The sequence below is a fragment of the Actinophytocola xinjiangensis genome, assembly GCF_001921215.1.
GTDB lineage: Bacteria > Actinomycetota > Actinomycetes > Mycobacteriales > Pseudonocardiaceae > Actinophytocola > Actinophytocola xinjiangensis.
The window spans coordinates 1-57671 of the sequence record NZ_MSIF01000022.1 but is presented as its reverse complement, the minus strand read 5'-3'; the positions used below and the strand labels follow the sequence as shown (position 1 = coordinate 57671).

At 70.9% G+C, this 57671-nt stretch carries 52 protein-coding genes, 2 tRNA genes and 1 pseudogene (1 of these 55 running past the window's edge); 18 read left to right on the top strand and 37 right to left on the bottom strand.

The window, feature by feature from the left end; all coding sequences use genetic code 11:
• Together BLA60_RS32200 and pknB are read left to right on the top strand one after the other, a co-directional pair.
• Nucleotides 1-1053 carry the 3' portion of a serine/threonine-protein kinase gene (locus BLA60_RS32200; protein ID WP_075136807.1) on the top strand. 414 nt of this gene lie to the left of the window's left edge, so 1053 of the gene's 1467 nt are visible here — the last part of the coding sequence; the start codon falls outside the window, past its left edge; the stop codon is at nt 1051-1053.
• A gap of 82 nt (nt 1054-1135) precedes the next feature.
• Nucleotides 1136-3136, top strand: coding sequence for a Stk1 family PASTA domain-containing Ser/Thr kinase (gene pknB / locus BLA60_RS32195; protein ID WP_075136806.1), 2001 nt, complete (start codon nt 1136-1138; stop codon nt 3134-3136).
• Nucleotides 3137-3161: 25 nt separating this feature from the next.
• Here the strand turns inward: pknB and BLA60_RS32190 are convergent, their stop codons facing one another.
• From BLA60_RS32190 to BLA60_RS32185, 3 genes are read right to left on the bottom strand one after another with little or no spacing between them, the layout of a single operon-like run.
• On the bottom strand, nt 3162-3815 hold the full coding sequence (locus BLA60_RS32190; RefSeq protein ID WP_075136805.1) for an aminodeoxychorismate/anthranilate synthase component II: 654 nt from the start codon (nt 3813-3815) through the stop codon (nt 3162-3164).
• Between the two features lie 58 nt (nt 3816-3873).
• Nucleotides 3874-4029, bottom strand: coding sequence for a hypothetical protein (locus BLA60_RS44655; RefSeq protein WP_170108427.1), 156 nt, complete (start codon nt 4027-4029; stop codon nt 3874-3876).
• Entirely contained in the window at nt 4029-4964 is a 936-nt protein-coding gene (locus BLA60_RS32185; RefSeq protein ID WP_245812282.1) for a class E sortase, read from the bottom strand. Before BLA60_RS32185 ends, BLA60_RS44655 begins: the two co-directional genes overlap by 1 nt.
• 126 nt (nt 4965-5090) lie before the next feature.
• Between BLA60_RS32185 and crgA the strand changes: the two genes are divergently transcribed.
• Both crgA and BLA60_RS32175 read left to right on the top strand, forming a co-directional pair.
• On the top strand, nt 5091-5357 hold the full coding sequence (gene crgA, locus BLA60_RS32180; RefSeq protein ID WP_075136804.1) for a cell division protein CrgA: 267 nt from the start codon (nt 5091-5093) through the stop codon (nt 5355-5357).
• Between the two features lie 133 nt (nt 5358-5490).
• Entirely contained in the window at nt 5491-5910 is a 420-nt protein-coding gene (locus tag BLA60_RS32175) for a PH domain-containing protein (protein WP_211288917.1), read from the top strand.
• A 27-nt stretch (nt 5911-5937) separates the two neighbouring features.
• Here the strand turns inward: BLA60_RS32175 and BLA60_RS32170 are convergent, their stop codons facing one another.
• Together BLA60_RS32170 and BLA60_RS32165 are read right to left on the bottom strand one after the other, a co-directional pair.
• Nucleotides 5938-6867 carry a rhomboid family intramembrane serine protease gene (locus BLA60_RS32170; protein WP_075136803.1) on the bottom strand — a complete coding sequence of 310 codons (930 nt, stop codon included), beginning with the start codon at nt 6865-6867 and terminating at the stop codon, nt 5938-5940.
• The gene (locus BLA60_RS32165) at nt 6868-7428 is read right to left on the bottom strand and encodes a peptidylprolyl isomerase (protein WP_084735545.1); all 561 of its coding nucleotides are present in this window, start codon (nt 7426-7428) and stop codon (nt 6868-6870) included. It lies immediately after the preceding gene.
• Nucleotides 7429-7511: 83 nt separating this feature from the next.
• On the opposite strand from BLA60_RS32165, the gene BLA60_RS32160 reads away from it, so the two are divergent.
• Nucleotides 7512-8165, top strand: a complete 654-nt coding sequence (locus tag BLA60_RS32160; protein ID WP_154814762.1) for a hypothetical protein — start codon at nt 7512-7514, stop codon at nt 8163-8165.
• Nucleotides 8166-8219: 54 nt separating this feature from the next.
• Here the strand turns inward: BLA60_RS32160 and BLA60_RS32155 are convergent, their stop codons facing one another.
• The 13 genes from BLA60_RS32155 to dnaA all read right to left on the bottom strand — a co-directional run bounded on the left by BLA60_RS32155 (nt 8220) and on the right by dnaA (nt 23392).
• Entirely contained in the window at nt 8220-8771 is a 552-nt protein-coding gene (locus tag BLA60_RS32155) for a DUF2020 domain-containing protein (RefSeq protein WP_075136800.1), read from the bottom strand.
• Nucleotides 8772-8956: 185 nt separating this feature from the next.
• On the bottom strand, nt 8957-9547 hold the full coding sequence (locus BLA60_RS32150; RefSeq protein ID WP_084735542.1) for a lipoprotein LpqH: 591 nt from the start codon (nt 9545-9547) through the stop codon (nt 8957-8959).
• A 125-nt stretch (nt 9548-9672) separates the two neighbouring features.
• Nucleotides 9673-9745 (bottom strand) — tRNA-Ala (locus BLA60_RS32145).
• A 100-nt stretch (nt 9746-9845) separates the two neighbouring features.
• A complete protein-coding gene (locus BLA60_RS43815; protein WP_154814775.1) occupies nt 9846-9986 on the bottom strand; it encodes a DLW-39 family protein in 141 nt (46 codons plus the stop codon).
• A gap of 456 nt (nt 9987-10442) precedes the next feature.
• Nucleotides 10443-10516: transfer RNA gene (locus BLA60_RS32140), tRNA-Ile, on the bottom strand.
• A gap of 92 nt (nt 10517-10608) precedes the next feature.
• Nucleotides 10609-11193 carry a DUF3566 domain-containing protein gene (locus tag BLA60_RS32135; RefSeq protein WP_084735569.1) on the bottom strand — a complete coding sequence of 195 codons (585 nt, stop codon included), beginning with the start codon at nt 11191-11193 and terminating at the stop codon, nt 10609-10611.
• A gap of 998 nt (nt 11194-12191) precedes the next feature.
• On the bottom strand, nt 12192-14777 hold the full coding sequence (gene gyrA / locus BLA60_RS32130) for a DNA gyrase subunit A (RefSeq protein ID WP_075136798.1): 2586 nt from the start codon (nt 14775-14777) through the stop codon (nt 12192-12194).
• 56 nt (nt 14778-14833) lie between these two features.
• A complete protein-coding gene (gene gyrB / locus BLA60_RS32125) occupies nt 14834-16804 on the bottom strand; it encodes a DNA topoisomerase (ATP-hydrolyzing) subunit B (protein WP_075136797.1) in 1971 nt (656 codons plus the stop codon).
• Between the two features lie 185 nt (nt 16805-16989).
• Nucleotides 16990-17574, bottom strand: coding sequence for a DciA family protein (locus BLA60_RS32120; protein ID WP_425427109.1), 585 nt, complete (start codon nt 17572-17574; stop codon nt 16990-16992).
• 58 nt (nt 17575-17632) lie between these two features.
• The gene (gene recF, locus BLA60_RS32115; protein ID WP_075136796.1) at nt 17633-18793 is read right to left on the bottom strand and encodes a DNA replication/repair protein RecF; all 1161 of its coding nucleotides are present in this window, start codon (nt 18791-18793) and stop codon (nt 17633-17635) included.
• Nucleotides 18794-18797: 4 nt separating this feature from the next.
• Nucleotides 18798-19724, bottom strand: coding sequence for a phosphogluconate dehydrogenase (NAD(+)-dependent, decarboxylating) (gene gnd / locus BLA60_RS32110; RefSeq protein WP_281257494.1), 927 nt, complete (start codon nt 19722-19724; stop codon nt 18798-18800).
• Nucleotides 19725-19761: 37 nt separating this feature from the next.
• Nucleotides 19762-20895 (bottom strand): DNA polymerase III subunit beta, encoded by a 1134-nt coding sequence (dnaN, locus tag BLA60_RS32105; protein WP_075136795.1) that lies wholly within the window; start codon nt 20893-20895, stop codon nt 19762-19764.
• Between the two features lie 637 nt (nt 20896-21532).
• Complete coding sequence (gene dnaA, locus BLA60_RS32100) at nt 21533-23392, bottom strand: chromosomal replication initiator protein DnaA (RefSeq protein WP_075136794.1); 1860 nt, start codon at nt 23390-23392, stop codon at nt 21533-21535.
• Between the two features lie 499 nt (nt 23393-23891).
• Here dnaA and rpmH point away from each other — a divergent pair, with 499 nt between their 5' ends.
• The 8 genes from rpmH (at nt 23892) to BLA60_RS32060 (ending at nt 29674) form a co-directional block, all read left to right on the top strand.
• Nucleotides 23892-24029 (top strand): 50S ribosomal protein L34, encoded by a 138-nt coding sequence (rpmH, locus tag BLA60_RS32095; protein ID WP_075124738.1) that lies wholly within the window; start codon nt 23892-23894, stop codon nt 24027-24029.
• A 5-nt stretch (nt 24030-24034) separates the two neighbouring features.
• On the top strand, nt 24035-24496 hold the full coding sequence (gene rnpA, locus BLA60_RS32090) for a ribonuclease P protein component (RefSeq protein WP_075136793.1): 462 nt from the start codon (nt 24035-24037) through the stop codon (nt 24494-24496).
• 163 nt (nt 24497-24659) lie between these two features.
• Nucleotides 24660-24956, top strand: coding sequence for a membrane protein insertion efficiency factor YidD (gene yidD, locus BLA60_RS32085; RefSeq protein WP_075136891.1), 297 nt, complete (start codon nt 24660-24662; stop codon nt 24954-24956).
• A gap of 4 nt (nt 24957-24960) precedes the next feature.
• Nucleotides 24961-26154 (top strand): membrane protein insertase YidC, encoded by a 1194-nt coding sequence (gene yidC / locus BLA60_RS32080; protein WP_075136792.1) that lies wholly within the window; start codon nt 24961-24963, stop codon nt 26152-26154.
• 29 nt (nt 26155-26183) lie between these two features.
• Nucleotides 26184-26831, top strand: coding sequence for a Jag family protein (locus BLA60_RS32075; protein WP_245812278.1), 648 nt, complete (start codon nt 26184-26186; stop codon nt 26829-26831).
• Between the two features lie 47 nt (nt 26832-26878).
• Nucleotides 26879-27601, top strand: coding sequence for a 16S rRNA (guanine(527)-N(7))-methyltransferase RsmG (gene rsmG, locus BLA60_RS32070; protein ID WP_075136791.1), 723 nt, complete (start codon nt 26879-26881; stop codon nt 27599-27601).
• 172 nt (nt 27602-27773) lie between these two features.
• Nucleotides 27774-28673, top strand: coding sequence for a ParA family protein (locus BLA60_RS32065; protein WP_075136790.1), 900 nt, complete (start codon nt 27774-27776; stop codon nt 28671-28673).
• Between the two features lie 11 nt (nt 28674-28684).
• A complete protein-coding gene (locus tag BLA60_RS32060) occupies nt 28685-29674 on the top strand; it encodes a ParB/RepB/Spo0J family partition protein (protein WP_075136789.1) in 990 nt (329 codons plus the stop codon).
• A 54-nt stretch (nt 29675-29728) separates the two neighbouring features.
• On the opposite strand, the gene BLA60_RS32055 is transcribed toward BLA60_RS32060, so the two are convergent.
• On the bottom strand, nt 29729-30703 hold the full coding sequence (locus BLA60_RS32055) for a D-alanine--D-alanine ligase family protein (protein ID WP_075136788.1): 975 nt from the start codon (nt 30701-30703) through the stop codon (nt 29729-29731).
• Nucleotides 30704-30750: 47 nt separating this feature from the next.
• On the bottom strand, nt 30751-32064 hold the full coding sequence (locus tag BLA60_RS32050; RefSeq protein WP_075136787.1) for an aminotransferase-like domain-containing protein: 1314 nt from the start codon (nt 32062-32064) through the stop codon (nt 30751-30753).
• 137 nt (nt 32065-32201) lie between these two features.
• Here BLA60_RS32050 and BLA60_RS32045 point away from each other — a divergent pair, with 137 nt between their 5' ends.
• Nucleotides 32202-32837, top strand: a complete 636-nt coding sequence (locus tag BLA60_RS32045) for a GNAT family N-acetyltransferase (RefSeq protein ID WP_075136786.1) — start codon at nt 32202-32204, stop codon at nt 32835-32837.
• Nucleotides 32838-32903: 66 nt separating this feature from the next.
• Here BLA60_RS32045 and BLA60_RS32040 read toward each other — a convergent pair whose 3' ends face one another.
• The 9 genes from BLA60_RS32040 to BLA60_RS32000 all read right to left on the bottom strand — a co-directional run bounded on the left by BLA60_RS32040 (nt 32904) and on the right by BLA60_RS32000 (nt 43284).
• Nucleotides 32904-34052, bottom strand: coding sequence for an N-acetylmuramoyl-L-alanine amidase (locus BLA60_RS32040; RefSeq protein ID WP_075136785.1), 1149 nt, complete (start codon nt 34050-34052; stop codon nt 32904-32906).
• Between the two features lie 194 nt (nt 34053-34246).
• Nucleotides 34247-34573, bottom strand: a complete 327-nt coding sequence (gene trxA, locus BLA60_RS32035; protein ID WP_075136784.1) for a thioredoxin — start codon at nt 34571-34573, stop codon at nt 34247-34249.
• A gap of 10 nt (nt 34574-34583) precedes the next feature.
• Nucleotides 34584-35585 (bottom strand): thioredoxin-disulfide reductase, encoded by a 1002-nt coding sequence (gene trxB, locus BLA60_RS32030; protein ID WP_075136783.1) that lies wholly within the window; start codon nt 35583-35585, stop codon nt 34584-34586.
• A 151-nt stretch (nt 35586-35736) separates the two neighbouring features.
• Complete coding sequence (locus tag BLA60_RS43810) at nt 35737-36543, bottom strand: hypothetical protein (protein WP_075136782.1); 807 nt, start codon at nt 36541-36543, stop codon at nt 35737-35739.
• Nucleotides 36540-37166, bottom strand: a complete 627-nt coding sequence (gene sigM / locus BLA60_RS32020; protein ID WP_075136781.1) for an RNA polymerase sigma factor SigM — start codon at nt 37164-37166, stop codon at nt 36540-36542. Before sigM ends, BLA60_RS43810 begins: the two co-directional genes overlap by 4 nt.
• A gap of 66 nt (nt 37167-37232) precedes the next feature.
• Nucleotides 37233-38792: a protein kinase family protein gene (locus tag BLA60_RS32015; protein WP_075136780.1), complete on the bottom strand. Its 1560-nt coding sequence runs from the start codon at nt 38790-38792 to the stop codon at nt 37233-37235.
• Between the two features lie 108 nt (nt 38793-38900).
• Complete coding sequence (murJ, locus tag BLA60_RS32010; RefSeq protein ID WP_245812276.1) at nt 38901-40535, bottom strand: murein biosynthesis integral membrane protein MurJ; 1635 nt, start codon at nt 40533-40535, stop codon at nt 38901-38903.
• Complete coding sequence (locus BLA60_RS32005) at nt 40516-42729, bottom strand: DUF6049 family protein (RefSeq protein WP_084735532.1); 2214 nt, start codon at nt 42727-42729, stop codon at nt 40516-40518. The genes murJ and BLA60_RS32005 overlap by 20 nt, the downstream gene beginning before the upstream one ends.
• A gap of 6 nt (nt 42730-42735) precedes the next feature.
• Nucleotides 42736-43284, bottom strand: a complete 549-nt coding sequence (locus BLA60_RS32000) for an NUDIX hydrolase (protein WP_075136779.1) — start codon at nt 43282-43284, stop codon at nt 42736-42738.
• Between the two features lie 46 nt (nt 43285-43330).
• On the opposite strand from BLA60_RS32000, the gene BLA60_RS31995 reads away from it, so the two are divergent.
• Nucleotides 43331-44788 carry a CCA tRNA nucleotidyltransferase gene (locus BLA60_RS31995; protein WP_075136886.1) on the top strand — a complete coding sequence of 486 codons (1458 nt, stop codon included), beginning with the start codon at nt 43331-43333 and terminating at the stop codon, nt 44786-44788.
• Here the strand turns inward: BLA60_RS31995 and BLA60_RS31990 are convergent.
• A complete protein-coding gene (locus tag BLA60_RS31990) occupies nt 44745-46085 on the bottom strand; it encodes an MFS transporter (protein ID WP_245812274.1) in 1341 nt (446 codons plus the stop codon). The genes BLA60_RS31995 and BLA60_RS31990 overlap by 44 nt on opposite strands.
• A 271-nt stretch (nt 46086-46356) precedes the next feature.
• Between BLA60_RS31990 and BLA60_RS31985 the strand changes: the two genes are divergently transcribed.
• Nucleotides 46357-46959 carry a YqgE/AlgH family protein gene (locus BLA60_RS31985; RefSeq protein WP_075136778.1) on the top strand — a complete coding sequence of 201 codons (603 nt, stop codon included), beginning with the start codon at nt 46357-46359 and terminating at the stop codon, nt 46957-46959.
• On the opposite strand, the gene BLA60_RS31980 is transcribed toward BLA60_RS31985, so the two are convergent.
• Nucleotides 46921-47370, bottom strand: coding sequence for an SdpI family protein (locus tag BLA60_RS31980; protein WP_075136777.1), 450 nt, complete (start codon nt 47368-47370; stop codon nt 46921-46923). The two genes, BLA60_RS31985 and BLA60_RS31980, sit on opposite strands and share 39 nt — an antisense overlap.
• Before the next feature lie 177 nt (nt 47371-47547).
• Here BLA60_RS31980 and leuS point away from each other — a divergent pair, with 177 nt between their 5' ends.
• Nucleotides 47548-50364, top strand: a complete 2817-nt coding sequence (leuS, locus tag BLA60_RS31975; protein ID WP_075136776.1) for a leucine--tRNA ligase — start codon at nt 47548-47550, stop codon at nt 50362-50364.
• A gap of 291 nt (nt 50365-50655) precedes the next feature.
• On the opposite strand, the gene BLA60_RS31970 is transcribed toward leuS, so the two are convergent.
• From BLA60_RS31970 to BLA60_RS31945, 6 genes are read right to left on the bottom strand one after another with little or no spacing between them, the layout of a single operon-like run.
• Nucleotides 50656-51846 (bottom strand): glycine C-acetyltransferase, encoded by a 1191-nt coding sequence (locus BLA60_RS31970; RefSeq protein WP_075136775.1) that lies wholly within the window; start codon nt 51844-51846, stop codon nt 50656-50658.
• Complete coding sequence (gene tdh, locus BLA60_RS31965) at nt 51846-52877, bottom strand: L-threonine 3-dehydrogenase (RefSeq protein ID WP_075136774.1); 1032 nt, start codon at nt 52875-52877, stop codon at nt 51846-51848. Before tdh ends, BLA60_RS31970 begins: the two co-directional genes overlap by 1 nt.
• 28 nt (nt 52878-52905) lie before the next feature.
• Nucleotides 52906-53532, bottom strand: coding sequence for a DUF1707 SHOCT-like domain-containing protein (locus BLA60_RS31960; RefSeq protein WP_245812272.1), 627 nt, complete (start codon nt 53530-53532; stop codon nt 52906-52908).
• A 9-nt stretch (nt 53533-53541) separates the two neighbouring features.
• A complete protein-coding gene (locus tag BLA60_RS31955) occupies nt 53542-54240 on the bottom strand; it encodes a response regulator (protein WP_075136772.1) in 699 nt (232 codons plus the stop codon).
• On the bottom strand, nt 54237-55412 hold the full coding sequence (gene macS, locus BLA60_RS31950; RefSeq protein ID WP_075136771.1) for a MacS family sensor histidine kinase: 1176 nt from the start codon (nt 55410-55412) through the stop codon (nt 54237-54239). Before macS ends, BLA60_RS31955 begins: the two co-directional genes overlap by 4 nt.
• Complete coding sequence (locus tag BLA60_RS31945; protein ID WP_075136770.1) at nt 55409-56674, bottom strand: AI-2E family transporter; 1266 nt, start codon at nt 56672-56674, stop codon at nt 55409-55411. Before BLA60_RS31945 ends, macS begins: the two co-directional genes overlap by 4 nt.
• A 239-nt stretch (nt 56675-56913) precedes the next feature.
• Between BLA60_RS31945 and BLA60_RS31940 the strand changes: the two are divergent.
• Nucleotides 56914-57671, top strand: a pseudogene (locus BLA60_RS31940) (hypothetical protein); the annotation flags it as partial.

Sequence of the window (57671 nt, the reverse complement as noted above, 5' to 3'; positions counted from 1 at the left end):
GTGCACCGCGACGTCAAGCCGGGCAACATCATGGTCACCCCGCAGCCCGACGGCCGGGTGGTGGTGAAGCTCACCGACTTCGGGATCGCCAAGGCCGCCGACGCCGCCCCGGTCACCCGCAACGGGATGGTGATGGGCACCGCCCACTACATCGCCCCCGAGCAGGCCCTCGGGCACGAGGCCGAGCCGGCCAGCGACGTGTACTCGCTGGCGGTCGTCGGCTACGAGTGCCTGGCCGGGCACCGCCCGTTCCTGTCGGAGAACGCGGTGACCGTGGCGATGATGCACATCCGCGACCTGGCGCCCCCGCTGCCGCCGGACGTGCCGCCGCACGCGCGCGCGGTGGTCGAGGCGACGCTGGTGAAGGACCCGGCGCAGCGCTACGGCAGCGGCGGGGAGTTCGCGGCCGCGGTGGCGACGGTGCGGGCCGGGCTGCCGCTGCCGGCGCCGTCCGGGCACGCGCTGGCCCACCACGGGCAGGCCAGCGCCAGCAACCCGCAGATGCTGGCGGTCGGGCCGCCGAGCGCGACGCACCCGACGCAGGGCACCGGGTCGTTCCCCAACGGACTGTTTCCCCCACCACGCCGGAGCCGGACCGGTTTGTGGGTGCTGGTTATCGTGCTCGTGGTGGTGCTGCTGGCCCTGGCCGGGCTGGGGCTGGCGGCGCTGCTGGACGGCGACCGGGACACCGGTGGCCAGTCGCGTCCGCAGACGTCGGCCCCGGCCGAGGGCAACAGCGACAACAGCGATTCCGGTACCGGCGACGAGGCCGGTGCCCCAGACAAACCGATACCGACCCGCGGCTCCGAGAGCGATTCCGAGAAACCGAACGAGTTCGTCGTCGTTGACAGCAATGACTACGTCGGTTTGTCAGCGGCCGCGGTGTCCGACCGGCTACAGCGGCTCGATCTCGAGCCGGTGGTGGAGGCCGAGGATGGCCGGCCTCCGGAGGACCCCGAGCGGTGCATGGTCGTCAACGTCGACGAGGACGGACCGGTACCGACGGGCTCGACGGTGCTCGTCCGCTGTGCAGAGGAAGAGGGATCACCGTGAGTCCGCACACGTGGGAACCTCCGGCCGACACGATCAGTCCGAGCGCCGCACACCCGCTGACGAGGATCGAGACGACAGACCGATGACCAGTCCTAGACTGCTCTCCAACCGGTACGAGCTGGGCGAGGTGCTCGGCTACGGCGGCATGTCCGAGGTGCACAAGGGCCGGGACGTCCGCCTCGGCAGGGACGTCGCGGTGAAGGTCCTGCGCGCCGACCTGGCCCGCGACCCCCAGTTCCAGGAACGTTTCCGCCGCGAGGCCCAGAACGCCGCCGCCCTCAACCACCCGGCCATCGTCGCGGTGTACGACACCGGCGAGACCCGCACCGAGCACGGCCCGCTGCCCTACATCGTCATGGAGTACGTCGACGGGCGGACGCTGCGCGACATCGTGAAGACCGAGGGCCCGCTGCCCGGTCAGCGCGCGATGGAGATCATGGCCGACGTCAGCGCGGCGCTGGACTTCTCCCACCGGCACGGGATCGTGCACCGAGACGTCAAGCCGGCGAACGCGATGATCACCAAGACCGGTGCGGTCAAGGTGATGGACTTCGGTATCGCGCGCGCGGTGGCCGACGGCCAGGCGGCGGTCACCCAGACCGCGGCGGTGATCGGCACCGCGCAGTACCTCTCGCCGGAGCAGGCGCGCGGTGAGGCCGTCGACGCCCGCAGTGACGTCTACGCCGCCGGCTGTGTGCTGTTCGAACTGCTCACCGGGGAGCCGCCGTTCACCGGTGACTCGCCGGTGGCGGTGGCCTACCAGCACGTCCGGGAGGACCCGAAGCCGCCGTCGGCGCTGAACCCGAGGGTGTCGCCGGCGCTGGACGCGATCGTGCTGAAGGCGATGTCCAAGGGCGCGCCCAACCGCTACCAGTCGGCCGCCGAGATGCGCACCGACCTGGTCCGCGTGCTGTCCAACCAGCGGCCGCTGGCGCCGATGGTGATGACCGACGAGGACCGCACGACGATCATGTCCCAGGGCCGGGGCGGGGGCCCCGACCAGACCAGGGGGCGGCACCGCCCGCAGACCCTGGCCAAGCAGTACGACGACTACGACCCGTACGACGACGACGAGGAGGAGCGGCGCCGCCGGCGGAAGAAGGGCTGGCTGATCGCGCTGTTCGCGGTCCTCGGGATCGCCATCATCGGCCTGATCATCTGGCTGGTGAGCAGCGCGTTCAACACCGAGGCGCCCTCCGACGAGTACACCGTGCCGAACCTGATCAAGCAGAACGCCAACGACGCCCAGCGCACGCTGGCCGACGAGGGCATCCAGGTCGTGCAGTCGCAGAAGCCGTGCCAGCCCGAGCCGGACGGCTCACCGGGCCCGTGCACCACCGAGGACATCGGCAAGGTCATCGAGACCACGCCGGGGCCGGGCGAGAAGATGAAGCGCACCGACCGGATCACGCTGTTCGTCGGCGCGCCGGCGGAGAAGGTCAAGGTGCCGGACGTGACCGGCCAGACCCCCGAGGCGGCGACCAAGCTGCTCACCGAGGCCGGGCTGACGGTCTCGCCCGAGGTGAAGACCGGCGTGACCGACGACGAGGACAAGGTCGGCAAGGTCATCGACCAGAGCCCGGCCGCCGAACAGCCGGTCGACCGGGGCAGCCAGATCACGCTGACCATCGGCGAGGAGCCGGAGACGGTCGACGTGCTGGACATGACCGGGCAGAACGTGGAGACCGCGCGGGCGAACCTGACCAACCTCGGGTTCGAGGTGGTGGTCGAGGAGGTCGACTCCGAACAGGACGCCGGCACGGTCATCGACCAGAACCCGCGCAGCGGTGAGCTCGAGCCCGGCTCGACGGTGACGCTGAAGGTGTCCAACGGCGAGAACAAGGACAAGCTGACCATGCCGAGCCTGGACGGGTTGACCCCGCAGGAGGCGCAGGAAACCCTGCGCCAGCTCGGCTGGGAGGGCGACCTGGACGTCCAGTCCGGCGGCGAGACCAACGACCCGAGCCAGATGGGCCGGATCGTCGACCAGCAGGTCGGCCAGGGTCAGGAGTTCAAGAAGGACCAGACCATCGGCGTCACGATCGCCACCCAGCTCGGGAACGGCAACCGGGGCGGCGGCTGACCCGAACCCCCTGGCCGGGTCCCGGTCAGGGGGTGTTGGCCGCGTCGGTGAGCGAGCGCATCTGGCGGGTCAGCTGGTCGATGCGGTGCTCGGGCACGGGGTGGCCACAGCTGGCCAGCCAGTTCGCCAGCATCCGGTGGCCGCCTTCGGTGAGCACCGACTCGGGGTGGAACTGGACGCCGTCGACCGGCAGTTCGCGGTGGCGCATCGCCATCACCACGCCGCCCTCGGTGCGGGCGGTGACCTCGAACTCGTCGGGGATGGTCTCCGGCAGCACGGTCAGCGAGTGGTAGCGGGTGGCGGTGAACGGGTCGGGCAGGCCGGCGAGCACGCTCGCGCCGTGGTGGTGCACCACGCTCGTCTTGCCGTGCAACAGTTCCGGGGCGCGGTCGACGGTCGCCCCCCAGGCGACGCCGATGGCCTGGTGGCCCAGGCACACGCCGAGCACCGGCACCGACTCGGCGGCGCAGCGGCGGACGATCTCGATGCTGTGCCCGGCCCGTTCCGGGGTGCTCGGGCCGGGGCTGACCAGGACGCCGTCGAACCCGGTGAGGGCGTCCGGCGTGGTCAGGGCCGGGTCGTCGTTGCGCAGGACCACGCACTCGGCGCCGAGCTGGGCGAGGTACTGGACGAGGTTGTAGACGAAACTGTCGTAGTTGTCGACCACCAGAACCCGCATAACACCCTACTTTCCCGCAGTAGCTCCACAAGGGACGTCCGAAGTGGACTGTCGATTCTCAGTCGGTCGTGACGTTGTTGAACGGCAGCAGCGGCTCCAGCCAGGGGAACACCACGAACAGCAACAGGGCGGCCACCCCGAGCCCCAGGACCACGGCGAGGGCCACCCGCACGGCTGTCGGGCCCGGCAGGTTACGCCAGATCCAGCCGTACATCAGCCGGTCTCCCGCAACGCCGCCGGCCGCTCGTCGGGCTTGGCCGGATCCTTGTGCAGCTGCTCGGTGAGCACCGCGTGCACGATCAACCGCTCCTTGTCGGAGAAGCGCGGATGGCAGGTGGTCAGCGTCATCAGCGACGCCATCTCACCACTGCTGGCCGTCACCCCTGGCTGGTGCGGGACCGGCGCGATCACGCCACCGTTGGTCGGCAGCACGATCTCCTGGCCGACCAGCTCCGCGTACGGTCCGCCCAGCGGGCCGACCCCCTCGCAGCGCGGGTCCTTGCCCTTGGTCTCGGCCCAGCCGGCCTTCTCCTCGGCCAGCGGCACCATCCGGTAGGTGAACCAGCTGTACTGGGTCTCCACCACGATCGCGTCGCACGACTGGATCAGGTTGATGTCGTTGAACGGCGCACCCTTGCCGACCCGGTGCCCGGCGACCGAGAAGTTGCCCGGCTGGCCGGGGTAGGCGGTGTCGGGGTAGTGCCCCGGCCCGACCTCCAGGCTCGCGGCCGTCGTCCCCTCGACGATGGTGAACTCGAAGTCGGCGCCGAACGCCGGGATGTACATCTTGGCGAAGCCGTCACCCTCGCCAAGACCCTCGAAGTGGTCGGTGCGCTCCGGGCCGGCCGCCGGCTCGTCGTGCCAGCGGTCGTCGAGCTGCGCGGTCGCCTCCCGCTGCTTGCCGGCCGAGAGCAGGTCGGTGATGTAGACCTCGTAGACCACGAACAGCAACACGACCATGCCGAGGGTGATCAGCACCTCGCCGACGGTCCGCACGATCGTGCGGGTACGGTCGGGACCAGGTTCGAACGCCGGCCTGGACCGCGGACCCGGGCTGGGCACCGGGCGGAACCGGGTCGTCGGCATGAGGTCGTTGAGATCCCCCGAGATCCGGCCCGCGCCGCGAGCGTGATGATCGGCGGTGCCCACAACGCGCTCCTTTCGATCCCCGACCTGTTGGTTCGCCGGTGCACTCGGCTACGTTAACGTGTTGCACAGTGGCGGTGTTCGACGTGAACACGGTTGCGACCAAGCTACACGTCAGGTGAGGACGACATGCCTAAGTCCAAGGTCCGCAAGAAGGCGGTATACACGGCCCCCGCCGACCGCCGTACCCCGGTCAAGGTGAAGGCCGCCGGCCCGTCACATCCTATCTACGTCGGCGTCATGCTCGGCGTGATGTTGCTGGGTCTGGCCTGGCTGGTGGTCAACTACATCGCCGGCGAGAGCATCCCGTTCATGGCGGATCTGCAGAACTGGAACTTCGCCATCGGGTTCGCGCTGATGATCGGCGGCCTGCTGATGACGATGCGCTGGCGTTGACCCCAGACCCGTCGATACACCCGTTCAGCGCAGTGTGATTGAACCACACGGGTGTAAGTCATCCCCAGTGTGGATAACCGCTGTGGATAACTCTCGAGGAGCGACGTTCACGGATCCGGAGCGTGACGCACCAGTGCCACCGCCGATCACCCGAACCTGGGCTCCCCAGGCCGAGCTGGTGGCTCTGGCCTGGGCACTTGCCGTCGCGGCCGGCGTGTGGGCGGCGTTGTCCACCGATCCACCCGGACGGGTCCTGCTCGCTGCGGTGGCGTTGTTCCTGGTCGCCGCCGGCCTGTACGGCACGCTCGTCCGCCCCCGGCTGGCCGCCGACCAGCACGGTCTCACCGTGCGTGGCGTCGGCGGCACCCGGGCGTGGCCGTGGGCCGAGGTGAACGTGCGGCTGGTGCGCACCCGCCGCCTCGGCCGGGAAACCACCGCCATCGAGATCGACGCCGACAACGCCGAGGTCCCCGACCTGGTCGTCCTCGGCTGGCTCGACCTCGGCGCCGACCCGCGCGACGTCGTGGACAGCCTCCTGGAACTGCGTACCTGACCGGGCGCGTACCAGCTCAGTACTGGCTCAGTACTGGCTCCGTACGCACCACAGGTTGCCGCCGGCGTCCATCGAGCAGCCGCCGTCGAGCGTCGCGACCGCCACGCCGATCGCCACCGCCATCACCACCACCAGCGCCACGCACGCGCCGACCTGGAACTGTCGCCGCCGCGCCGCCGGCGCGTAGACCAGCGCGGCCGTCGCCAGCGCACCGACCACCATCCCGCCAAGGTGGCCGAGCAGCGAGATCCCCGGCAGCGTGACGCTCAGCAGGATGTTGACCCCGATCAGCACCAGGACCGGCGTCGGGTTCAGCTTGCGCTTGAACACGATCACCGCGATCCCGCCGAACAGGCCGTACACCGCGCCGGACGCGCCGGCCACCCCGCCGATCGGGTTGCCGAACAGCATCACCGCCGTCGACCCACCCACCAGCGAGAGCAGGTAGACGGTCAGGAACCACGCCCGACCCAGCGCCACCTCCATGTCCCGCCCGAGCACCCACAGCGCGAACATGTTGAACAGCAGGTGCACCGGCCCGAAGCCGCCGTAGCCGCCGAAGTGCAGGAACCCCGAGGTGAACAGCCGCCACCAGTCACCGGAGGCGATCAGGTCAGGGATGAGCATGCCGTGCAGGAACAGCGCACCCTCGTTCTCGGTGATGCTGCGCGCCTGGACCGCCGTCGCGATGAACGCGGCCACGTTGACCGCGATCAGCGACGGCACCACGACCAGCGACCGGGCCCCCGGGGGCCGCGCCCGCGCACCGCTGACGGTGCGCGGGGCGCGGACGGACTTCGCCCCCTCGGAGACGCAGTCGACGCACTGGTAGCCGACCGACGCCTCCCGCAGGCAGTCCGGGCAGGCCGGGCGTTCGCAGCGGACACACCGCAGCCCCGTCGGCCGGTCCGGGTGCCGGGCGCAGGGCGGCAGGTCGTGCTGCCGGTTGGCCGACACTCAGCCCTCGGCGCGCTCGACCGTGACCCGGTCCACGACGATGTCCTCGACCGGCTTGTCGTGCGGCGGCGCGGTCGGCGTGTGCGCGATCGCGTCCACGACGTTGCGCGACTCCTGGTCGGCCACCTCGCCGAAGATGGTGTGCTTGAAGTTCAGCCAGGTCGTCGGGGCGACCGTGATGAAGAACTGGGACCCGTTGGAGTCGGCGACGCCCGGGTTGGCCATACCGAGCAGGTAGGGCCGGTTGAACTGGAGTTCCGGATGGAACTCGTCGGCGAAGGTGTAGCCGGGGCCACCGCGCCCGGTACCGGTCGGGTCACCGGTCTGGATCATGAAACCGTCGATCACCCGATGGAAGATCATGCCGTCGTAGTAGGGGCCGCTCACCTCGCCCTTGGCGTTGCGGTCGGTGTACTGCTTGGTGCCCTCGGCGAGACCGACGAAGTTCGCCACGGTCTTGGGCGCTTGATCAGGGAAAAGGTTGATCCGGATAGGCCCCTTCGAGGTGTGCAGGGTTGCCGTCACCTTCACTCCTACGAGAGATCCGTTGCTGTCTGCCACCCGGTCATCGTGCCATCCGCAGCAGGATCGCTCGGGAAGGGGCAGGATGGTAAGGGTCCGACAAAGCCACCTTGGAGCAGAAGATGGACGATGTTAAGGCCATGTCCCGGGCCGGCGACACAGTCGGCAAGGCGGTTGGCTCCGGCTGGCTCGCGGTACGGCGCGGAGCACGGCGCGCCGGCCAGGCGAGTGCGGAGGCGACCATCCGGGCGGCACAGGCGGCCGACCAGAAGCTGACGGAGCGCGGCGTCGCCCCCCAGCAACTGGGGGCCGCGTTGGCCGAGAGCGCCGGTCTCGCCCGCCAGGAGGTAGCGAGGACGACCCGCCGCACCCGCAAGCGGCTGGCCCGAACCGCCAAGCACACCCGCAAGGAACTGGCGAAGGCCGCCGAGCAGGCCCGCAGGGACGCGAAACGGAGCAAGCCCGTGACGAAGGCCACGAAGACCGCCAAGCGAACCCGGGCCGAGGCGGCCAAGCTCGCCGCCCGGACCAAGCGGGAGGCCAAGGCCATGAAGGCGGAGCAGGTGCGGGACAAGCGCCGCCGCTGGCCGAAGGTGTTCCTGTTGATCGTGGTGGCCAGTGGGGTCGCCTATGTGGTGCGCGGCCGGACGCGGTCCCAGGAACCGGCACCGGTTCCGCCGCCCCGCAACCGCGCCGAGACCAACGGCCAGGAATCCTCGGAATCCACCAACGTCACCCATAACGGGCGTCCGACCCAGGAATCGCACACCCAGTAACTCCAGACACGCGTCAGGGCCCCGTCGGTGTGACGGGGCCCTGATTCTTTCGGGTCACAGCCCGAGGGCCGTGATCGCCTCCTGGGCGACCAGCTTGGCCTTGAGCGTCTGCTCCTGGTTGGTGGCCACGACGACCGCCGTGCCCTCCTTGGCGACGGCGTAGACCGCACCGGTGTCGGTGGGTTGCGCGCCGCCGGCCCAGCCCCCGGCCAGCTCGGCCGGGTTGGCGGAGTCGACCGGCGCCGCCTGGTCGACGAACGCCTTGGCCACGTCCGGCTCGCCCCGGTAGATCTGGATGGCGAGTTGCACGTCGCCGTCGGCGCGGTAGAAGTAGCAGGCCGGCGGGTCGTCGGTGGAGGTCTTCGTCTCGGCGACCCGCTGCCCGTTGGTCTCCTCGACGAACGCGGCGTCGAGGTACGGGCACGGTCCGCCCTCGGTCGGCTCGACCACCGTGGGCGGCGCGGCGGTGGGCGCCGCCTCGCCGGTGGTCTCGCTGGTCCCGGTGTCCGGCGCCCCGATCACCTGCGGCTGTCCGGCGATGTTCTCCGCGCCGCACGCGGCGAGCACGACCACCAGGGGAGCGACCAGAAACGAAACGCGTCTCATGGCCCGGGAGTATCACAGAGGGTGTCACGGCGCTCGCAGACGGCCGTTAGCATCCCCGAGAACTCTCCACAAGCCCCCTGGGGACAGTCACCCCCAGCTGTGGACAACCACCCGCCGAACCACCCGCGACCTGCGAAAACCACGAGAATCACGCTGTGCACAACCTGTGGACGGCGGTGGACAACTCAGCCACCCGGGATGCACACGACCTCTCCCGGCGGGCAGGACGAGGGGATGCTGGGCGCGCCGCCCGAGCCGTCGACCTTGCTGCTGTCCGGCGGGGTTTCGAAGAACTCCGAGCAGCTGGCCTCGATGGAGAACTCGACGGGTTCGTCGCCGTCGATGGTCCCGGTGACGCTCACGGAGTTGTCGGTCCGGGTGACCTCGGCGCTCACCCCGCCCTCATCCTGCGAGTAGACGCCGGACTGGCCGCCCTCGACGGTGAGGCTCAGCGACACCGAGTCGTTGTAGTTGTCCATGAGGAAGTGGGAGGCGTCCGGGTCGTCGGTGTTCGCCTCGACCATGAGGTGGTCCTCGAAGTCGTAGCACTTGAGCGTCGCCCCGGACAGGTCGACGTCCTGGCCGCCGACGGTGAGGTCGACGGTGGTCTCCTCCGGTGCGGCCTGCTCCTCGGTGGTCTCGCCACCGCCGAGGGGGTCGCCCAGGCTGCCGCCGGAGTCGCCGCCTCCGTCGTCGGAGCAGCCACTCAGTAACAGGGCGAGCGCCACGACCGCGCCCGCACCAACGAACCCCGAACCACCACGCCGAATGACCATCAGTATGTAGCCCTCACGATCGCGCCACGTCAGTACGCGGTCACGCTACCCCGGGCCTGCGGCGCACCGGGGCGGAGTGTGCGAGATTCGTGCCTTTCCCGCCGTGCGGCGGGCAGCACGTCAGGTGGAGACGAGGGGAATCGAACCCCTAACCCCTGCCTTGCAAAGGCAGTGCTCTGCCAATTGAGCTACGTCCCCAACCCGGCGGAGCGCGTACGACAGCAGCTCGCGCCGGTACAACCGCCGAGGTGGCCCGCTGGGGCGACCCCGCCGTGCCCGTGGTCCCGGAACGGCTTGCTCAGGCCTTCTTGGCGTTGTTCGCGCCAGCCGGAGCGGTAGCCTCGCGCCACAGGTCAGCCTGCGCCTTGGCCGACTTGTTGCGACGCACCACGAACAGCACGCCACCAGCCACAGCCACCAGAGCGAGAAGCTTCTTCACGTCCATTGCCTCCTTCGGCAAACACCAACGATCCAACCGCCGCGACCCCTGCAAGCCCCGCAGCGAGAACACAAGTCTGCCACAACCCAACTCCCCAAGCCCCCAACCCCCAACACCCACCAAAGCCACACCACCAGAACACCCAAGACCCACGAAGCCACAAGAGACCACAAGCGAGGAAGAAGAAGGCGACGGGAAGAAGGAGAAGGAGGTGACAGGGAGACAAAGGGTGGAAGAGAGAACAAGAGGTGGAAGAGGTGGACCGGTTGACCACCAGTCACCAGGCCAACCGACCAGCCGACCAGCCGACCAGCTGGTCAGCTGGTCAATCCCAAAAGGAACCACGCCGGATCAGCAGAAGCCCGCACCGTCGGGGGTTTGGGGGGCTCGGCCCCCCAACATGATGACCGACGCCCCGGCCTGCGCTCTCCGCAGGCACACGTCACCCAAAGTCGGTGGGCCTAGGAGGACTTGAACCTCCGACCCCTTCGTTATCAGCGAAGTGCTCTAACCGCCTGAGCTATAGGCCCCAACGGAACGAAGACTATCGCACTGCTGCTGGCTGGTGCGCACCAGTACCCCCTGGTGCGTTCCAAGGGGCACTGGTGCGCACCAGCACCCCTCATTCGCGTTCGGCGAGGGTCACCTCGAGTCCGCCGGCGAGGTCGGCGGAGACGTTGTAGATGAAGGCGCCGACGGTGGCCAACGCGCTGAACAGCACGATGTTCACGGCGCCGATGATCGCGGCGACGCCGAAGACGCGGCCGGCGCTGATCAGGGGTTCGCCGCCGCCGTCGGCGGGCTGGAGGATTTCGCTGGAGATGCCGTTGAGCTTGTCCCAGACGCCCATGCCGTCGAGGACGGCGTAGAGGACACCGACGGCGACGAGCCAGACGAAGAACAGCGCGACGGACAGCACGAGCGACAGTTTGAGGACCGACCAGGGGTCGAACCGCTTGATCTGGAGGTTGGCCCGGCGGGGTCCCCGGCCGGGCCGGCGCAGGGCGCTGGGTGCGGCGGCGGCGCCCATGCGCAGCGGGCCGGCGCTGGGGTTGCTGCCGTCGAGGTGGACGGTGGTGCGGTTCTGGCCGCCGACGGTGCTGGCGGTCGGCATGCCCTCGGCGAACAGCCGTGCGGCGGCCGCGCCGGTGACGACCGGGCGTTCGACGGACACGGTGGCCTCGCCGGCGCCGGGCATGACCGGCATGGTGCGCTGACCGGGCTGTTGGGCTGACGGGAACGCGGCGGTCGGCGGTGTGGACTGGCCGGGTGCCGGTTCGTTGGCGACGCGCTGCCAGGGCGGCGGCGTGCCGAGGCCTGGCTCCGACGAGGCCGCGACGGCCTCGGCGGCGGTTTCGCCGGCGATACGACTGGTGGGCGAGTCGGCAGTGGCTCTCTCGGGTTCGCCGGCGAATCCGTTGGAGCCTGCCGCGCCGACCGACCTGCCGTGTCCCGCCGGCCCGTTCGATCCCGGCGGTCCACCGGCACCCGCCGGACCGCTGGAACCCGTGAGCCCGGCAGAACTGCTGGAGCCGGTCACCCCGCTGGCACCGGCCGAACCACTCGACCCCGCCTGGCCCACCGGACCGCTCGAACTCGACTGGCCGGCCGCACCGCTCGATCCCGCCGGACCAGGTGAACCGGTGGAACCGCTCGACGCCGGCCCGCCACTGGAGCTGGCCGCACCGGCCGCACCGGCCGCGCCGCTCGACGCCGGCCGGCCGGCGGAACCCGCCGGGCCACCCGAGCCGGCGGCACCAGCGGAACCACTCGCGGCTACCGGTCCGTTCGACCCCGCCGCGCCACCGGAATCACCGGTCCCCGCCGGGCCGTCCGACCCGGCCGCGGGACCGCTCGACCCCGCCGGGCCGCTCGCGGCGGCCCGGTCGGCACCGGCCGGACCACCTGGACTCGGCTGGCCCGCCGAGCCACCGGCCCCTGCCGAACCGGTCGAGCTGGTCGACCCCGCCTGGCTCGTCGGCCCCGTGGACCCGGCGCCGGGCGTGGCCGGCGTTGAGCCGGCGGGGGTGGTGGAGCCGTTGGCGTCGGGGGTCTTCTTGGCCGCCTCCTTGGCCGGTTGCTCCTGGCTCTCGGTGGCGACGCCGGACGTTCGTTCCGACTCGCCTTCCGGGGTGTGGCCAGTGCTTCCGGACTTGTCAGCTGGTGTCACGAGGATCCCCTACGTGTCTTCCGTGTCGTCGCGAGCTACTGCGGTGGTTCCTGGCCGTTGTCGGTCGGGTCGGCCGGACTCGTGTCCGTTGACGCCGGGCCGGTCGGTTCGGTTGCCTCCGCAGAGTCTGCCGGTTGTTCGGTCACGCCGCCGTTCTCGACGGGCTCGTCCGCGCTGCGGGCGATGGCTACCAGGGTGGTGCCCCCGCCCAGGTTCATCAACCTGACACCCTTGGTCTGCCGGCCCGCCTTGCGCACTTCCCTGGCGTTGGTCCTGATGACCCCACCCGAGGAGGTGATCGCGTACACCTCGTCGTCGTAGTCGACGATGAGTGCGCCTACCAGCCTCCCACGCTTGGTGTCGTGCTGGATCGTGAGCACGCCCTTGCCGCCGCGGCCCTGGACCGGGTAGTCCTCGATGGCGGTTCGCTTGGCGTACCCGCCGTCGGTCGCGACCAGCAGGAACGTGCCGTCGCGGACGACGCCGAGGGTCAGCAGCTCGTCGCCCTCGTTGAAGCGCATGCCGAGCACGCCCGAGGTGGCGCGGCCCATCGGGCGCAGTGCCTCGTCGGAGGCCTGGAAGCGGATCGACTGGCCGCCGGCCGAGACCAGCAGCAACCCGTCGTCTGGGCCGCAGAGGACCGCGCCGACCAGCTCGTCGTCCTCGCGCAGGTTGATGCCGATGAGGCCGCCGGCGCGGTTGCTGTCGAAGTCGGACAGCCGGCTCTTCTTCACCAGGCCGCTGCGGGTCGCCAGCACCAGGTACGGGGCGACCTCGTAGTCCTTGATCTGGATGACCTGGGCGATGGTCTCGTCCGGTTGGAAGGCGAGCAGGTTGGCCACGTGCTGGCCGCGCGCGTTGCGGTTGGCCTCGGGCAGCTCGTAGGCCTTGGCCCGGTAGACCCGGCCCTTGTTGGTGAAGAACAGGATCCAGTCGTGGGTCGAACACACGAAGAAGTGCGCGACGATGTCGTCCTGTTTGAGCCCCGCCCCCTGCACGCCCTTGCCGCCACGCTTCTGCGCGCGGTACAGGTCGGTCTTGGTGCGCTTGGCATAACCCGTTCGGGTGATCGTGACGACCACGTCCTCGACGGCGATCAGGTCCTCGATGGACACGTCACCGTCATACGGGATGATCTTGGTGCGCCGGTCGTCGCCGTGCTTGTCGACGATCTCGGTCAGCTCGTCGCGCACGATCGTGCGCTGGCGCTCGGGGTTGGCCAGGATGTCCTGCAGGTCGGCGATGTAGGTCTCGATCTCGGCCAGCTCGTCGACGATCTTCTGGCGTTCCAGGGCGGCGAGCTTGCGCAGCTGCATCTCGAGGATGGCGTTGGCCTGCATCTCGTCGACCTCGAGCAGGTCCATCAGGCCGGTGCGGGCGATGTCGGCCGTCGACGAGGCGCGGATCAGCGCGATCACCTCGTCCAGCGCGTCCAGCGCCTTGACCAGGCCGCGCAGGATGTGGGCACGCTCCTCGGCCTTGCGCAGCCGGTAGCGGGTGCGCCGGACGATGACCTCGACCTGGTGCTTGACGTAGTGCCGGATCATCTGGTCCAGGCGCAGCGTCCTGGGCACGCCGTCGACCAGGGCCAGCATGTTCACGCCGAAGTTGTGCTGGAGCTGGGTGTGCTTGTACAGGTTGTTCAGCACGACCTTGGCGACCGCGTCCCGGCGCAGGGTGATCACGATCCGCATACCGAGCCGCTTGTTCGACTCGTCGGCCACCTCGGAGATGCCGGTGACCTTGCCGTCACGCACCAGCTGGGCGATGTTCTCGATCAGGTTGTCCGGGTTCACCTGGTAGGGCAGTTCGGTGACCACCAGGATCGTGCGGCCCTTGGCGTCCTCGTCGACCTCGACGACCGCCCGCATCCTGATCGAACCGCGGCCGGTGCGGTAGCAGTCCTCGATGCCCTGGGTGCCCAGGATCTGGGCGTGGGTCGGGAAGTCCGGGCCCTTGATCCGCAGCATCATCGCGGCCAGGGTCTCGTCGTCGTCGGCGTCCCAGTTCTCCAGCGCCCAGATCACGCCGGCGGCGACCTCCCGCAGGTTGTGCGGCGGGATGTTGGTCGCCATGCCCACCGCGATCCCGCCGCTGCCGTTGACCAGCAGGTTCGGGATCCGAGACGGCAGGACCTTCGGTTCGAGGGTCTTGCCGTCGTAGTTCGGCGTGAAGTCGACGGTCTCCTCGGTGATGTCCTGGAGCATCGCCATCGCCAGGGGCGTCATGCGCGCCTCGGTGTAGCGCATGGCGGCCTGCGGGTCGTTGCCCGGTGAGCCGAAGTTGCCCTGGCCGTCGATCAGCGGGTACCGCAGCGACCACGGCTGGGCCAGCCGCACGAGCGCGTCGTAGATGGCCGAGTCGCCGTGCGGGTGGTAGTTGCCCATGACATCGCCGACGATGCGCGAGCACTTGACGTGGCTGCGCTCGGGCCGCAGGCCGGTGTCGTACATCGAGTACAGCACCCGGCGGTGCACCGGCTTGAGCCCGTCGCGGACATCCGGCAGCGCCCGGCTGACGATCACGCTCATCGCGTAGTCGATGTAGGAGCGCTGCATCTCGTGCTGGATGTCGACCGGCTCGGTGCGGTCTCCCTCTGGCGGCACGGTTGTTTCCGTCACGACGTGAAGATTCCTTCTGTGCTGGTCAGAACGGGTGGGAGGCGAACGAGCGACCCTCAGACGTCGAGGAAGCGCACGTCCTTGGCGTTGCGGGTGATGAACGAGCGGCGGGCCTCGACGTCCTCACCCATCAGGACGCTGAACAGCTCGTCGGCGGTGGCGGCGTCGTCCAGGGTCACCTGGAGCAGCAGCCGGTGCGCCGGGTCCATCGTGGTCTCCCACAGCTCGTCGGCGTTCATCTCGCCGAGACCCTTGTAGCGCTGGATCCCGTCATCCTTGTTGATCTTCTTACCGGATTCGAGACCGGCCTGGAGCAGGCCGTCGCGCTCGCGGTCGGAGTAGGCGAACTCCGGCTCGACCCGCTGCCACTTGATCTTGTACAGCGGCGGCTGGGCGAGGTACACGTGCCCGGCCTCGACCAGCGGGCGCATGAAACGGAACAGCAGCGTGAGCAGCAGCGTGCGGATGTGCTGGCCGTCGACGTCGGCGTCGGCCATCAGCACGATCTTGTGGTAGCGCAGCTTGGAGAGGTCGAAGTCCTCCTGGATGCCGGTGCCCAGCGCGGTGATCAGGCTCTGCACCTCGGTGTTCTTCAGCACCCGGTCGATCCGGGCCTTCTCCACGTTGATGATCTTGCCTCGGATCGGCAGGATCGCCTGGTACATCGACTCCCGGCCCTCCTTGGCCGAGCCGCCGGCGGAGTCACCCTCGACGATGTAGAGCTCGCACTCCTCCGGGTTGGTCGAGCGGCAGTCCTTCAGCTTGCCCGGCAGGCCGCCGATGTCCAGCGCGCCCTTGCGGCGGACCAGCTCCTTGGCCTTGCGGGCGGCGATGCGCGCCTGCGCCGAGGAGACCGACTTCGTCACGATCGTCCGCGCGTCCGACGGGTTGCGCTCGAACCAGTCGGCCAGCCACTCGTTGCAGGTGGTCTGGACGAACGTCTTCGCCTCGGTGTTGCCCAGCTTCTGCTTGGTCTGGCCCTCGAACTGCGGCTCGGCCAGCTTGATCGAGATGATCGCGGCCAGGCCCTCGCGGATGTCGTCGCCGGTGAGGTTGGCGTCCTTCTCCTTGAGCAGCTTCTTGTCCCTGGCGTACACGTTCACCACGCGGGTGAGCGCCGCCCGGAAGCCCTCCTCGTGGGTGCCGCCCTCCGCCGTGTTGATCGTGTTGGCGAAGGTGTACACCGACTCGCTGTAGCCGGTGTTCCACTGCATCGCGACCTCGACCTCGACGCCGTCGCCCTTGCCCTCGAAGGAGATCACGCTCTTGTGGATCGCCTCGCGGGTGTGGTTGATGTGCCGGACGAAGTCCTCCAGACCACCCGGGTAGTGGTAGGTGCGCTCCTTCATCCGCGCCGACTTGCCGTCGGCGTCGGCCTCGGTCTCCTCCTCGGCGACCCGGTCGTCGCGCAGCACGATCGTCAGGCCCTTGTTGAGGAAGGCCATCTCCTGCAGGCGCCGGGCGACGGTCTCGGCGTTGTAGGTGGTGGTCTCGAAGATGCCGGGGTCGGCCCAGAACGTGGTGGTCGTGCCGGTGAGCTCGGACGGGCCGACCTCCACCAGCTGCCCCGGCTCGGACCGGTCGTAGTGCTGGCTCCAGTGCTTGCCGTTGCGGAAGATCTCCACGTCCAGCGCGGTCGACAGCGCGTTGACCACGGACACGCCGACGCCGTGCAGGCCGCCGGAGACCGCGTAGCTCTCGCTGTCGAACTTGCCGCCGGCGTGCAGCACGGTGTGCACGATCTCCACGGTCGGGCGCTGGTGCACCGGGTGGGTCTCCACCGGGATGCCCCGGCCGTCGTCGGAGACCCGGACGCCGCCGTCGGCGAGCAGGGTGACGACGATCCTGGTCGCGTAGCCCGCCATCGCCTCGTCGACCGAGTTGTCCACCACCTCCTGGATCAGGTGGTGCAGGCCGCGCTCGCCGGTGGAGCCGATGTACATACCGGGCCGCTTGCGGACGGCCTCGAGTCCTTCCAGAACGGTGATGGAGGACGCGTTGTATTCATGGTCGTTTGTGGCTGCCACGGGCGTGGTGTCTCCCTCGTCAGGACGGGCGTGAATCTCCCCTACGTCAATTGTACGGGTGCACTAGCCCAGAAGTGGGCCAAGGACACCCCTAGCTCGGTCACAGAGGCGCTCCCGCGAACGACCACGAGACCGGGTACCGGACGGTTGCTCGCGGGGGTGATCTGAGAGCATCCAGCCGCCGTTCACCCGTAGGTGTCCCTCGGCCCTCTTCCGGACACGTGCCGGGTGCCGTGCCGCCAGCTGGGCGCGGACGGCCCGTGCACCTTCAACGTGGTCACCACGCCGTTGCCGACCCCTGCCGCGATCTTGGCCAGCAACTGGCGCTGGAGCAACCGCAGCTGGGTGGCCCAGGCGGTGGACGCGGCCTGGACGGTCAGCTCACCCTCGCGCAGGGACACCGGCTGGGCGTGCTCGGCGACGTCCGCGCCGACGATCGCGCTCCACTTCCCGAACAACTGACCGGTGGCGAGCTGGCCGCCCCAGCCACGCTCGGTGGCGATCCGGGACGCGAGCCGGCCCAACGGCTGCGGGTCGCGCTCGTCCGGCTGGGCCCCCGACCACCGGCGGCGCCGCCGGGAGGTACCGAAACCGCGCTTGACCTGAGGGGATCTTCTCGGCCCCGCGGTCGCCGCCGCGTCCTTGGCCGCCTGCAACGCGGCCTTCGCGAGATCCGAACCTCGCAACTGTGGGTAGTTGCCGTCGGGGCCGAACAGGCCCAACTGGGCGTCCGCTGAACCCTGGGTGCTCGTGTTATCCACACTATCCACAGGGTTGTCCCCAGATGTGGGACAACTCACCTCACTGTTGGTGACGCTCTGGTGATCGTCAGACGGACGACCCGGCACGAGCCACCTCCCCGTTGGACACGACGAACCGCACGCCGTCGAGCTCGTCCGGAACATCCTCCTCCACCGCGGCGGTCACCAGGACCTGTTCGGCCGCAACGGCCACCTCGGCGAGTCGCTGCCGGCGGCGGCGGTCCAGCTCGGCGAACACGTCGTCGAGCACCAGCACCGGCTCGTTGCCGTCGGCGCGCAGCAGCTCGTAGGACGCCAGCCGCAGCGCCAGCGCGAACGACCACGACTCGCCGTGGCTGGCGTAACCCTTGGCCGGGGCGCCGGCCAGCGTCAGCTCCAGCTCGTCGCGGTGCGGGCCGACCAGGCTCACCCCCCGCTCCAGCTCCGCGTCCCGGCCGGCGACCATCGCCGCCAGCAGCGCGTCGTGCAGCACCTCGACGTCCGCGCGGGAGCCCGGGGTGCCGTACTCGGGCGGGATCGAGCCGGCGATCCCCGACCGGTAGCCGATCGTCGCCGGCCGCGACTCCGGCGCGACCCCCGCGTAGGCGGCGGTGACGTCGTCGGCCAGGTCGGCCACCAGGTCCAGCCGGGCGCCGAGCAGCTCCGCGCCGTGCCGGGCGAGGTGACCGTCCCAGACGTCGAGCGTGCCGATATCCCCCTTCGAGCCGGCGCGCCGGGCGTGCCCCGAGGACTTGAGCAGCGCGTTGCGCTGGCGTAAGACCCGGTCGTAGTCGGCGCGCACCCCCGCGTACCTGGGGACGCGCAGCACCAGCAGGTCGTCGAGGAACCGGCGGCGCTCACCGGGGTCCCCGCGGACCAGCGCCAGGTCCTCCGGCGCGAACAGCACCGTGCGCAGGATGCCCAGCACGTCGCGGGTCCTGGGCACCGGCCCGCGGTTGACCCGCGCCCGGTTGGCCTTGCCGGAGGTGATCTCCAGCTCGACGGTCAGCTCCCGGCCGGCGTTGACCACCGCCACCCGCACGATCGCCCTCGGGCAGTCGTGCCGGATCAACGGCAGGTCGACCGCGACCCGGTGCGAGCCGAGCGTCGCGGCGTAGCCGATCGCCTCGATCAGGTTGGTCTTGCCTCCGCCGTTGCGCCCGACGATGACGTTCGCTCCCGGCTCCAGCTCCAGGTCGGCGCGCTCCCACGAGCGGAAGTCCTGGACCTGGAGGTGTCTGACCCGCACGTCCTCAGCCCTGGGTGCTGCCCGAGCCAGAGGTCGGGCCCGCCTGGTGGACCGCGTGCCCGCCGAACTGGTTGCGCAGCGAGGCGACCGCGCGCATGGCCGGCGAGTCGTCCTGGCGGGAACGGAACCGGGAGAACAGCGCGGCCGAGATCACCGGCGCCGGCACGGCCAGGTTGATGGCCTCCTCGACCGTCCACCTTCCCTCGCCGGAGTCGTCGACGTAGCCGCGCAGGTCGTCGAGCTCCGGGTCGTGGTCCAGGGCGCGGACCAGCAGGTCGAGCAGCCAGGACCGCACGACCGTGCCGCGCTGCCAGGCCTTGATCACCGCCGGCACGTCCTTGATCACGTCCGCCGCCTCGAGCAGCTCGAAGCCCTCGGCGTAGGCCTGCATCAGGCCGTACTCGATGCCGTTGTGGATCATCTTCGCGTAGTGGCCCGCGCCGACCGCGCCGGCGTGCGCGAAGCCCTCCTCGCGCGGCCCCTCCGGGCGCAGCGCGTCGAACACCGGCATCGCCCGCTCGACGTCGTCGGCCGCGCCGCCGACCATCAGCGCGTAGCCGTTCTCCCGGCCCCACACGCCGCCGGACACCCCGCAGTCGAGGTAGCCGATCTTCCTGCCGGCGAGCAGTTCGGCGTTGTGTGTGTCGTCGGTGAACCGCGAGTTGCCGCCGTCGATCACCAGGTCGCCCGCGGAGAGCAGCTCGCCGAGTTCGGCGACGGTCCGCCGGGTGGGGTCACCGGCCGGAACCATGATCCAGACCAGCCGGGGCGCCGCGAGCCGCTCGACCATCTCGGCCAGCGACGCGGCGTCGGTGACGTCCGGGTCGCGGTCGAAGCCGACCACGTCGTGGCCGGCCGCGCGGATGCGCTCCCGCATGTTGAAGCCCATCTTGCCGAGACCGACGAGACCGAGCTGGACCTTGGTTGGCACTGGCGCCCCCTCCTCGAAAGCCGATGACCCGGGTGGCTCAGCCCGGCAGGCGCACCGGCATGAGCAGGTGCAGGTAGCCCGGCGTCACGTTGCCCTCGTCGTCGACCGGCTTGATCAGCGCCGGGCGGCTGGGGGTGGTGAACGACAGCTCGGCCCGGTCGGCGTGCAGCGCGCCGAGCCCCTCCTGCAGGAACGACGGGTTGAACGCGATGGTGACCGGGTCGCCGGTGTACTCGACCGCCAGCTCCTCCTCCGCGCTGCCCTCGTCGTCGCCGCCGGCGGAGAGCTTGAGGCCGGAGTCGGCGAACTCCAGCCGCACCTGGGTGCCGCGCTCGGCGACCAGCGACACGCGCTTGATCGCCTCGACGAGCGGGGCGACCTCGATGATCGCGGTGGCCGTCTGCTCGGTCGGCAGCAGCTGGCGGTAGCGCGGGAACTCGGTGTCCAGCAAGCGGCTCGTGGTCCGCCGGCCTGCGCCGGACAGGCCGATCAGCCCGTCGCCGGGGGCCAGCGCCAGCTCGACGGTCGCGCCGGCGGTGCCCAGCGCCTTGGCCGCCTCGGCCAGGGTGCGCGCCGGGACCAGGACCGCGATCTCGCCGGAGTCGGCCAGGCTCGGGGCGGGCTGCCAGGTGAACTCCCGCATGGCGAGCCGGAAGCGGTCGGTGGCCACGAGCGTCAGCTTGTCGCCGTTGATCTCGACCCGGACGCCGGTGAGCATCGGCAGGGTGTCGTCCTTGCCGGCGGCGACGGCGACCTGGCTGACCGCCTGGCCGAACACCTCGCCGGTCAGCTCGCCCGCGTGCGGGGGCATCGACGGCAGCTGTGGGTAGTCCTCGACCGGCATCGTCGGGAGGCTGAACTTGGCGCTGCCGCACGTGATCGACACCCGCGCCCCGTCGACCATGATCTCGACCGGTTGCGCCGGCAGGGATCGGGTGATGTCGGCGAGCAGCCGGCCGGACACGAGCGTGCGCCCGCCGTCGGCGACGGTCGCCGCGACACCCACGGTCGCCGAGACCTCGTAGTCGAATCCGGAGATGGTCAGTGCTTCGGAGTTGCCGGCGTCCAACAGGATCCCGCCCAGGACGGGAACCGGGGGACGGGACGGCAGCGAGCGGGCCACCCAGGCGACGGCGTCGGCGAGACCGTCGCGCTCGACGCGGATCTTCATGACTGTCCTTTCCAGACACGAGGTGGAGCCGCGAGTGCTCGGGATCCCACTCCAGCGTGCTCTCGTCCCTCGCCACGGTACGGCTTCGTGGGCGAGGGCGACACACGGGGCTCCGTGCCTTCTTCGAGGCGATCTTGGTTGCGCGCGAGGTCGGGTGCGGCGCGGGCCGTACCCCACTCGCGGCGCCCTGTTTTTGTTTTGTGAACAACTAGAAGAGATAAAAACAGCCGTAGTAGTAGGTCCTGTGGATTGTGTGGATACCCCTCGTTCGCGCACGTCGCGCCGGGCGGCGGCATGGGGATGGACCACACCCCCAACCGGTGGACAACTCGGCCACCCCGTGGACAACTCGCGGGTGTGCATGAGCTGTCCACATTCCACCCACAGTTGCGCACAGGACATTCCCCAGTCTCGGCCTGGTTCGTACCCAGTTCCTCCACAGGCACGGTGAGCGCCACGCGTCCCCCTTTCCGGGGATGAACCTGGGGAGAAACTGTGGAGTCGCTGTGGAAACCAGGGGTCCCGGTGTGGACAACCGGGCCGAACCCGTGGAGAAGCGGTGGAAGACCGGGGGAAGACCCGGAGAACGGCCGTTCCCGGCCCGACGGGGACACGAACCGGCCCGACGGGCCGGATTTCAGCCCCTGGCGCGCTGCTTGATGCGGGAGGTGAGTTCCTGGACCTGGTCGTAGACCCGGCGCCGCTCGGCCATCTCCTTGCGGATCTTCTTCTCCGCGTGCATGACCGTCGTGTGGTCGCGGCCGCCGAAGGTCTGCCCGATCTTGGGCAGCGACAGGTCGGTCAGCTCCCGGCACAGATACATGGAGATCTGCCGGGCGCCGGCGAGCGCCTTGGTCTTGCCGGGCCCACACAGGTCGTCGAGGGAGACACTGAAGAACTCGGCGGTGACCGCCATGATCGTCGCCGCGCTGATCTCGGGCACCTGGGAGTCGGGGATCAGGTCCCGCAGCACGATCTCGGCCAGGCCCAGATCCACCGGCTGCTGGTTGAGCGAGGCGAACGCGGTGACGCGGATGAGCGCGCCCTCCAGCTCGCGGATGTTGTGCTCGATGCGGGCGGCGATGAACTCCAGCACCTCGGCCGGCGCGGCCAGCCGGTCCTGCGCCGCCTTCTTGCGCAGGATCGCGATCCGCGTCTCCAGCTCCGGCGGCTGGATGTCGGTGATCAGACCCCACTCGAACCGCGTGCGCAGCCGGTCCTCCAGGGTCTCCAGCCGCTTGGGCGGCCGGTCGGAGGACACCACGATCTGCTTGTTGGCGTTGTGCAGCGTGTTGAAGGTGTGGAAGAACTCCTCCTGGGTTCCTTCCTTGCCCTCCAGGAACTGGATGTCGTCGACCAGCAGGACGTCGATGTCGCGGTAGCGCCGCTGGAAGGCGACCTTGCGGTCGTCGCGCAGCGAGTTGATGAAGTCGTTGGTGAACTCCTCGGTGGACACGTAGCGCACCCGCATCCCCGGGAACAGTCGTTGCGCGTAGTGACCGACCGCGTGCAGCAGGTGGGTCTTGCCCAGCCCGGACTCACCCCAGATGAACAGTGGGTTGTACGCGCGGGCCGGCGCCTCGGCGACCGCGACCGCCGCCGCGTGGGCGAAGCGGTTGGACGCGCCGATGACGAACGTGTCGAAGGTGTACTTCTCGTTCAGCCGGGTCTTGGAGGTCTGCGGCTGGGCGGGCGCGGTGAACGGCTGCCCGCTGGTCGGCCGGCCGGAGAAGGTCGGCCAGATCTCGTGGACGGTGGCGAGCGCGTCGCCCTCCTCGTCCACCTCGTCGCTGTCGGTGTCGCCGTCCAGGCCGCTGCCGAGTCCGGCGCCGATGGCGCCACCGATCCCCGGGCCGACGCCGGGCCCGATCCCGGGCCCCATGCCCGAGCCGAGGCCGGGACCGAGGTTGCCGGTCATGGAGCCGCTGACGCCGCCGCCGATACCGATGTTCCCGGTGTGGTTCCCGGAGTGCCCGCCGGTGTGGTTACCACTGTGACTGTTGGGGTGGCCGCCGCTGTGGTCGGTGGTGTGACCCAGGGTGTGGCCGAGGTTGATGCCGATGCCCGGCTCGCTCGGGTGCACCGGCGGCATCATCGGGCCCCGCGCAGGGTCGCCGACCGGGCGGTCGACGCGGCCATCTCCGTTGCCAATGCCAATACCCATGCCGCCCATTCCGATCCCCATCGGGTTGGTGGGTGGCTGCGGGGTGGGCGGGGTCGCGGTCGCCGAGGGGGTGACCGTGTCGACCTTGACCGCCAGGGAGACCGGGCGGCCGAGCCGGCGGGACAACGCGTCGGTGATCGGCTCGCGGAGGGCTCGTTCGATCGCGTCCTTGGCGAAGTCACTCGGAGCGGCGAGCAGTGCGGTGCCGTCGAGCAACCCGATCGGTCGCGTGACCCGCATCCACGCCCGCTGCTGGGGAGACAGGGTGCCCGCGGACAGTTCCCGCACGACCTGCTCCCAGACCACGCCCAGGTTCACCTGCTGTTCGGACACCTACGAGCTCCCCTCCCCTCGTTGGCCATGTACATGTCAACCCCTTGCCGCTGTGTGACCCACCCCGAAAACCGCCCACCGCTGAGGTGGACTCGGTCGCGGCTCGTGCCGGCCTGATCGCCCCACCGCACGAGCAGCATCCACAGGGTTGTCCACAACTGTGCACGAAGGTACGGCAGAGCGCATCGGTTGTGCGACGCACGGTTCGACCGACCCTCATCCCTGGCTCAGGAGGGGCTCCCACTCCCCGACTGGCCAACCGGAGCACGCACGCTAACAAGCCCCGGGCCATGCCACAAGACGTGTTGGGGAGCAAGGATCTGGCCGGCGCGGCGTGTCGCCGGACGGTGATCGCGGGACCGCTGGGGACACCCGGATTGAAGGGTCGCTCCGGCGGTGCGTACTCTCATAAGGTCTCCCGAGAGGTGTGGGTGGTTTCCGCGCGCCGGCCGTCGGTGGAGACAGTGACACTTGGCGAGCCGTAACCGGGAGATCCACCGTGAGCAAGCGTACTTTCCAGCCGAACAACCGCCGCCGCGCGCGTACCCACGGGTTCCGGCTGCGCATGCGCACCCGTGCCGGCCGGGCCATCCTCGCGGCTCGCCGGGGCAAGGGTCGCAAGCGCCTGTCGGCCTGACTTGCGTGCTCCCCGCGACCGCTCGGCTGACGGGTAGCGACAACTTTCGGCTCGTGACCAGGAAGGGCCGCCGAGCCGGCCGGTCCAGGCTCGTCGTGCACGCCATCACGGCCGGGGAGGTCGCTCGGCTCGACCTGTCCACGGCCGGGGCCCAGCTCCGCGTCGGCCAGGGTCCGACGCGGGTCGGTTTCGTGGTCAGCAAGGCCGTCGGCAACTCCGTCGTCCGGCACCGGGTCACCCGCCGTCTGCGGCACCTGGTCCGCGACCGGCTGGGAACCCTGCCGTCCGGTTGCACGTTGGTCGTCCGTGCGCTCCCGCCCGCCGCGGCGGCGGTGAGCGCCGACCTCGGGGGCGATCTCGACGCCGCGTTGCGGAGGTTGCGCCTTTCCGGTTCGGACGCTGGTGGTGACGGTGTGAGTGGAGCCTGCGAGGGCCGTCCTGAGGGCCGTCGTGACGCTCACGCGTGACGATGAGGTCCGCGGCGACACCAGCGGCGACTTCGGCGACATCAGCGACGAGGCCGGTGCCGTGACCACCCCGGCGGACATCCCATCGGACATCCCATCGGACTCCGCGTCGGACTCAACGTCGGACTCAACGTCCCAGGACCCTGAGCGCCGCCCCGGGCCGATGGCCCGGGTGCTGCTGGCGCCGGTCCGCTTCTACCGTGCCTGGATCTCACCGGTGCTCCCGCCGAGCTGCCGGTTCGAGCCGAGTTGCAGTACATACGCCGTCGAGGCGTTGACCACGCACGGCGCACTGCGCGGCTTCTTCCTGACCGTGCGCAGGCTGCTCCGCTGCGGCCCGTGGCATCCCGGTGGTTACGACCCGGTGCCACCTCGCCGCCCGCGCCGCGCACGGCGCCACGACGTGACCGAAGGGTCGGGGTCGGACACCTCGGCTCGTGACCACCTCCCCAAGGAGTAGTTCCGTGCTCGACTTCATCTACTACCCCGTGTCGTTCATTCTGTGGTGTTGGCACTGGGTGTTCGGGCACGTCTTCGGTGAGGCGTCCGGCATCTCGTGGGTGCTGGGCATCATGTTCCTGGTCTTCACCCTGCGCGCGATCATGTTCAAGCCGTTCGTGAAGCAGGTCCGCTCGATGCGGGCGATGCAGGAGTTCGCCCCCGAGATCAAGAAGCTTCAGAAGAAGTACGCCAACGACCGGCAGCGCCAGGCGCAGGAGATGCAGAAGCTCCAGCGCGAACACGGGTTCAGCCCGCTGGGCGGCTGTCTGCCGATGCTGCTGCAGATCCCGGTGTTCATCGGTCTGTTCCACGTGCTGCGGTCCTTCGGCAACAGCATGGAGGAGAACTACTTCTTCGGCGCCGACGGCGTGAAGTCCTACCTCGAGGCGAACATCTTCGGCGCCCGGCTGTCGAACTTCATCACCCAGCCGGCGGAGATCCTCGACAAGTTCGGCGCCGACCGCGCCTCGGTCGTCATCGTCTCGATCCCGCTGATGATCCTCGCCAGCGTGCTGACCCACCTCACTGCGCGGCACTCGGTGGCCCGGCAGAACCCGGACGCGGCCACCCCGCAGACCGCGATCATGAACAAGCTCACCCTCTACATCTTCCCGATGGGTGTGCTGATCTTCGGTCTGTTCTTCCCCATCGGTCTGCTGATCTACTGGCTGGCCAACAACACCTGGACCCTGATGCAGCAGCGTCTGGTGTACCGCAAGATCGACGCCGAGGAGGAGGCCAAGAAGGCCGCCGCCATCGAGAAGCGGAGCAACCTCGCGCCCAAGCCCGGTCAGCGCCCGCAGGCCAAGAAGCGCCCCGCCCAGCCGAAGACCGTTGACGCCGACGCCACGAACGGCACCGAGTCAGCCTCCGAGGACTCGGACAGCAAGTCCGGCACCAGGTCCGACGCCAAGGCGGCGCCCAAGTCCGGGGCCACCAAGCCCGCCGCCAAGCCGGGGACCAAGCCCAAGCCAGGCGCGAAGCCGGCCGCCAAGCCTGGTGCCAAGCCGGCGGCCAAGCCCGGGACGAAGTCCACGGGCACCACCAAGTCCACCACCAACGGGACGACCGACGCGTCGTCCGGTGACACCAACAAGGTTTCCGGTCTGAGCGCAGACCGATCCCGCAAGAAGAACACAGGCCGGAAGAACCGCTGAGGCGTTCCGGGACCTGGAGAGGAGAAGTCGTGCCGGAGACGGTGCAGGAATCGGGGACCGAGCAGGACAACGCCGAAGGAGTCGCGGTCGCCCCGATCGCGGACGGCGAGGTGTCTGCCGACGCGGAGCCGGAGGCGGACGTCGAGTCCGGCGACGACTCCGACAGCGGTTCCGAGGAGGACGGCGACGAGCGGTCCGGGGGTTCGGCGGAGGACCTGCTCGTGCGCGAGGGGGACATCGCCGGTGACTACCTGGAGCGCCTGCTGGACCTCGTCGACTACGACGGGGACATCGACCTCGATGTCGAGGCCGGCCGGGCGATCGTGAGCATCGACGGCGGTGACGATCTGGAGAAGCTCGTCGGCCCCCGCGGCAACGTGCTGGAGGCCGTCCAGGAGCTGACGCGGCTCGCCGTGCAGCAGGAGACGGGTACCCGGAGCCGGCTGATGCTGGACATCGCCGGGTGGCGGGCCGACCGTCGCGAGGAGCTCCGGGACCTCGGCCGAGCGACGGCCGAGCGGGTGCTCTCCGGCGAGGAGGAGCGGATCCGGCTCCAGCCGATGACGCCGTTCGAGCGCAAGGTCGTGCACGACGCCGTGGCCGCCGTCGACGGCGTGCACAGCGAGAGCGAAGGCGAGGACCCCCGACGTCGCGTCGTGGTGTTCCGTCAGACCTGAGTCGCTCGTTTCACGTGAAACCAGGAACTGACGAAGCGGGCCCCGGGATGAATGAGAAGGCACACGAGCCGGCTCCCCCGGGGCCCGCTTCTGTTGTATTCGGTGCGGCACTGCCGCAGGCGCAGCGGTTCGTCGAGCTTCTCACCGCCGCTGGCGTCGAACGCGGACTGATCGGTCCGCGCGAGGTCGACCGCCTCTGGGATCGGCACCTGCTGAACTCGGCCGTGGTCGGCGAACGGATTCCGGGCAACGCCCGGGTCGTCGATCTGGGCTCGGGTGCCGGACTGCCCGGCATACCGCTAATCTTGGCCAGGCCCGACCTCCACGTCACGATGCTGGAGCCGATGGCTCGGCGGGTGGCGTGGCTTGAGGAAGTTGTCGACGCGCTCTCGCTGTCGGCGACCGTCGTCCGTGGGCGCGCCGAGGAGCCGGCCATCAAGCAACGCCTCGCGGGTGCCGATGTCGTCATCGCCCGTGCCGTGGCACCCCTCGACCGTCTCTGGGGCTGGAGCGCTCCCCTGCTCCGGTCCGGTGGTCGCCTCGTCGCCCTCAAGGGAGAGAGCGCCGAGGCCGAACTCGCCCGGGACGGCGCGGCGGTGACTCGCACAGGTGGGGGACATCTGGCGGTTGAACGGTGTGGCGTCGGCGTCCTGGACGTGCCGACGACCATCATTGAGGTCGAGCGCATGACCGCCACGGGGCGCGAGGGAAACCGCGGTCGACGGGGCCACACCGGCTCGCGGCGCGCGAAGAAGGATCAGGGACACTGACGGCCCGAGCCGGCGTCGATGGCCGGCAGGGGCCCGCTAACCCAACGATCGGAGCGACCATGTTTCACGTGAAACTGCGGCTACGTCGAGCCGGCGGAGGACAGTCGTGAGTGAACTAGCCAGCGAACCGCGCTCGCGAGGTGGACGGCACCAGCAGCGCTCAGAAGCGGTCATGCACGAGAACGTCGAAGCCGCGGCGGCGGTGTCCGGATGGACGCCCATCGCGGAGGAAGCGGCACGGGCAACGCGAATGCTCCATCCCAAGACGAACCTCCCCCGACCCGCCCGCCGCCGCGTGATGACGGTGGCCAACCAGAAGGGCGGCGTCGGCAAGACGACCAGCACGGTCAACCTGGCCGCCGCGCTCGCCATGCACGGGCTCAAGGTGCTCGTGATCGACCTCGACCCGCAGGGCAACGCCAGCACCGCCCTCGGTGTCGACCACCGCTCCGGCGTCCCCTCCATCTACGAGGTCCTCCTCGGTGAGGTGTCGCTGGCCGACGCCGCCGCCGTGAGCGACCAGTCGGACAACCTCTACTGCGTCCCGGCGACCATCGACCTGGCCGGCGCGGAGATCGAGCTGGTCGGTATGGAGGGCCGGGAGTCGCGGCTCAAGGAGGCGCTGCCCACCGGCGCGTTCGACCAGCTGAACCCGGACTACGTCTTCATCGACTGCCCGCCCTCGCTCGGCCTGCTCACCATCAACGCGATGGTGGCCGCCGAGGAGGTGCTGATCCCGATCCAGTGTGAGTACTACGCGCTGGAGGGGCTGTCCCAGCTCCTGCGCAACATCGAGCTGGTGCAGAACCACCTGAACCCCAACCTTCAGGTGTCGACCATCCTGCTGACGATGTACGACGGTCGCACCAAGCTCGCCGACCAGGTGACCGCCGAGGTCCGCAAGCACTTCGGCGACACCGTGCTGCGCACGGTCATCCCCCGTAGCGTGAAGGTGTCCGAGGCACCCGGCTTCGGACAGACCGTGCTGGCGTATGACCCGGGTTCCCGGGGCTCGATGAGTTACCTTGACGCTGCTCGGGAAATGGCCGAGCGCGGGTTCGGCGGGGAGTAGAGAGCAGCAACATGAGTGAACGCAAGGGTGGGCTGGGTCGCGGCCTCGCCGCACTGATTCCACAGGGACCGGCTGGCGGCACCGACGGCGCGGTGAAGCTACCGGCACCGTCCGCCCGACCGGCGGCAGCGGCCAGGGGCGGCCCGGCCGCTCCGGCGCCGCCGAGCGGCTCGGTGGCCGGGGCCGTCTACCGGGAGATCCCGACGGGGTCGATCCAGGCCAACCCGAAGCAGCCGCGGCAGGTCTTCGACGAGGAGGCGCTGGCCGAGCTGGAGCACTCGATCCGCGAGTTCGGCCTCATGCAGCCGATCGTGGTGCGGGAGCTCGGCGGCGACCGGTACGAGCTCGTCATGGGCGAGCGCCGGCTGCGGGCCGCCCAGCGCGCGGAGATGGCCGCGATCCCGGCCATCGTCCGGCAGACGGCCGACGACGCGATGCTGCGCGACGCGTTGCTGGAGAACATCCACCGGGTCCAGCTCAACCCGCTGGAGGAGGCGGCGGCCTACCAGCAGCTGCTCGACGAGTTCGCCGTGACGCACGACGAGCTGGCCGCGCGGATCGGTCGCAGCCGGCCGGCCATCACGAACACGATCCGGCTGCTGAAGCTTCCTCTCCCCGTGCAGCGTCGGGTCGCCGCCGGGGTGCTGTCCTCCGGGCACGCGCGGGCGCTGCTCGGTCTGGAGGACGCGGGCACCCAGGAGGAGCTGGCGGCGCGGATCGTGGCCGAGGGGTTGTCGGTGCGGGCCACCGAGGAGGCGGTGACCCTGCTGAAGAGCCAGGCGCCGCCCAAGCCGAAGGCGGCGCCGCGCCGGCCGATGCAGGCGCCGGGTCTGCAGGACGTCGCGGACCGGCTCTCGAACACGTTCGATACCCGGGTGAAGGTCGAACTCGGCCGCCGGAAGGGCAAGATCGTGGTCGAGTTCGGCTCGGTGGACGATCTGGAGCGGATCGTCGATCTGATGGCCAAAAACGGGGCAAATCGGACATTGAATTCCGACTAGGGATCACCCCGGGTACTAACGTCACGGTGACGATGACCAGAAGTGCCCGATCGGCTACGGATTGTGCGGGGCGGTGACCGGGTTCGCCCGGGCCACCGCCCGCTCGATCAGACCGGTGTAGATGTCCGCGAGCGACCGCCCGCCGGCCTCCGCCGCCATCGGCAACAGCGAGGTCTCGGTCAGCCCGGGCGAGGAGTTCACCTCAAGGAAGTGGACCGTCCCGTCGGCCGCCACGATCGCGTCGGTGCGGGACACGTCGCGCAACCCGAGCAGCCGGTGCGCCGCCACCGCCACCTCGGCGACCGCCGCCGCCGATCGAGCGTCCAGCCGCGCCGGGGTGTGGAAGGTCGTCAACCCGGCGGTGTAGCGCGCGGTGTAGTCGTAGACCCCGGTTGACGGATCGATCTCCACCGCCGGCAGCGCCGCCGGCCCGCCCGGCCCGTCGACGACCGTCACCGCCACCTCGACGCCCTCGACGTACCGCTCGGCCATCACCGTCTCGCCGTAGGCCAGACACGCCACCATGGCCGCCGGCAGCTCCGCGGCCTCACGCACCACCTGGGCGCCCAGCGCCGAACCACCCTGCTCCGGCTTGAGCATCATCGGCAGCCCCAGCCGGTCCACCATCGCGTCCAGCACCGGGCGCGCCCCCAACTCGCGGAACGTACTGTGCGGCAGCACCACCCAGTCCGGCGTCGCCAGGCCCGCCCGCGCCAGCTCGGTCTTCGCGGTCGGCTTGTCCCACGCCCGCCGGCACGCGTGCGAGTCCGCGCCGACGAACGGGACGTCCAACATCTCCAGCACCGTCTGGATGGACCCGCCCTCGCCCTCCGCGCCGTGCAGCGCGATCACCACCGCGTCCGGGCGGTGCTCACGCAGCCGCGACAGCAGCGCCGAGTCGGCGTCCCACTCCTCCACCATGACGTCGGCCGAGCGCAGCGCGGCCGACAGCCGCCGCCCGGAGCGCAGCGAGACGTCCCGTTCGTGGGAGAGCCCGCCCGAGAGCACGACGACACAACGATCGGACACGAGACACTCCTCCAACGACCGGGACACTTCCTTGACCGGCAAGGAAGTTACGCGGTGTCCGGCGCGGGCACCTGGGGGCCCGACCCCGGGCGGCGGGTGACCGGGCCGAAGGTCCGCGCCAGCTCCAGCTCGTCGGACAGCACGGCCGCCAGGCGGCGGACGCCCTCGATGATCCGCTCGGGCGTCGGGTAGCAGAACGACAGCCGCATCTGCCGGCTGCCCAGCCCGTCGGCGTAGAACCCGGTCCCGGAGACGTAGGCCACCCGCGCGGTGACCGCCCTGGGCAGCATCGCCTTGGTGTCCACGCCCTCGGGCACGGTCAGCCAGACGAAGAACCCGCCGGCCGGCACGGTCCACGTGCACCCCGCCGGCAGGTACTGCTCCAGCGCCGAGAGCAGCGCGTCACGCCGCTCCCGGTAGGTCTGCTGGAACGATTTGACCTGGCCCTTCCAGTCGTGGGTCGCCAGGTAGCGGGAGACGATCATCTGGTTGAGCGTCGGCGGGCACAGCGTCGCCGACTCCGCGGCCAGCATCAGCTTCTCGCGCACCGCGTGCGGCGCCAGCGCCCAGCCGACCCGCAGCCCGGCGGCGAACGTCTTGGAGAACGAGCCGAGGTAGACCACGTTGTCCGGGTCCAGCGAGCGCAGCGCCGGGTAGGTCTGCCCGTCGAAGCCCAGCAGGCCGTACGGGTTGTCCTCGACCACCAGCACGTCGTTGGCCGCGCAGATCTCCAGGACCTCGGCCCGGCGCGGCACGCTCATCGTCACGCCGGCGGGGTTGTGGAAGTTCGGGATCGTGTACAGGAACTTCACCCGGCGCCCGGCCGCCCTGGTCGCCGCCAGCGCCTCCCGCAGCGCCTCGGGGACCAGGCCGTCGTCGTCCATGGCGACGTGCACCACGTCGGCCTGGTAGGCGGCGAAGGTGCCCAGCGCGCCGACGTAGGACGGGCCCTCGGCCAGCACGACGTCACCGGGATCACAGAAGATCCTGGTCACCATGTCCAGCGCCATCTGTGAGCCGACGGTCACCACCACGTCGTCCGGATGGGCGCTGATCTCCTCCAGCGCCATCACCTCGCAGATCTGGTCCCGCAGCTCAGGCAGGCCGTGGGCCGACCCGTACTGCAACGCGACCAGCCCGTCGGCGCTGATCAGCCCGGCCACCTCGGCCGACAGCGAGTCCAGCGGCAGCGCGGTGAGGTTGGGCATGCCCCCGGCGAGCGAGACGACCTCCGGCCGGCTGGCCACCGCGAACAGCGCCCGTACCTCCGAGGCCGTCATTCCGGCTGCTCGGGCGGCATATCGGCTCAGGTGCGGGTCGAGGCTTCGGCTGGTTCTGTCCGGTGGTTGCACCGAGGTCATGCTGGCTCCAGCGCGGATGGGGCAGGTAGATCGATCGAGTGTAACCGCCGCCGTTGTCGGCACCTCGTGGTTTCCGCGCGCCCCTCCCGGGGCTTATCCTGACGATCGGGTACGCGCAACACGGCAGGGGAGGTCAGGTGTCGCGACGCGTCACGGGCGTCACGCTGGACAACCTCGAGGACCTTCCCAAGCACTCACGCAAGTGTGTGTTCTGGGAGGTCGCCCCCCACCTGCGGGAGCAGGCGGACGAGTTCGGCACGGCCGACCTGGAGAAGGAGGCCTGGGTCTCCAGCGTGCTCCTCGAGTGGGGGTCGTGCGGGCGCATCGTCTACAGCGACAAGCTGCCGGTGGGCTTCGCGCTCTACGCCCCGCCGAACGCGGTCCCCCGCGCCTCGGCCTTCCCGACCTCGCCGCCCAGTCCGGACGCGGTCCTGCTCACCGGCTTCCACGTGCTGCCGGAGTTCCGGGGCGGCGGGCTGGGCCGGATGCTGGTGCAGGCGGTGGCCAAGGACCTGACCCGCCGGGGCGTGAAGGCCGTCGAGGCGTTCGGCGACGCCCAGTCCCTCGACGAGGAGCCGACCTGCGTCCTGCCGGCCGACTTCTTCCTGTCCGTCGGATTCAAGACCGTCCGACAGCACCCTCGTTGGCCCCGTCTGCGCCTGGAGCTGCGTTCGGCACTGGGATGGAAGGAAGACGTCGAGGCGGCGCTGGAGAGGCTCCTGGGCACCGTTACGGTCACCACGGCGAACCCCAGCCCGGCACTCCAGCGCTGAGGCGCGCCACCCGCCCGACGGAAGTTGTCCACAGGCGGTACCCCCAGCCTGTGGACAGGGTGTGGGCTACTCGGCTTTCGCCAGCTCGTGGCGCAGAACGTCGGCGAAGGTGAACGTGCCGGTCGGCTGGTCGTTCTCGCCGAGCAGGTAGAGCCGCTTGACCGCGACCACGATGCCCTCGGCCACCACGTCCCGGAACGACGGGTCCGACAGCCGGGACCGGTCCTCGGCGTTGGTCAGGTAGCCGATCTCCAGGCGGATCGCCGGGCAGCGGGTCAACCGCAGCGGGTCCCACGTCTTGGGGTGGCTGCGGCAGTCACGCAGGCCGGTACGCACCACCAGCTCCCGCTGCACGAACCCGGCCAGCGTCTCCCCGATGGTCGAGGTGTTGCCGGTGGCCGTGCCGAAGTGGAAGCTCGCGACGCCCTGGGCGTGCGCCGAGGAGTTGCCGTCGGAGTGCAGCGACAGGAACAGGTCGGCGCCGACCTCGTTGGCGAACTGGGCCCGGTCGGCGTCCGACGGGCACTGGTCGCGGCCCCGGGACAGCAGCGCCTGCATGCCGGTGGCGACCATCCGGCCCTCCAGCCGGCGGGCCAGGTCCCACATCAGGTCGGCCTCGCGGATCCCGGCGACCGACACGCCGCCGTCGGCGCCGCCGTGGCCGGGGTCGACCACGATCCGCTTGCCGCGCAGCCTCGGGCCGGCCTTGCGCACCCGCTCCTGCTCACGCAGCAGCACCGGCGACCCGCCCCGCGCGCGCGGCGACAGCTGACGCAGCGCGCGGATCGTCTCCGCGCCGCAGATGCCGTCCACGGTCAGGCCGTAGTCACGCTGGAAGTTGCGCAGCGCGCCCTCGGTCTGGGAGGCGAACACGCCGTTGGGCCGCCCGGCGTCGTAGCCGAGCTCCAACAGGCGCTCCTGCAGGGCGGTCACGTCGTCGCCGGAGACCGGGGCGGAGACCAGGTAGGCCAGCGGGCGGGCGCCCAGCTGGTAGGTGGCGTCGCGCATGGCGCGGTAGGTGGCGGGGCCGACCACACCGTCGGTGATCAGCCCCCGCTGCTGCTGGAAGGTGCGGACCGCGTGCTCCACCAGCTCGTCGAACATCTCGACCGAGCCGTTGGGCGGCGGGTTCGTCGGCAGCAGCCCGAACCCGGCGAGCATCTCACGAACCTCGGCAACGGTCGGACCAACATCACCGCGGCGGAGTACCCGCATGCACCCCTCGCTCGGGTCGGGCACCGGCGTCGAGCCGGTGCGAATGACGTCTACGGCAGCAGGACATCTGCCAAACCATTGTGCCCTGCCAATCTGAGTCCGGCGCGGAGGGTCACGTCGTGAGCATGACCGGTGACCGCCGACACCCCGGGCCCAGCCGAAGGACGGTCCGACCCGGGTGTCGGGTTGCCCGGTCAGCCCAGGTAGTCGGCGAGGTCGGCGAGCAGCGCCGCCTTCGGCTTCGCGCCGACGATCTGCTTGACCGGCTCGCCGCCCTTGAACAGGATTAGCGTGGGGATGGAGAGCACCTGGTAGTCGCGGGCCACCGTCGGGTTGGCGTCCACGTCGAGCTTGGCGATGGTGATCTCGTCATGCTCCTTGGCGATCTCCTCCAGCACCGGGGCGACCATCCGGCACGGACCGCACCAGGTCGCCCAGAAGTCCACCAGCACTGGCTTGTCGCTGTTCAGCACGTCGGTGGCGAACGAGCTGTCGGTCACGGTGACGGGGGTTCCGGCCATGGTCTCTCCTTCAGTTCTGCGTCGGGGCGTAGCCGCCGCCGACAAGCTCCGGGGCCTCGTGGGCCTTGGACTCTCCGTGCTCCGCGAGCCAGCGCTCGGCGTCGATGGCGGCCGAGCAGCCGGAACCGGCGGCGGTGATCGCCTGCCGGTAGGTGCGGTCGACCAGGTCGCCGGCGGCGAACACGCCGTCGACGTCGGTGTAGGTGGTCTGGCCCTGGGTCAGCACGTAGCCCTCGTCGTCGGTGGCCACCTGGCCCTTGACCAGGGCGCTGCGCGGGTCGTGGCCGATGGCCATGAACAGGCCGGTGACCTCCAGCGTGGACTCCGCGCCGGTGACCGTGTCGCGCAGGCGCACGCCCTTGACCGCGCCCTCGCCGAGCACCTCCAGGACCTCGGAGTCCAACTGCCAGCGGATCTTCTCGTTGGCCTTCGCACGCTCCAGCATGATCCGCGAGGCGCGGAACTCCTGGCGGCGGTGGATGATCGTGACCGAGCGGGCGAAGCGGGTGAGGAAGGTGGCCTCCTCCATCGCCGAGTCGCCGCCGCCGACCACGGCGATGTCCTGGTCGCGGAAGAAGAACCCGTCGCAGGTCGCGCAGGCGGACACGCCGTGCCCGAGCAGCGTCTGCTCCCCCGGCACGTGCAGGTAGCGGGCAGCGGCGCCCATGGCGAGGATGACCGCCTTGGCGGCGTACCGCACGCCGTTGGCGGTGACGTACTTGACCGGGCCGGACAGGTCGACGTCCTCGACGTCCTCGGTGCGGATGTCGGCGCCGAAGCGGTCGGCCTGGGCGCGCATCTGCTCCATCAGGTCGGGGCCCATGATCCCGTCGCGGTAGCCGGGGTAGTTCTCCACCTCGGTGGTCGTCATCAGGGCGCCGCCGTAGGTCGTGCCCTCGAACACCAGTGGTTCGAGCTGGGCGCGGGCGGTGTAGACGGCGGCCGTGTAGCCGGCCGGGCCGGAGCCGATGATGATCACGTCGCGGACCGGCGTGGATTCGGTGGCGGGCATCAGACCTCCGGATTCGGTGCGAGTGCGTCGCACTGTGCTCAACACGATCGTAGGGGCCCGTTGTTCCGTCCCACTCGGGTGACGGCCAGCACGCCACTCTGCGAGAAGGGCCGCACGGACGGTGTCCGCACGGCCCTTCTCGCGAGAGTCGTCAGCTGGGCAGTTGTGACTGGGCGAGTACCTCGCAGTCGGCGGTGAGCACGACGAGCCGGAACTTGCCCGCCTGGCCGGTCTCCCCGGCGCCGAACAGCGCGGCGACCGCCTCGGTGCCGTCGAAGGTCACCGGGCTGACGCCGGCCACGCCGGCCGAGGGGATCTCGTTCTGGTCGAGGCAGGCTCGCAGGCCGGCTTCGTCCTGGAGATCGCCGTAGTCGGTCTTGCCGCCGAGCAGGGGGATCGCCTGGTTGAGGTTGTCGCTGGAGAGCGCGAGCGGCGGCGCGGCGCTCGCCCCTTCGCTGTCCTGCTGGGTGCTCTTCGGCGCGTCCCCGGCGATGCCGGAGCCGTCGGTGGAGTTGCTCGGCACGGCGACGACGGCGACCGCGATGGCGGCGGCCGCCGCGGTGAGCACCCCGGCGCCCCACGCGGCCATTCGGTTGCGCCGCTTGCGGGCGGCGGCCAGGTCGATCACCGGTGCCGGTGGCGGGGTCGGTGGTGCCGGTGGGGCGGTCGCGACCGGTGCCTGGGGCCGGGCGAAGTGCCGCTGGGCCTCGGCGGCCAGGGCCGCGTCGAGGCCGGCGGCGAACTGGGCCGGCATCGGCTCGACCGGGGCCGTGCTCAGGTCACCGAGGTCGCCCCGGACCGAGTCCAGGGCCTCGATGACCGCCCGAGCGTCCGGATCGGCGTTGACCTGGGGCCAGAGCCGTTCGGACTCGTCGAGGTCGAGCGCGCCGGCATGCAGGTCGGCCAGCAGGTCGACAGACCACGGCGGGCCCAACGAGCCCCTGACGTTGTCTGTCATCGTCCCTCCCCGCGGCGCCTTGCCGGCACACCTCGCCCTTCAACTGCGCCATCTGGGACGTTCGCATCTGCATCCGGGTTCCGGAGATGCCCGAGAACTTTGGCCAGTTTGGCCCGTCCGCGCGCGCACCGGCTCTTCACGGTGCCCTCCGCGATCCCCAGCATCTTGGCGGTCTCGGCCACCGAGTAGCCCTCCACGTCCACCATCACGATCGGTACGCGTTGATCCTCGGAGAGTTGGCTCAGGGCGTTCTGCACGACGAGCCTGGTCTCCCGCTCGGACATCGAGTCCCTCGGGGCGGCCGGCTCGCCGGGACCGGTCTCCGGCAACGGGACCGTCGGGCGGGACTGGCGGCGGCGCACCCGGTCGAGGCAGGCGTTCACCACGATCCGGTGCAACCAGGTGGTCACCTGTGACTCCGCGCGGAACGAGGCCGCCGCGCGGAACGCGGAGATGAACGCCTCCTGCAACGCGTCGGAGGCCTCCTCCGGATCACGGAGGGTACGCAGGGCTACGGCCCACATGCGGTCCCGGTGGCGGCGGACCAGTTCGGCGAACGCACGCGGGTCACCTGCTGCGTGCGCCGAGATGAGGTCGGCGTCCGAGCTGGCGGCTGTGGTCACGCGCAAGAGGATATCGGTCGCGTTACAGCGACTCCGAAGTGTGTGCGGGGCCACGACCCATCGGGGTCATTTCGCCCGGATGAACTCGACCTCCGCGATCGAGGACTGGTTGCCCTCACCCAGTTTGGTGATCCACACGACCAGGTACTGGGAGGGCTCGACGTCGTCCGGAAGCTCGAACTCCGTCCGCCCGCCCCGCAGCTCACCCTTGGCCACGACCGTCGTCTCGGCCAGCTCCGGATCCGGCGAGGACGCGGTGCGGATCTCCACGAACGTCCCCGGGCTGGGCGACTCGACGGCCACCGAGGTGAACCGGGCCGGCTCGGCGAAGGAGGCCAGCACGCCGAGGCCGGGTTTGAGGGCCGGCAACTGCTGCTGGTACTTGTCGGTCTTCCAGAGGGTCTCGGGGTCGCCGTCGGTGACGTTGCCGGCGTCCTCCGGGTTGTCCTCCTCGCCCTCCGGGTTGTACTCGGTCACCCCGGCCGGCTTGAGCGGGCCGGCCGGCTGCGCGGGTGGCGGCTGGCTCTCGGTCTGGCTCCCGGTCTCCGGTGACGCGCTGACCACGACCGTGCCGCCGGAGCCGCCCTCGTCGCCGAAGAAGTCGATCAGCGTCATGCCGACCCAGGCGAGCACGCCGACCGTGGCGATCGCCAGCACGGTCACGCCGACCGCCAGCTTGCGCCGGCGGGACTTGTCGCGCACCGGCGGGCGGGTGGTCCAGACCGGCCCGTCGTCGTCCTCGGTGCCCGGCACGACCGGGCGCATGAACTCGGTCTGCTCGGCCGACTCCGCCGCCTGGTCGAGCACGGTCAGCAGGGTGGCGCTGGTGCGGATGCCGCCGATGGAGGTGTCCTCCAGGCTGCGCATCGCCACCGCCGACAGCTCGTGCGGCACGTGGTTGTGCAGCGCCTCCGGCGGCACGATCGCCCCGGCCGGTGAGATCGGCGCGCCGGGGATGGCCGCCGGGCCGCCCGGCAGCGGCCAGCGGCCGGTGAGCAGCAGGTACAGGATCGCGCCGAGGCCCTTGACGTCGTCGCGCGGCACCGCCTCGGGCAGCGGGCCGGGGAAGGCCAGGCGCAGCGCGCCGTCGGGCGTGACCCGGATCCGCTGCGGGTGGTCCACGCCCAGGACCAGCCCGGCGACGTGGGCGCGTTCGACGGCCGCGGCCAGCGGTTCGAGCAGCCGGGCGGCGTTGGCGGCGGGCAGCGGGTGCTCGGCGACCAGGTCGACCAGGTCGGTGCCGGTGGACCAGTCGGCCACCACGATGCCGAGTAACCCCTCGTTCGGGTCGACCCCGTTCCCCAGGGTGAGCACGTCCAGCACGCGAGCCATACCCGCATGGGTGAACCGGGCGGCGTGCGCGGCCCGCTCCAGCGTCCGGCGGGCGTCCTGGGCCCGCTGGGCGTCGCTGGACCGGCCGACCAGCACGGTGAGCGCCACGTCGCGGCGCAGCTGCCCGTCGCGGGCGCGCCACAGGTGGGCGCCGGCCCGCTCGTCGACCCCGAACTGCGCGAGCAGCCGGTACCGGCCGTCCCCGATGACGGCTCCGGGCAGCAGGAAGTGCTCCCCGGCGCCGCCGCCGTGGGCAAGTTGACCCGTCAGGGATTCGGTTCGCCTCGTGGTCACTGCACTCTCCCCGCTCCCAGCCCCAGCGAGGTGGACACGGTCCTATGACGTGTTCGGCCGATTGAAACGAGCCTACGTGAACGGCCGGGGTTCTTCCTGCTGTCTTCCCTACCCTCGACGTACCAGTCGGGTGATTCGTTGCCTCGCCGGTTCGAGTTCGGGCACTTTGAACACGGCCAGCAACCCGAACGTGACCACACCGGTGACCACCGACTGCACCACGACCTTGATCCACGCCACCAGGGTCGGCCCGGACGAGTCGAGGACGCTGTCGATCAGCAGCCCGGCGCCCAGCGCGACCAGCGTGCCGGCGACCCCGGCGGCCACGCACTGGACGATCACCCGCACCACCCGCATGCTCTGCAGCCGGCCCAGCCGCACCCACAGCCACATCTGGCCGAGCACCGCGCCGACGACGAAGGTCAGCGAGTTGACCAGCAGCACGCCGATCACCACGTCCTCGGCGCGCAGCTGGTCGCGGCACATGTACAGCAGTGGAATCTTCACCACGGTCATCACGATCATGATCAGCGTGGGGGTGCGGGCGTCCTTCATCGCGTAGAACACGCGCAGCTGCAACATCACCAGCGCGTACGGGAGGATGCCGAACGCGGAGAACGCCAGCGCGTCGCCCAGGCGCTGGGCGTCGGCGACGTCGGCGTTGCCGTAGCCGAACAGCGCGATGCCGATGGCCGAGCCGGCGATGGTCAGGATCGCCGAGAGCGGCACCAGCATGACCGTGGACAGCCGGCTCGCCAGCGACAGGTCACCGACCAGCTTGGCGGTGTCGCCGTCGGCCGCCGAGCGGCTCAGCCGGGGCATGATCGCGGTCAGCAGCGACACCCCGATGACGCCGTAGGGCAGCTGGAACAGCAGCCAGGCGTTGGCGTAGATGGCCGCGCCGCCGGGCGCCCCGGCGGTCAGCACGCGGGTGGTGAAGACCATGCCGACCTGGCTGATCGCCACATAGCCGATGATCCACATCGCCAGGCCGCCGAACTCGCGGAACCGCTCGTCCAGGCCCCAGTTCCAGCGGAAGCGGAAGCCGATCCGGCGCAGCGCCGGCAGCAGCACCAGCGCCTGCACGGCGATGCCGAGGGTGACGCCGATGCCCAGCGTCAGCAGCTTCGCGTCGCCCATCCGCACCGGGTTGAGCGAGATCTCGCCGGGCAGCATCGCGTACACGCCGATGGTCGCCATGACGATCAGGTTGTTCATCACCGGCGCCCAGGCCGGCGGGCCGAACACGTGCTTGGCCTGCAGGATCGCCGAGAGGACCGCGAACAGGCCGTAGAACAGGATCTCCGGCAGCAGCAGGTAGGCGAACGCGGTCGCCAGCTCGGGGTTGGCCTCGCCGGTCGAGCCGTCCATGTACAGCCGGGTGAACAGCGGGGCCAGCGCCACCGCCACGGCCGTGCCGATCGCCAGCATGGTCATCGCCATGGTGATCAGGCGCTGGGTGTAGGCCAGGCCGCCGTCCTCGTCGTCCTGGGCGCGCACCAGCAGCGGGATCACGACACTGGCCAGCACCCCGCCGAACAGCAGCTCGAAGACGATGTTGGGCAGCGTGTTGGCCACGGTGAACGAGTCGTTGACCACGCCAAGGCTCGCCGCCCACGCCAGCATGACCTTCCAGGCGAACCCGGTGATCCGGCTGATCAGTGTGGCGATCGCCATCGAGCCGCTCGCCTTGGCGAGGGAGGGCACCGGCGTGCGTTTCGCCTCAGCCATCGACCGTGCCATCAGCCGGGCCATCCTTCCTCGCGGCGGTCCGCGCGCCCCGGATCCTGCGGAAGATCCGGAAGGCCACCAGGATCACCAGCACGCCACCGGCCGTGCCGGTGATGGCGACCGTGATGACACCGTAGGAGGTCGAGCTCAGCTCCAGGCGGGCGTCCTCGCCCAGCGGCGTGCCGCCGGGGGTGGTCAGCGACACCTCCACCTTGAACCGTCCGGCGCGGGTCACCTCGGCCGGCACGTAGGCGTTGCGGGTGTGGTGCGGCGGCACCGGCACGTCCTGGATCGGCTCGATGTTCAGCCCGGGCGGGGCGCTGACCCGCACCCGCACGGTGATGCCGACCGGCAGCTCGTTGTGCACGCTGACCGGGATCGGGCTGTCGCCCGATGCCATCTGCAACGGGCGGTCCGGGTTGGTCACCGTCACCCGGGCGCGCAGCGTGTCGAGCTGCTCGCGGACCTCCTCGACGGCGTCGCCCGCCGCCCGGGGGTCGCCGCGCCAGGCGGTCGAGGTGGCCCGCAGCAGGCCGTTCTGCAGTGGCGCGAGCAGCGTGTTCGGGTCGACGTCGCTGGTGTTGTCGCCGCTCATCGCGTCCAGCAGGTCGCGCCGGGTGGTGTTGAGCCGGGCGACCTGGGCGCTCACCGACGCCGGGACCTCGCGGGCGCTGTCCTGCGGGGAGTAGGTCAGGCCGCCGGCCGTGCCGGCGCTCGGCGCGGCGGCCTGCGCCTGCAACGAGGCCGGCTCGACGTAGCCGCCGTCGAGCAGGCGCTGGGCCAGGTCGAGGTAGCCGGTCAGCTCGCTGGTCGACGCGGTCCACCGGCGCGGCGGGGCGACCAGCACCTGGGCGCCGGCCGCCTTCTGGTCGAACAGCGCGCGGAAGGTCAACGCGGCCAGTCCGCGTTGCAGCGACCGGTCACCGCCCGAGCGCGGGGCGGCGACGTTGAGCGAGCTGGACAGCAGCGGGTCGGTGGCCAGCGCGCGGACCGGGTAGGCGGTTTGGGTGGTGCCGGTGACCGAGTACGGGGCCGCGCCGCTGACCTTCTGCAGGTGGGCCGGGTCGGCGATCACCGTCGTGGGGCCGATCGCGGCCAGGTCGACGACCGTGCGCTTGTCGAACGAGCCGCCGGCCGGCCAGAACAGGCCCGCCACCGGCTGGACCGGGGCGAGCAGTTCGGCGACCGTCGAGGAGCTGGCGAGCGCCACGGTGGCCAGGTCGACGGCGCCGGAGCGCGACAGCGCGACCAGGTCGGCGTCGGCGAAGGGCACCGACATCACGCAGCGGCCCCTGGTCAGCTCGGCGACCCTGGTCAGCCAGTCGGCGGCGGCCTCGTCACCGCCGCCGGCGACCAGCCGGCCGTTCTCGTCGCGCACGTAGTAGCCCTTGGCCATGTCGGACACGGTCGAGAGCAGGTCGGGGTCCAGGGCGAAGCACAGCGAGGTGGCCAGCTCGCCGTTGCTGGCGGTGGCCGTGGCGGCCGAGTTGACCAGGCCGAACAGCCGCCCGCCGGCCGAGACCGACTCGGCGAGCTGGTCGTCGCCCAGTACCGGCCGGCCGTCCTCGCGGCTGACCGGCAGCCGGCGGGGCTCGGTGTCCAGGATCGGCCAGATGACCGTCATCGCCGGCGGGTCGTCCCGGGGCCGGACCGCCGGGGCGCCGTCGACCTCCAGCACCGGCAGCGGCAGCGACACGGCGGCGAGCCTGGCCTGGCCGCCGAAGTCCGGTTCGCCGTTGACGTTGACCAGCAGCGGGTAGACACCCGGGGTCGACACGTCCAGCGAGTCCGGGCCGCGCAGGGCGGCGTCCAGGCTCAGCTCGACCGAGTCCCCCGGGTCGAGCGACTCGCTGACCTCGACGAACGGCGTGTCGGCGGTGTCGGTGGCGCGGCCGGGGAGGTTCCACAGGTCGCCGTCGGCGCGCACCGGGTCGCCGCGCTGGAGCTTGGCGTCGATGTCGTCGACCCGGCGGTCACCGACGTTGGTGATCCGACCGGTGACGGTGACCTTCGTGGTGCCGGCGGTGACCAGCCGGGGGCTGAGCGAGTCGACCTCCAGCCGCAGCAGCTCCCGGCCGCCGCCGCTGGGGGCGACCGGGGCGCCGATCGGGTCGGCGGTGGCGAGCGGGCCGGCGACCGGGGCGGCGAGGCCCGCTGTGATCAGCGCCACGGCGAGCAGGCCGGCGGCCCGCGTCCATCTGGTCACGCCGGCTCAGCTCCCGTCCGAGGTGCGGCCCGTCTCGGCACGGTCGGGTTCGCCGGACCCGTCGGGGGTCGCGAGCAGTTCGAGCGCGCGCAGCACCAGGCGGCGCTCGTCGGCGTAGGCAAGCCGCTCCTCCAACTCGTCGAGGGGGACCCAGGCGACCTCGGTCACCTCGACGTCGTCGTCGGACAGCTCGCCGCCGCGCTCCTCCATGAGGTAGTGGTGCACGGTCTTGTGGATCCGGCGGCGGTCGGCGACGAACCAGTAGTCGATGGTGCCGAGCGGGCGCATTATCTCGCCCAGGATGCCGGTCTCCTCGGTGACCTCCCGTACCGCGGTCTGCTCGGGGGTCTCACCCTCCTCGATGTGCCCTTTCGGCAGCGACCAGAGCAGTCGTCCGCGCCGGTCGAGCCGGCCGATGAGGGCGACCCGGTCCCGGTCGACGTTGACCACCACGCCGCCGGCCGACGTCTCGTCGACCGAGGCGAGGCGACGTCCACGGCGGCGACCGCGGCGCCCGGAACGGGCGCCCCGGGGCCGGCCGGACGTCGAGGGCATGAACGCGATCGTAGTGCGGTGCCGCTCCCCGATACGCTCGTTCCCCGTGTCCAACCTGACCCAACCCGATGCCGTGCTGGAAAGCCTGCGCTTCCCCGTGGCCGAGGAGCTGGCGGAGCGCTTCGCCTCGGCCGGGCATTCGCTGTACCTGGTCGGCGGGAGCGTGCGTGACGCGCTGCTGCGCCGCCCGGCGCAGGACCTCGACTTCACCACCGACGCCCGCCCCGAGCGGGTACGGGCGATCCTCACGGGCTGGGCCGAGGCCATCTGGGACACCGGGATCGCGTTCGGCACGCTGGGCGCGCGCCGCCGGGGCGTCGACGTGGAGATCACCACGTTCCGGGCGGACTCCTACGACCGGACCAGCCGCAACCCCGAGGTCCGCTTCGGCGACTCGGTGATCGACGACCTGGTGCGGCGGGACTTCACGGTCAACGCGATGGCCGTCGACCTGGTCAACAGGACCTTCGTCGACCCCTACGACGGGCTGGCGGCGTTGTCGGCGCGGCGGCTGGACACCCCGGCCACCCCGCAGGAGTCCTTCGCCGACGATCCGCTGCGGATGATGCGCGCCGCCCGGTTCGTCAGCCAGTTGGGGTTCACCCCGGCTCCCCGGGTGGTCGAGGCGATGACGGCGATGGCCGGTGAGCTGGAGCGGATCACCGCCGAGCGGATCCAGGTCGAGCTGTCCAAGCTGCTGTGCGGGCGGTACCCGAGGCGCGGGGTCGAGCTGATGGTGGACACCGGGCTGGCCGCCACGGTGCTGCCGGAGGTGCCGGCGATGCGCCTGGAGATCGACGAGCACCACCAGCACAAGGACGTCTACCAGCACTCGCTGGTGGTGTTGGACCAGGCGATCGACCTGGAGGACGAGGACAACTCGCCGGACCTGGTGCTGCGGCTGGCGGCGCTGCTGCACGACATCGGCAAGCCGCCGACGCGCCGGCACATCTCCGGTGGCGGGGTGAGCTTCCACCACCACGAGGTGGTCGGCGCCAAGATGGTGCGCAAGCGTTTGCGCGCCCTGCGCTACCCCAAGGACGTGATCGAGGACGTCGCCCAGCTGGTGTACCTGCACCTGCGCTTCCACGGCTACGGCCGGGGCGAGTGGACCGACTCGGCGGTGCGCCGCTACGTCACCGACGCCGGCCCGCTGCTGACCCGGCTGCACAAGCTGGTCCGGGCCGACTGCACCACCCGCAACCGGCGCAAGGCCGCCGCCCTGCAACGCACCTACGACGGCCTCGAGGAGCGGATCGCCCGGATCGCCGCCGAGGAGGACCTGGCCAGGGTGCGGCCCGACCTGGACGGCAACGAGATCATGCGGCTGCTCGGGCTGCCGCCCGGCCCGCTGGTCGGCCAGGCGTGGCGCTTCCTCAAGGACCTGCGACTGGACCGGGGCCCGCTCGACCACGACGAGGCGGTCGCCGAACTGCGCCGGTGGGCCGCCGAGCAAGGCATCACGCCGGGTGGGGAGTCTCCCGCCGCTGGTGACGCCGGGTGACCAACTCGAAGCCGGCCATCCCGATCAGGTAGACCACGGTCGCGATGACGATCAGCGGGACCGACTCGCCGTTGGCCGGGATCATCGTCGCCGCGATGCCCACCGCGAACACCTGGGTGATGTTGAACAGCATGTCGTAGAGGGCGAACACCCGGCCGCGGGCCTCGTCGCCGATGTCGCGCTGCACGGCGGCGTCCACGCACAGCTTGACGACCTGCCCGGCGTAGGCGATGAGGAACGCGGCCAGCAACGCCGTCGGCAGGACCATCGGCAGCCCGAGGCACAGCTGCGCGGAGGCCGCCAGCCCCAGGGCCAGCAGCACCGCGCGCTTGCGGCCCAGCGCGGTGACCACCCGCGCGGTGGTCACCCCGGCGACGAAGATGCCGGCCGCGCCGAAGCCCAGCACCAGGCCGAGCCCCGGTTCGCCGGCGGTGACCGGCCCCCAGTCCTCGAAGCTGAAACGCATCAGCAGCACGGTCAGCAGCAGCGAGATGCCGAAGGACACCCGGTGGGCGAGCAACGCGCAGAACCCGGCGGCCACGCTCGGTGTGCGCAGCGCGACCCGCGCGCCGTCGAACAGCCCGTTGGCCACCGCCGCCACCGCCGTCGACGGCTCGTCCACCGCGTCCGGGCCCAGCGCTCCCCTGGTGAACCGGGCGGCCGCCACCGCTGCCAGCACCGAGCCGACCACGGCGACCGCCGTGGTGATCCCGGAGCCGGCATCGTCCTCGCCGAACACCGACCGCAGCCCGAACGCGCAGGCCGCGCCGAACACCGACACGATCGCGCCGATCGTCACCGCCAGCGCGTTGGCCTCGACCAGGTTGCGCACCGGCACCACGTGCGGCAGCGCCGCGGACAGCCCGGCCCCGATGAACCGGCTGATCCCCATCACGACCAGGGCGAGCATCAGCAGCGGCAGCCCCGCCACCCCGGCGGCCACACAGCCGGCGGTGACCAGCACCAGCACCCCGCGTACGACGTTGGCCGCGACCAGTACCCGGCGGCGGTCCCAGCGGTCGAGCAGCGCCCCGGCGAACGGCCCGACGATCGAGTACGGCAGCAGCAGCACGGCGAACCCGCCGGCGATCTCCGCCGGGCTGACCGCGCGTTCCGGGTTGAACACGACCGCTCCGAGCAGCCCGCCCTGGAACAGCCCGTCACCCCACTGCGACAGGAACCGCGACAGCAGCAGCCTGCGGTACCCGGCGAAGCCGAGCAGGCGCCGCGGCCCGATCCGGAGGTGGTGGGCCGACTCCGGGTTGCCACCCGGGTCGACTCCGACGGTGCTACTCACGACCACCCAGCCTACGGCGAGACGGTGAGAAGTCCGAACGGCGTGCGTCCCGGTCGACCCGGGGCGCACGCCGTTCGGTGGTGGAACGCCCGGTCGCCTCTCGGCGGTTGGCGCAGTGTGGCTCCAGCCGAACTGGTATTCCACAAAGGCGGTTCTTGGTTGAGCCCGGGGGACACAGCGGCGTTCCGACCACCGGCTACAACGAGCCGGCACCCTCCATTGTTCCCCAGAAGCCATACGGCTGCTGGATTCCGACTCAACGGGTGGGATCATGTCGCTTGTGCGATCCGAGCCTTCCGATGCAGCCCCCGATGCGGCCGTGGAGCCGGGAACGCTGCTCGTGGCGGCCCCCAGCCTGACCGACGCCAACTTCCGCCGCACGGTCGTGTTCGTGATCGACCATCGGGGCGAGGGCACGCTCGGTGTCGTGCTGAACCGGCCCAGTGAGGTTCCGGTCGACGACGTCCTGCCCAGCTGGGGTCCGCACGTGACCACTCCCGGCTCGGTGTTCGTCGGCGGACCGGTGGACCAGAAGACCGCCCTGTGCCTGGCCGCGATGCGCACCGGTGAGCAGGCCAACGGCGTGCGTGGCCTGATCGGCGTGCGCGGCCCGGTGGCGCTGGTCGACCTGGACGCCGACCCGGCCGCGCTGGTGCCCAAGTTCCGCGGCCTGCGGGTGTTCGCCGGCTATGCCGGCTGGGACGTCGGCCAGGTCGCCGGGGAGATCGAGCGCGGCGACTGGATCGTGGTGCCGGCGCTGCCCAGCGACGTGGTGGCCCCGCCCGACCAGGACCTGTGGGGGCGGGTGCTGCGGCGCCAGGGGATGCCGCTGGCGCTACTGGCCACCCACCCGGGTGACGTTCGCACCAACTGAGCCGCCGGCCGGCCCGCCGAGTGACTTCGTCAGCTCGCAGCCGCCGCAGGCACAGCCCTGGCAGCCGGCGGGCAGCGGCGGCGCCTCGTCCGGCACGGTCTGCGCCGCGCGGTGGCCGAGCACCCCGCCGCCGAGCGCGATGCCCGCCAGGCCGACCAGCCCGAGGCCGGCGAACAGCAGGTTGGCGGCCAGCAGCCCGGCGATCCCGCCGACGATCCCGACCGCCCCGGCGACCGCCAGCGGCAGCCCGGCGACCTTGTTGGCCAGGGCGAAGGTCTGGTCGGTGCGCATGCTGGCCGGGGTCCGGACGCCGCCGAAGCGGTTGCGCGGCAGCCGTTCGGTCAGCCCGAGCACCCCGACGGCGGCGATGGCCAGCCCGATGACCAACGGCACGAGCGAGAGAAGATGCACGCCCCGATGGTAGGTGAACGTCGAACGGCCCCCGCGCTATCCTGGGTGCCATGAGCATCGGGCGCCGGCTCCTTACTTGGCCGCGCTGACCGACCGGTCGGCGCGGCAGACCCCTCATGCCCACGTGGCGGAGGGGTTTTGTTATGTCCGCAGAGCGTGCCCACGGAAGGACCCCCGATGAGTGACGAGTCCACACCGGCCCACCGGTACACGGCCGCGGTGGCCAACTCGATCGAGTCGCGCTGGCAGCAGCACTGGGAGGAGCACGGCACCTTCCACGCGCCGAACCCGGTCGGGCCGCTGGCCGGGGACGTGCCGTCGGACAAGCTGTTCGTGCAGGACATGTTCCCGTACCCGTCGGGCGCGGGGCTGCACGTCGGGCACCCGCTGGGCTTCATCGGCACGGACGTGTTCGCCCGCTACCACCGGATGACCGGGCGCAACGTCCTGCACACCATGGGCTTCGACGCGTTCGGCCTGCCGGCCGAGCAGTACGCGGTGCAGACCGGTCAGCACCCGCGCAAGACCACCGAGGACAACATCGGGCGGTACCTGAACCAGATCCGCCGCCTGGGCCTGGGCCACGACGAGCGCCGCCGGATCGCCACCACCGACCTGACCTACTACCGCTGGACGCAGTGGATCTTCCTGCAGATCTACAACGCCTGGTTCGACGAGCGGGTGAACAAGGCCCGGCCGGTCGCCGACCTGGAGCGGGAGTTCGTGGAAGGGTCGCGGGCGACCCCGGACGGGCGGGCCTGGTCGGCGCTGTCGGCGACCGAGCGGCGGAAGGTGATCGACTCCTACCGGCTGGTGTACCAGTCCGAGGCGCCGGTCAACTGGTGTCCCGGCCTGGGCACCGTGGTGGCCAACGAGGAGGTCACCCCCGACGGCCGTTCGGACCGGGGCAACTTCCCGGTGTTCCGCAAGAACCTGCGCCAGTGGATGATGCGGATCACCGCCTACGCGGACCGCCTGCTGGACGACCTGGACGAGCTGGACTGGCCGGAGAAGGTCAAGGCCATGCAGCGGAACTGGATCGGCCGCTCGTCCGGCGCGCACGTCCGGTTCCCGGCCGGCGAGGAGCGGATCGAGGTCTTCACCACCCGCCCGGACACCCTGTTCGGCGCGACCTACATGGTCCTGGCCCCCGAGCACCACCTGGTCGACCGGCTGCTGGCCGACGCCTGGCCCGAGGGCACCGACCCGCGCTGGACCGGCGGCGCGGCGACCCCGGCGGAGGCGGTGGCCGCCTACCGGCTGGCCGCCTCCCAGAAGTCGGAGCTGGACCGGCAGGAGAACAAGGACAAGACGGGGGTGTTCGTCGGCGCGTACGCCGTCAACCCGGTCACCGACACCCGCGTCCCGGTGTTCATCGCCGACTACGTGCTGATGGGCTACGGCACCGGCGCGATCATGGCCGTGCCCGGCCAGGACCAGCGCGACTGGGACTTCGCGGCGGCGTTCGGGCTGCCGATCGTGCGCACGGTCGAGCCGGGCGAGGACTTCACCGGCGAGGCGTTCACCGGGGAGGGCCCGGCGATCAACTCGGGTTTCCTGGACGGCCTGGACATCGCCTCGGCCAAGAAGACCATGATCGACTGGCTGGAGACCAACGGCCACGGCGAGGGCCGGCTGCAGTACAAGCTGCGCGACTGGCTGTTCGCCCGCCAGCGCTACTGGGGCGAGCCGTTCCCGATCGTCTACGACGAGGACGGCCTGCCGGTCGCGCTGCCGGAGTCGATGCTGCCGGTGGAGCTGCCGGAGGTGGACGACTACTCGCCGACCACGTTCGACCCCGACGACGCCGACTCCGAGCCCTCGCCGCCGCTGGCGAAGGCGACGGACTGGATCGAGGTCGAGCTGGACCTGGGCGACGGCCCGAAGCGCTACCGCCGGGACGCGAACGTGATGCCGCAGTGGGCGGGTTCGTGCTGGTACCAGCTGCGCTACGTGGACCCGACCGACGACCAGCGGTTCTGCGAGCCGGAGAACGAGGCCTACTGGCTGGGCCCGCGTCCGGAGCTGCACGGGCCGTCGGACCCGGGCGGGGTGGACCTGTACATCGGCGGGATCGAGCACGCGGTGCTGCACCTGCTGTACTCGCGGTTCTGGCAGAAGGTGCTGTTCGACCTGGGGCACGTGTCGGCGTGGGAGCCCTACCGGCGGCTGTTCAACCAGGGCTACATCCAGGCCTACGCCTACACCGACTCCCGGGGCGTGTACGTCCCGGCCGAGGAAGTGTCCGAAGTGGACGGCAAATTCCTGTACAACGGCGAGGAGGTACGCCAGGAGTACGGGAAGATGGGCAAGAGCCTGAAGAACGTCGTCACCCCCGACGACATGTGCGACCGCTACGGCGCGGACACCTTCCGGTTCTACGAGATGTCCATGGGCCCGATGGAGGTCTCCCGCCCGTGGGCGACCAAGGACGTCGTCGGCGCCCAGCGGTTCCTGCAGCGCATGTGGCGCAACGTCTTCGACGAGACCACCGGCGAGGCCCGGTTCACCGAGGCCGACCCGGACGAGGACACCCTGCGCGCCCTGCACCGCACGGTCGATGGCGTACACGCCGACTACGCCGCCATGCGGTTCAACACCGCCGGCGCGAAGCTGATCGAGCTGAACAACCACGTGACCAAGGCCTACGCCGGCAAGCCGGTACCGCGCGCGGTCCTGGAGCCGATGGTGCTGATGACGGCGCCGCTGTGCCCGCACATCGCCGAGGAACTGTGGGCGGCCCTGGGTCACGACGGCTCGCTGGCCCACGGCCCGTTCCCGACGGCCGACGAGCGCTACCTGGTCGAGGACACCGTCGAGTACCCCATCCAGGTCAACGGCAAGGTCCGTTCCCGGGTCACCGTCCCGGCCTCGGCCACCCAGGACGACGTGCGCGCCGCCGCCCTGGCCGAGGAGAAGATCGCCGCCCTGGTCACCGGCGAGCCGCGCAAGGTGATCGTGGTCCCCGGCCGCCTGGTGAACGTGGTCCTCTAGGCGGGCGCCGGCGGTGCGGTCCGGGTTTCGGAACCGCGCCGCCGGCACCGATCGCTCGGGGGGCTACGCGACCGGTGCCGGCGGCGCGAAGCCCGGCCTCAGCGGCCGGGCCCCGACGCACGACTCTCGCCGGCGTTGGGGCTCTGATGTTGTGACGCTACCGGTCTCCCGGTCTTGGCACCTGTCAGAGTTGACGAACATTGTGGCATCGACGCCTGCCTGCGCTGACTAATCGTTAGCAGTTGCGCACGAACTCCCGGAAGGCGTGTTCGTCCGAATCCGCTGTGTAGGTCACGTTGCGTCCTCAAGTTTCTCGCGGGCCGCGACGAAGGCGTCGACGGCCCGGCGGACGTCGGCCTCCGAGTGCGCCGCCGACATCTGGGTGCGGATCCGGGCCTTGCCGTGCGGCACCACCGGATAGGAGAAGCCGATCACGTAGATGCCCTGTTCGAGCAGCAGGTCCGCCATCCGACCGGCCCTGGCCGCGTCGCCGATCATCACCGGGATGATCGGGTGCTCGCCGGGGAGCAGGTCGAAACCGGCGTCGGTCATCAGGTCACGGAACAGCGCCGTGTTGGCGCGCAGGCGCACCAGCAGCTCGCTCGACGAGGACAGCAGGTCCAGGGTCGCCAGCGCGGTCGCGGTGATCGCCGGCGCCAGCGAGTTGGAGAACAGGTACGGGCGCGAGCGCTGGCGCAACATCGCCACGATCTCCGCACGGCCCGACGTGTACCCGCCACTGGCCCCGCCCAGCGCCTTGCCCAGCGTGCCGGTCACCAGGTCCACCCGGTCGGTCACGCCGAACAGCTCCGGGGTGCCGCGACCGGTCTCGCCGACGAACCCGACGGCGTGCGAGTCGTCCACCATCACCAGGGCGTCGTGGGCGTCGGCCAGCGCGCAGATCTCGTCCAGCGGCGCCAGGTAGCCGTCCATGGAGAACACGCCGTCGGTGGCGATCAGCCGGTAGCGGGCGCCGGCGGCCGCCTCCAGCTGGCGCTTGAGGTCGGCGAGGTCACGGTTGCGGTAGCGCAGCCGCTTGGCCTTGCACAGGCGGATGCCGTCGATCATCGACGCGTGGTTGAGCTCGTCGGAGATGATCGCGTCGTCCGGGCCGAGGATGGTCTCGAACAGGCCGGTGTTCGCGTCGAAGCAGGAGCTGTAGAGGATCGTGTCCTCGGTGCCGAGGAACCGCGACAGGCGTGACTCCAGTTCCTTGTGCGGTTCCTGGGTGCCGCAGATGAACCGGACCGACGCCATCCCGAAGCCCCAGCGGTCCAGCGCCTCCTTCGCCGCCGACACCAGCGCCGGGTGGTCGGCCAGGCCGAGGTAGTTGTTGGCGCAGAAGTTCAGCACGGCCGGCTCGTCGCCGACGCGGACCGCCGCGTTCTGCGGCGTGCTGATCACCCGCTCGGACTTGAACAGGCCGGCCTCGCGGATCTCCGCCAGCTCGGCCAGCAGGTTCTCCCGCATCGCGCCGTACATCAGCTCTCCGTCCAGTCGAGGATGACCTTGCCGCACCGGCCGTCGCGGGCGGTCGCGAACGCCGCCGCGAAGTCGGTGTGGGCGTAGCGGTGGGTGATCACCGGTGAGATGTCCAGACCGGCCTGCAGCAGCACCGACATCGCGTACCAGGTCTCGAACATCTCCCGGCCGTAGATGCCCTTGATGGTCAGCATCTTGAGCACCACGCGGCTCCAGTCGACCGCGATCTCGCTGGCCGGCAGGCCCAGCATGGCGATCCGGCCGCCGTGGGTCATGTTCGCGATCATCTCGCGCAGCGCGCTGGGCTGCCCGGACATCTCCATGCCCACGTCGAAGCCCTCGGACATGTCCAGCTCCGGGTACACCGAGCCGACCGACTGCTGGCTGACGTCCAGGGCCAGGTCGGCGCCCAGCTTGCGGGCCAGCTCCAGCCTCGGCTCGCTCACGTCGGTGACCACCACGTGCCGCGCGCCGGCGTGCCGGGCGACCGCGGCGGCCATCAGGCCGATCGGGCCGGCGCCGGTGATCAGCACGTCCTCGCCGAGCACCGGGAACGACAGCGCGGTGTGCACGGCGTTGCCGAACGGGTCGAAGATCGCCGCCACGTCCAGGTCGACCCGGTGGGTGTGCACCCAGGCGTTCTGCTCGGGCAGCACGGTGAACTCGGCGAACGCGCCGTTGGTGTGCACGCCCAGGCCCACGGTGTTCGCGCACAGGTGGCGGCGGCCGGCCTTGCAGTTGCGGCAGCGGCCGCACACCAGGTGGCCCTCGCCGGAGACCAGGTCGCCGACCTGGACCCTGGTGACCGACGAGCCGATCTCGACCACCTCGCCGGCGAACTCGTGGCCCAGGATCAGCGGCGGGTCGATCGTCGCCGCGGCCCACTCATCCCACGCGTCGATGTGCAGGTCGGTGCCGCAGATCCCGGTCCGCAGCACCCGCACCAGGACGTCGCCCGGCCCGGGGACGGGCACCGGGACCTCCGTGAGCTCCAGCCCCGGACCCCGGGCGACCTTGACCAGGGCCTTCACCGTGACGCCTTCACAACAAGCCTCCGCGCTACTCCGTGTTGTCCCACGACACCTTCCACGGCGACCGGACCAACAGGCGCCCGATCCGCACGTAGCTGGCCTGCCGCAGGTTCAGCGAGCCGGCGGTCATCGTGCCAGAAAGGACGAAGTGCGGTCGGCCGCCGGAGGGCTTGCCGACCTTGTCCTTGACCACACCGGCGTTGATCCGTAACTCGCCGGTGTCCACCGAGGCCCGTTCGGGCAGCAGCAGGGTGACCGTGCCGCCGCCGGCCTCCAGGCGGATCCGCACCTCGGGGTGGTCGATCCTGGCCTCGGTGAAGTCCAGGTCGGTCGAACCGAGCCGGTTCTTGATCACCAGATCGGGTGGCACGGTCCACTGGCCCTTGCGCACGATCGAGGCCATCACCGCGCGGATCTCCACCGGCTGTGGCTGGACCGGGGCGCTGGTGTCCCGGTGGGTGACCCCGGGCAGGTCGGCCAGCAGCGCGTTCAGCTCACCGCGGGTCTTGGCGGCCAGCGCCTGGTCGGTGCGCGCGGTGAACTCGTCGAGGTTGAGCATCCCGTGGCCGATGGCCTTCTGCAGGACGCTGACGACGTGCATCCGCTCCGCGTCGGAGACGCGCAGCGCGCGGGGGTCGAAGGGGGTGTCGGTCACCACTCCACGTTATCCCCGTGGCGGGACCTCCGTGGTGGTGGCGGCGTCCGGGTCGGTCTCCGGGTCGGTGTCCAGGCCGTGCTCGATGGCGTACCTGGCCAGCTCGACCCGGTTGTGCAGCTGGAGCTTGCGCAGCGTGGACTGCACGTGGTTCTCCACCGTGCGGTGCGACAGCTGTAACCGGGCGGCGATCTGCCGCGCGGTCAGCCCCTTGGCCACCAGCCGCAGCACCTCGGTCTCCCGCTGCGAGAGGCTGGGCAGCCCGTCGGCGTCCTTGGGTTCGGCGGCCATCCGCCGGTACTCGCCGAGCACCAGGCCGGCCAGGCCAGGGGTGAACACGGCGTCGCCGGCCGCGGTGCGTTCGACCGCGTCGACCAGCTCGGCCACCGACGCCGACTTGATCAGGTAGCCGGAGGCGCCGGCCTTGACCGCCTCCAGCACGTCGCCGTGCTCGCCGCTGGCGGACAGGACCAGGACCCGGGTGGCCGGCAGCGCGCCGGTGATCTCCCGGATCGCCTCCACCCCGGACACCGACCCGAGGTTGAGGTCCATCAGCACGACATCCGGGCGGACGGTGCCGGCGATGCGGACCGCGGCGGCCGCGTCGCCGGCGGTGGCCACCACGTCGAACTCGCGCTCGGCCAGGTCGCGGGCGACGCCGTCGCGCCACATCGGGTGGTCGTCGACCACCATCACGGTGACCGTCATTGTCGTTGCCCCGCCGGCCCGTCGGGGCGCGGGACCTGCAGCTCCCACTCCACCCCGGCGCCCGGTGCCGTCTCCACCGTGATGCTGCCGCCCAGTTCGGCGACCCGTCCCCTCATCGACAACGCGACCCCCATACGTCCCTCCCGCTCCGCCTCGTCCAACCGGCCCGGCGGGATGCCGACGCCGTCGTCCCGCACGCTCACCACGATGTCGGCGCCCAGGTCCTCCAGCAGCACCCAGGCCCGGGCCTGGGGTCCCGCGTGGCGTACCACGTTGGCCAGCGCCTCACCCACCACCGACTCCAGCTCGCGGGCCAGCGCGCCGGGCAGGCGCACGGCGGTGGCCGGCACCGAGACCGAGATCCGGTCGGTGGCCAGCAGCCGCAGCCGACCGGCGAGGTCGGCGTTGTCGTTCTCGTCGGTGGGCTCGGGCGCGGTGGAGACCAGCGTGCGCAGCGCGATCTCCTGCTCGCCGGCGAGCCGGGCGAGTTCGGCGGCCTCCCCGCCGAGTTCGGTGCCGCGCCGGCGGACCCTGGCCAGGACCTGGAGCACGCCGTCGTGGATGGACCTGGCCAGCCGTTCCCGTTCGGCGGTGGCCGCCTCGGCGCGCAGCGCCCGCGCGAGCCGCTCGGCCGACTGCCGGGAGGCCGAGGCCGCGAGCCCCAGCACGAAGCCGACGCCGACGAGCAGGAACAGGTCGCGGGTCAGGTCGGTGTCGACGTAGCCGCGCACGCCGTAGTTGAACGCGGCCACCACGCCGCCGAAGGCCGCGCCGACGGTCGGCCCGCCGCACACCGCGCCGGCCGCCACCACGCCGGTGACCCAGATCGTGGGCAGCAGCGGCACGGCGTCGAGGCGCAGCTGTTCGTGGCTGAGCACCAGTCGCGAGAGGGTCATCAGCGCGCAGCACACGACCAGGTCGCCGACGGTGAAGCCGAGCAGCCGGTCGTGCGGGCGCAGGTAGCGCAGCGAGGTGACCACGGTCCACGCGGTCATCACGCCGACGCCGGTCAGCGCGAGCCACGGCCGCTGGTAGCCGTCGAGGTAGGTCAGCACCACCCCGGCGGCGAACAGCAGCGTGATCACCCGCAGCAGGACGGCCGCGCGCCACAGCGGGACGGTCGGGTCCTTCGGGACCGAAGGGACTCCGGCGGGTAAGCCGGCAGGGGTCACGGCCGCTCCCAGGTCGCCCGGGGCTCACCGGTCTCCGGATCGATCTCCCCGTCCTCGCCCCTTGACCGGTCGGGCCCGTCCTTGCGCTCGGGCTCGTGCTCGGTTTCGTGTTCGTGGTGCCCGCTGGCCTGGTGCAGCACGTCGATCTCCGACGGGTCGGTGCCGCGCTCGTTGACCAGCGACTTGATGCCGGCGTTGAGCACCGCCAGCAGCGGGACCGACAGCAGCGCGCCGGCGATCCCGCCGGCGATCAACCCGGCGGCGATGGCCAGCACCACGGCCAGCGGGTGCAACCGCACCGCGCGGCCGAGCAGCCACGGCTGGAGCACGTGGCTCTCCAGCTGCATCACCCCGATGACGATCGCCAGCACGACCAGCGCGGCGATGAACCCGTTGGCCACCAGCGCGACCAGCACGGCCACCGTGCCGGCGATGACCGCACCGATGATCGGGATGAACGCGGCCAGGAACACCAGCGCGGCCAGCGGGATGACCAGCGGGACGCCGACGATCGCCAGGCCGATGCCGATGCCGACCGCGTCGACCATGGCCACCGCCGCGGTCGCCCGCACGTAGCTGACCAGCGCGGCGAACCCCCGCCGGCCGGCGACGTCGACCCGGTCGCGGACCCGCATCGGGACGCCGCGCATGAGGTAGCGCCAGATGCCGGGGCCGTCGTAGAGGAAGAAGATCAGGATGAACACGGTCAGCAGGAAGCCGGTGAGGATCTCGCCGATGGTGGTCGCGGTGGTGATCGCGCCCTCGGTGATGGCCGCCTGGTTGCTCTGGATGGCGTCGATCGTGTCGTCGATGAAGCCTTCGATGCGGTCGCCGGAGATGTGCAGCGGGCCGTCGGTGAGCCACTTGCGGATCTGCTCCAGCGAGTTGGACACCTGTTCCTGCAACTCGGGCAGGCCGTTGGTGAACGTGATGACGACGAACGTGATCAGCCCACCGACCACGGCGATACCGCTGACCATGACCAGCGCCGCGGCCGCCGAGCGCGGCACCCGCCACTGGACCAGCCGGTCGACCCCGGGGGCCATCAGCGCGGCCAGCAGCAGGGCGATGGCCAGCGGGACGATGATGTGCGAGAAGTAGCCGGCCAGCCAGATCAGCACGTAGAGCCCGGCGATCACGAACAGGAACCGCCAGGCGAGCGCGGCACTCACCCGCAGACCGGTCGGGACGAGCTGGGTCACGTCGGCCGGGGGCTTGCGCTGGGGTTTACGTGCGGGCTTGCGCTCGTCGGTACTAGTCACAACCGAAACGTTATCGAGCGAGTCGGACATTCGGGAACGGGTCCGGCGAGCCTGTGGACAAATTCCGGCCGCGAACGGTACCGCCAGCGACGACTACCGAACGCGATGTGTGGAGACACAGAGTGTTCGTCACACGATTGAGCGGTAACAGCCGCTGAGGCGTGCGGTTCAGCCCCCGTGATGATTTCCTCACCGTCAGTCACGCACTCGCGACTCGACCCAGGTGAGGTTGTCCACAGGTGGATCAGGTCAGGCACGGACGGGACAGGGCCGCCGTCGCACGGCGCGTCGTCTGCCGGACGTTGACCATCGTCGGCGGCGCCGCCGCCGGCACCGCCCTCGCCTGGTTCCTGTCCACCGGCACGGCCTCGGCCGACCCGACCCAGGACCTGCCGGTCAACACGCCGGTCGACCTCCTCGGCGACGCACGCCCCGTGCTGTCCGAGGCGGTCGCACCGCTGGGTGGCGCGCTCGACACGCTGGCGGCGTCGCCGGCGCTCTCGCTCGACCACGTCGGTGACCAGCTCACCGAAGCAACCTCGCGTGTCGAGGTGCTGCCCGATGGCGGCCTCGACGACCTCGTCGGCCTTGCGGGTGTCGGCGACGTCGTCGAGGCCGTCGCCAGTCCGGGCGTGACCGGCGGGCCGCTCGCGCCCACCCCGGAACCGGCCACGGCCCCGTCCGTGACCGCCGCCGGTGACCAGACCGGCCAGGCCCGTCAGGCCGGTCAGGACACCGTCGCCGAGCACAGCCCCGAGCACGTCGCCGAGCGCACCGCGACCGAACGCGCCTACGTGACCGGCCGGCCCCACCGAGGCTCCCCGGAGCCGGCGGTCCCCGACACCCCCACCCGGCCGGCGCCGAACGCCCCGGTTCCCGGGGCCACCGGCAACGCCGGTGCCCACCCGGCCGACCACGCGCCCGGCGCCGCCCTCCCGGGGTCCGACCGCGCTCCCGCGACACCGCGCGGCCACACCGCCGCCGGCGCCGGCACCAC

Excerpts from the sequence above, each read along its gene's own strand:
- pknB (WP_075136806.1), top strand. The coding sequence starts at position 1,136 with ATGACCAGTCCTAGACTGCTCTCCAACCGGTACGAGCTGGGCGAGGTG.
- BLA60_RS32190 (WP_075136805.1), bottom strand. The coding sequence starts at position 3,815 with ATGCGGGTTCTGGTGGTCGACAACTACGACAGTTTCGTCTACAACCTC.
- BLA60_RS44655 (WP_170108427.1), bottom strand. The coding sequence starts at position 4,029 with ATGTACGGCTGGATCTGGCGTAACCTGCCGGGCCCGACAGCCGTGCGG.
- crgA (WP_075136804.1), top strand. The coding sequence starts at position 5,091 with ATGCCTAAGTCCAAGGTCCGCAAGAAGGCGGTATACACGGCCCCCGCC.
- BLA60_RS32160 (WP_154814762.1), top strand. The coding sequence starts at position 7,512 with ATGGACGATGTTAAGGCCATGTCCCGGGCCGGCGACACAGTCGGCAAG.
- BLA60_RS32155 (WP_075136800.1), bottom strand. The coding sequence starts at position 8,771 with ATGAGACGCGTTTCGTTTCTGGTCGCTCCCCTGGTGGTCGTGCTCGCC.
- BLA60_RS32150 (WP_084735542.1), bottom strand. The coding sequence starts at position 9,547 with ATGGTCATTCGGCGTGGTGGTTCGGGGTTCGTTGGTGCGGGCGCGGTC.
- BLA60_RS32135 (WP_084735569.1), bottom strand. The coding sequence starts at position 11,193 with ATGCCGGTCATGCCCGGCGCCGGCGAGGCCACCGTGTCCGTCGAACGC.
- dnaN (WP_075136795.1), bottom strand. The coding sequence starts at position 20,895 with ATGAAGATCCGCGTCGAGCGCGACGGTCTCGCCGACGCCGTCGCCTGG.
- yidD (WP_075136891.1), top strand. The coding sequence starts at position 24,660 with ATGGCCCGGGTGCTGCTGGCGCCGGTCCGCTTCTACCGTGCCTGGATC.
- rsmG (WP_075136791.1), top strand. The coding sequence starts at position 26,879 with ATGAATGAGAAGGCACACGAGCCGGCTCCCCCGGGGCCCGCTTCTGTT.
- BLA60_RS32065 (WP_075136790.1), top strand. The coding sequence starts at position 27,774 with ATGCACGAGAACGTCGAAGCCGCGGCGGCGGTGTCCGGATGGACGCCC.
- BLA60_RS32060 (WP_075136789.1), top strand. The coding sequence starts at position 28,685 with ATGAGTGAACGCAAGGGTGGGCTGGGTCGCGGCCTCGCCGCACTGATT.
- BLA60_RS32050 (WP_075136787.1), bottom strand. The coding sequence starts at position 32,064 with ATGACCTCGGTGCAACCACCGGACAGAACCAGCCGAAGCCTCGACCCG.
- BLA60_RS32040 (WP_075136785.1), bottom strand. The coding sequence starts at position 34,052 with ATGCGGGTACTCCGCCGCGGTGATGTTGGTCCGACCGTTGCCGAGGTT.
- trxA (WP_075136784.1), bottom strand. The coding sequence starts at position 34,573 with ATGGCCGGAACCCCCGTCACCGTGACCGACAGCTCGTTCGCCACCGAC.
- trxB (WP_075136783.1), bottom strand. The coding sequence starts at position 35,585 with ATGCCCGCCACCGAATCCACGCCGGTCCGCGACGTGATCATCATCGGC.
- BLA60_RS43810 (WP_075136782.1), bottom strand. The coding sequence starts at position 36,543 with ATGACAGACAACGTCAGGGGCTCGTTGGGCCCGCCGTGGTCTGTCGAC.
- murJ (WP_245812276.1), bottom strand. The coding sequence starts at position 40,535 with ATGGCACGGTCGATGGCTGAGGCGAAACGCACGCCGGTGCCCTCCCTC.
- BLA60_RS32000 (WP_075136779.1), bottom strand. The coding sequence starts at position 43,284 with ATGCCCTCGACGTCCGGCCGGCCCCGGGGCGCCCGTTCCGGGCGCCGC.
- BLA60_RS31985 (WP_075136778.1), top strand. The coding sequence starts at position 46,357 with ATGTCGCTTGTGCGATCCGAGCCTTCCGATGCAGCCCCCGATGCGGCC.
- leuS (WP_075136776.1), top strand. The coding sequence starts at position 47,548 with ATGAGTGACGAGTCCACACCGGCCCACCGGTACACGGCCGCGGTGGCC.
- BLA60_RS31970 (WP_075136775.1), bottom strand. The coding sequence starts at position 51,846 with ATGTACGGCGCGATGCGGGAGAACCTGCTGGCCGAGCTGGCGGAGATC.
- BLA60_RS31955 (WP_075136772.1), bottom strand. The coding sequence starts at position 54,240 with ATGACGGTCACCGTGATGGTGGTCGACGACCACCCGATGTGGCGCGAC.